This window comes from Enterococcus sp. ZQ21 (assembly GCF_030053755.1).
In the GTDB taxonomy this organism is placed as follows: domain Bacteria; phylum Bacillota; class Bacilli; order Lactobacillales; family Enterococcaceae; genus Enterococcus_B; species Enterococcus_B lactis.
The window spans coordinates 346,029-403,699 of sequence record NZ_CP125658.1; the positions used below are offsets into that span (position 1 = coordinate 346,029).

Below are 57,671 nucleotides of genomic sequence, written 5' to 3' on the forward strand. Positions count from 1 at the left end.
ACTCAGCAACTCGCTGCGTTGGTAGAGGAAGCATTGCTCGCAGAAGTAACATTAAGCCCAAAACCTGGATTAGTGGATGCACTGGATGCGGGTGCACATTCCGATATGGACTATGCTTTATTTCTTAAGTCTGCGAAGACGCTGACTCCTTTTTTTGAAGAAATGGCTCAAATAGCATGGCAACATGCTATCGATCAGGAGTTAAGAGAAAAGATTGCTGAGATTGGACGGAAAGCGGAAAAAGCGATGTTGATTGCTACAGATGGCATCAATACCCATAAAGGAGTGATTTGGGCAATGGGGCTATTGACCAGTGTGACTGCACAAAAAATCAGTATGGAACAGCCTTTTTCTTTAACGGAAATACTCGGTGATGTCAGCAAGCTTGCTGCTTTTCCTGATACAAAATATCGTCATAAAAAAACCACTCATGGGTATACGGTGAAGCAAAAATACGGCGTAAATGGTGCATATGAAGAAGCAGTGTTGGGTTATCCGCATATCAGGCTTGCAATCCAAGCTGCTAAGGAGCTAGATAATGATTCTGATGTACAGAAACAAATGCATATGTTGTTAGTTTTGATGAGTTCCTTAGATGACACCTGCGTATTGCATCGCAGTGATCAGAAAACGTTAGTGGAAATGCAAAAACTTGCTCATGCTGCTAGTCAAAGTGCTTTACCAAATCGTCCATTTATAGCACTGTTGCACTTTTGTCAGGAAAACCAAATCTCTCCTGGAGGAAGCGCAGATCTTTTGTCTGCCAGCTTGTTCATGCTGAAGATAGAGGAAATATGGGCTGCCAACACATATGTCTGTCCGCTGTTACTCAATGAGTAAATTAAGACAAAACTGCTAAAAAAACAGTTTATGCATCTGGTTATTGACTCTTCTTTTCGGCAAGGCTATGATAAAAATAGTTTTTTGTAATAAAAGATAACGAGGAAGACAATGAAAAAAATCAATTATTTAGCAATCATTTTGTTAGTGGGGTTATGTTTGTTTGCTTTGCCGACCCAAGGATTCGCTGTCGCAGGTGGTCATGGCGGCGGAACATCTAGCGGTCGAAGTTCGGGCAGAAGTTCATTTGGCGGTCGTTCATATGGGGGCAGTTATTTTGGCAGTCGTTCTTACGGCAGAGATTCTTATGGGTATTATGGTCCAAGTACAGGTCCTTCTAGTTATGAGCAAACGGGATTTCTTGCATTAGCTGTTTTGTCAGTAGGAGGGGTTTCCGCTTTTTCTATTGTCAAGAATAAAAGACAAAAGAAAAGGCTGAAAGCGGAGATATTGTCCCGCATGTCAGGAACGGCTAAAGAAAAGAAAGCACAGTTTCTGGAAATCCAAAAGATATTCATGAAGATCCAATCCGCTTGGGAAGAAGAAACTCCTGAAAAAGCCAGAAGCTGTTATACAGACAAGCTGTTTGCCGAACATCAGAAAGTTCTGCAAAAAAACAAAGCAGACGGTGTAAGAAATCATACTAAAAAAGTAACTATTCAGGAAGTAGGAAATTATCGACAGATCCACGAGAATAGTTTTGCCATCCGAATTGATTTCAGATGCTGTGATTATTTAGTTGATCGAAAAGATGGACGCTTGATCTCAGGAAGTACGACGCAACGACAGTATTTCTCTCAGATATGGTATTTTGATTTTTCTGAGAAAGAAAAAAGATGGCAGGCCGATTTTATTCAGCCGATTATGCTGGATTGACAGGAAATATTTATGAATGGAGCTGTGACAAAAATTTTGTCGCAGCTCCTTTTTCGAATAAACGGTGTTCCAGAGATAGCCTATCGGCAATAAGGCACGATTTTGTAAAATATGGGAAGCTATTTTTCAAAATCGCTTCTTATCGCTCAAGGCTGAACCTCTCTGTCACAACCTCTCCACTAAATGGTGTTCAAAAGCTTACATTTACGGTAATAAGCTCAACCAAACGAAAAATAGGAAGCACTATTTTTGTTTGGCTGTTCTTCTTACTTGATGCAGGACAGCTTTTTCATGACCTCTTTTTTGTATAGATGGGCAAAATTTTTGTAATAATAGGCGTATGTCTTTTTCATTGAGAAGTTGAAAAAGCATACGGCTTATTTTTTGTTTGCTAGGCTTACTTTCTTTCCACTTCAAGTGGCAGAAATATCTACTTTTTATTATGTAAGCGGAACCATATACTTGGAATCAGAAGGAGATCATTTCTATGAAAACAAGAACAATTGAAATACTTCACAGAATCATGACAGCCCAATATCCAGTAAAAGCGGAACGTCTAGCAGCTGAATTCAATGTCAGTCAGCGGACGATCCTTCAGGAAGTTCTTGAAGCGAATATCTGGTTGAGTAGTAAAAAGCTTCCGGAAATCAGAACAATTCGCAACAAAGGTTTTTCGTTGAAACTGGAGAATGACAAGCAAGTTCGATTAGAAACTGAAATAAAAGAGGTGAAAGACGGCTTTTTGAATCGGCGGGAACGTATTTTTGATTTAGTTTTAGCCATTGCTTACAGCCGAAACCCGATCCATCTAAACAAAAAAGAAGAAGAATTTCAAATCTCTAAAAGTACGTTAGATGAAGATATGAGACGATTACGAGCAACACTGGTCAGTTACGGAATCGAGATCGTCAGTTATGGAAAGCAGGGACTGGTTTATAAAGGTTCAGAACGATCTATCCGTACGATGATCTATGATTTTATCAATCAGAATCTGGGGATGACCGACTTCTTTATGAATCAAGATGCGCAACTAACACCGGCTCAAAAAATCTTTTTCCATTATTTTCCTTTGGTGGAAATCAAAAAAATAGAGGAGATCTATTCCAATAAGTTGTTAAAACAAGAGGATGATATTTATAAAAAGCAAATTCTGCTTTTTACATTGATCTGGATCCAGCGAATCAGGAAACATGAATTCATCTCCGCCATTAATTGGAAAAATACAGAAATAAAAGACAGCAGCTTCTCTGCATTTATCGACTACATGATTACGGAATTTCAATTGAACAATGTCCCACAAGTAGAAAGAAATTATCTTCGTTTCACTATCGAGACGTTCAATGCTAGAGATATCTCCAATTCGATTGAGTGGGTACAAGCTCAACTACTAACGATCCAATTGATCCAATTTGTAGAGAACGAGACACACATACCTTTTCATCTAAAAGAAGAAGCTTTATTCGAAAATCTCTATAAACACATGGCTGCACTGATCATAAGAATCAAGCATGCTATTCAAGTCATGAATCCATTGAAAGAAAACATCCGAACAAATTATTTTCCAATCCACCGCGCAGTCACTCATTTTGTTCCTACGATCGAAGAAGTAATCGGCGGCAAGATACTGGAGGACGAGATAGCTTTTCTTGTCATCCACTTTTCGACGATTGCCAGTGTGATCAAGCGAGACCTGAATTATGTTTATCAATCAGTTGTTGTCTGTAATCACGGCATGGCTACCGGGAATCTGTTAGCAGAAAATCTGAAAGAAAAATTTCCTCAAATCGAGATTACTGCAGTTTTAAGTTCAAAAGAAATCGAATTAGTGGATAAACTGGATGTCGATCTGATTTTCAGCACCTTTCAATTGAATTATCGCAATAAGCCGCTTTTAGTTATCGATCCAATTTTAACTGAGACGAATATTTTAGTTATAGAAGACTTTTTGAAAAGAAATGAAGAACTGCAGCGGTTAAAACCTAACAGTCATGAATCAACGCAGTTATTCACTCAAATAATCGGTGTCATGGAAGAAAGTGGTGGCCGAGTAGATCGCATCATCTATGGCAAGTTGGAAAAATTATTTGAAATAAACAATCTAGAAATCAACAAAAGGGAGATCCAGCCTATGTTAAAAGATATTTTGACGGACAGCAATATCATGATCAAAGAAAAAGCCGCTACTTGGGAGGAATCGATTGAACGAGCTGCTAAACCATTGGTCAAAGAAAACATTGTTGAAGAACGCTATGTCGAAGCGATGATTCGCGCAGTGAATGAATACGGGCCATATATCGTGATCGGCAAACACATGGCGCTAGCCCATGCTCGACCAGAAGATGGGGTCAATAAGTTAGGAGTCAGCGTAGCTACGATTGAGCAACCAATCGATTTCGGTAATCCTGAAATGGATCCAGTAAAGATTATTTTTTGTTTAGCGGCAGTAGATTCCTACTCGCATCTGAACATCATGAAAGAACTGATCGAACTGATCAACAATGAAGAGAAGTTGGATCGATTGATCGAGTGCACAAATGTTGAAGATTTCAAACAACTGCTTTTTCAGTAGTTGAAAAATAATAAATGATACGGGAGAGAACAAAGATGAACAAATTGAACATTTTATTCGTATGCGGCGCAGGTTTAGGAAGCAGTTTTGCAGCACAGATGTCTGCTGAGGATGTTTTGAACAAATTAGGAGTAGAAGCCAAACTGGACCATTGTGATATTTCTTCTGCAGTGTCCATGAAACCAGATGTGATCATCACAGCAGAAAATTTTCGCTCGCAGTTCGAAAAATTCTCAGTCGATCCTAAAACAGCGATGATCTATTTGAAAAATATTGTCTCGAAAAATGAAATTGAAGAAAAAATCACCCCAGTTCTACAAGATAAGGGAGTTATCTAAATAAAAAAGAAAAGAGGATAAAAACATGGGCGTTATCAATTTTATCATCGAAAATATTTTGACTCAGGCATCGATCACCATTGCATTGATTGCTATGTTGGGTCTACTGCTGCAGAAGAAATCAGCAGGACAAGTCATTTCTGGCACGTTAAAGACACTCCTAGGATTCCAAGTGTTGAGTGCCGGTTCGAGTATCATCGTTGGAAGTTTAACTTATTTCGGAAAAATTTTTACTGAAGGATTTCATATGCAAGGAATCATCCCTTCTATTGAGTCTATCAATGGTCAAGCAATGAATGATTTAGGTTTAGGTAGAGATATTGCACTGACGTTCTTAGCGATTTTTGTATTCAATATTATTTTGGCTCGTTTCACAAAATGGAAGTACATTTTTCTAACTGGTCAAGCCATTTTATGGATGGCGACGGTCTTTGGTTATTTCGCCGGTCTGCGAGGGATCGTATTGATCTTAGTCGGTGGTTTTATCGGAGCTTGTTTCGCCATTGCTATGCCAGCAGTAGCGCAACCAATTATACGTAAGATTACAGGATCGAATGATATTGCTTTAGGGCATTTTTGTACGATTGGATACTTATTTGAAGCTGGTGTGTCTAAGCTTTTTGGTGAGAAAGGTGAAAATAAAAAATCGATTGAAGATATCAAATTGCCCACGCATTTCGAGTTTCTGCAAGATACTTATTTGTCTGTCATGGTCGTGATGGTCCCACTATATATCATCACTGTTTTGTTTGCCGGTGAACCATTCGCTTCTGAATTATCAGGAGATCAAAACTATATCATGTTTGCCTTTTTGCAAGCCATCCAATTCGTAGTAGGTGTGTATGTATTGCTAGCTGGTGTACTTCTACTGTTAGGTGAAATCGTGCCGGCATTTCGAGGGATAGCTATGAAATTAGTTCCTGATGCGATTCCTGCCTTAGATTGTCCAGTTTTCTTTCCCTATAGCCCAAATGCTGTTATTTTAGGTTTCATTACGACAACAATCGGTACGATTATTGCCATGTTCACTTTGCCGATGTTCGGCTTAGCGATGATTTTACCAGGTATGCTAACGAATTTCTTTGCCGGAGGAACAGCGGGGATATTTGGTAACGCAGTTGGCGGACGTCGAGGAGCGATCATTGGCGGTATTGCTCATGGCTTTTTTATCACACTATTGCCTGCTTTGCTAGTAACGATCTTTAATTCGATGGGGTTCATCAATGCTACAGCAACCGATGTAGATACAGTAGCCGCCGCACTCTTATATGCCTGGATCTTAAGCCCAATTTTGAAAGCATTTTAATTGAAAGTAGGGAAAATGATGTTCGGATTTTTTAAGAAAAAAGAAAATGAACCAAAAAAAAGATCGATAAAAGAGGAAAAAATCCTCTCGCCAGAAGCGACCGAAAAGATTCAATCAGAGATTACACAATTAAACCAAGAGATTTCAACGACCCAAGAGAAGCCCAAATTAGCGGAACTTTACGAACAAGTTGGACTTAAATTTTCTGAATTGTATGAGAACGATCAAGCCATCCAATATTTAGAAAAGAGCTTGGAAAATAAACAGACGATCGGAGAGGGGTATAAAAAACTGATGAGCCTCTATAACCAGAAGCGTGCAGATGCTGCTCGTGCGGGTGATGATCAAGGAATCGATTACTACATGGGCAAAATGGATGAGATGCGACAAATTGCAAAACAAGTAACGATCAAAGGAAACAAATAAAAAGATAAGGTGGCAATAAAAGATGTATACAACATTGAAAGAAGTAACAAAAACAGCAGAAGAATTGAATTTTACAGTTGGAGCTTTTAATACGCATAACCTAGAAATGCTTCCTGCCATGCTAGGCGCAGCAAAAGAAATGGGTTCGCCGATCATTATTCAAACAAGTGTCGACACCGCAAAATATATCGGTATGCATGTGTTAGTCAATGTAATGACAGCTATTGCAGAAGAAGAAATGGTTGATGCAGTCTTACACTTAGACCACGCCCGAGACTTTGATGATATCAAAGAAGCAATCGATAGCGGATATACTTCTGTCATGTATGACGGGTCCCATCTGCCTTTCAAAGAAAATATCTTGAAGACGAAAGCAGTGGTAGAATATGCCCATGCACACGGTGTTTCCGTAGAAGGAGAACTTGGAACGATCGGCGGTACAGAAGAAGGAATCCATGTCGCTGAAAATGACAAAGTATATACAAGACCGGAAGACGCAGTGAAATTTGTAGAAGTTACAGGTGTGGATGCATTAGCTATTGCTATCGGTACGAATCATGGACAATTCAAATCAAAAACAGAAGTGAACATTCCCTTGCTGAAAGAAATCGATGCAGTAGTCGATGTCCCCCTCGTTATCCATGGCGGAACAGGTGTGAAAGAAGAAGATTATCCCGAATTGATCAATAACGGGATCCGCAAATTCAATGTTGGAACGGAGCTTTTAGTCAACTGGACAAAAGTGACTAAAGGAACCTTTAGTGAAACAGAAATCAACAAGTCTCTTCGCCATAATGTGATTCCAGCAAATGAAGCAGTAAAAGAAATTGTCAAGCATAAGATTGGACTGTTTATGAACTTGGAAAGTCCAATTAACTTAGGAAACAAATGAGATGAAAAAGTATTTCATTCTTCTAGCTGGTAGTCCTGGTACAGGAAAAACATATCTTATGAATAAACTACGGGAACGATTTCCAGATATGTATGCCATCACGCTCGATGAAATCAAGGAATATTATGCAGAATCCATCGGTTTTAACAACTTGGAAGAACGGGCGAAACAAGAAAGGACGAAAGTTTATCCTTTCTATTACAAAGCACTTGATCTGTATATGGAAGCAGGAAAGAAAGTGATTGTGTCAGAGTATCCTTTTAGTGATAAGCAAAAAAATCGACTCCAAGAATTAGCAGAAAGATACGGATATCAGGTAATGACGATTCGCCTAACAGCAGACTTTGAAGTGTTATGGCAACGTCGGTACAAACGTGATCGTGAACCAGATCGTCATTTGAGCTATATCATGGATCATTATCACTATGGCGACATATTGGAAGATCGATCGAAAGGGACGAATCATATTACGAAAGAAGCATTCAAAAAAATCATCACTGACCGAAAATATGACGAATTTCAGTTAGGAACACTATATGAATTTGATGTAACAGACTATACTCAAGTGGATTACACTCCACTATTGGATAAATTAGAAAAAGAAATCAATGACAATAAGTAACGAAGAAATGGTTTGATAGTGACAGATAATAAAAAAGACATTTGGTCCCCAGAGGAGCCAAATGTCTTTTTGTTCTAAAATATTTTTTCATATTCTTTTATTTATTGCCGATTTCCTTGTGTTTATTTGCCGTAATTAGGTCAGTCTTCTATACTTGATTACATAGTCATACATTTACTGAAAAGAAGGGAAGAGAATGAATAACAAGTTGGCTCAATACAAAAGACTGCTCGCACTTTCTCAAGCTGGTCTGTATTATGGAAAAGATGTATTCGATAAAGAACGATTTGAAGAGATTCGGACGATCTCATTGGAATTGATCAGTGAAATAGGAAAAGAAACTTTCGAAGAAATAAAAGCACTTACAGTTATTGAAGAAGGTCATCCCACACCAAAAGTCGATGTTCGTGCCTATATCAGAAAGGACGGCAAGATCCTACTAATCGAAGATAAACGGACGAGAGAATGGTCACTGCCAGGCGGATTTGCCGAAATAGGTTTGTCCCCTGAAGAAAACGTGCGGAAAGAAGTCTATGAAGAAACGGGTTTAACAGTAGAATCTACTCAGCTGCAAGCGGTTTTTGATACGAATAAACAAAAAGATATTCCGCAGCTTTTTCAGTATTATAAGCTTGTTTTTGCTTGTACGATCCACGACGAAGATGCAAAATTTATTGAGAACAATGAAACTTCCGACATGGGATTTTTTAGTATAGAAGAGCTGCCAAAGCTATCAGAAAAACGAACAACAAAGAAGCAGTTGCTTATTTTAGAAAACAAAAATCAGCTCTATTGCGATTGAGTTTTTTCGTAAAAGAAGAAAGCTGTTTACTCTGCGAGTTCTCTAAAAAATAACTCGTTCTTTTATTAAAAAATAGTTGCATTTGCAACAAAAAGAGGTAAACTAGTCTTACAAACAAAATAAAGGTGGGGTGAAATGGCTGAAATTCTTCGAGACATTGGAATGATTGCCCGAGCGTTGGATTCTATCAGCAATATCGAATTCAAAGAAGTTGATTTAACAAGAGGGCAGTATCTTTATTTAGTACGTATTTGCGAAAATCCAGGAATCATCCAAGAAAAACTAGCAGAAATGATCAAAGTAGATCGTACAACGACTGCACGAGCAATCAAGAAATTAGAATCCAATGGGATGATCGAACGTTTGGAAGATAAAGAAAATAAAAAAATCAAGAAACTTTATCCGACTAAAAAAGGAGCAGAAATCTATCCTTTCATCATCCGAGAAAACAACTACTCTAATGCAGTCGCATTAAATGGTCTGTCTGACGAGGAAGCAAAACAATTGGAATATCTTTTAAAGAAAGTATGCAAGAATGTTAGCGAAGATTGGAATTTTGTCAAAAAAGGTAATAAAAGGATCTATTGAAAGGAAGAAGCCGTGAATAAATACGAAATTCGAAAAATGACGCCTTTAGATGTAGACTTACTACAACAAATCAGTATCGAAACATTTACAGATACATTTGGAAAAGATAATTCGCCGGAGCATCTAGCTGCTTACTTGAGACAAGCTTATGCGCCAGAAAAACTTACAGAAGAGCTAAAAGAGAAAGAAACCGATTTTTTACTAGTAAGTATCGACCAAGAGCCTGCGGGTTACCTGAAACTAAATATAGGAACGAGTCAATCTGAGGAAATGGATAATCATTTTTTAGAGATCGAGCGAATCTATGTACGAAAAAAATTTAAACATCAAGGTATCGGTACATTTTTACTAGATACAGCTATTGAAAAAGCAAAAGAAAAGCAAAAAAAAGCTATTTGGCTCGGTGTGTGGGAACATAACGATGCTGCGCTTGCTTTCTATCGCAAAAGAGGATTTACCAAGTACAGTGAACATGTTTTTTATATGGGAGATGATCCCCAAACAGACTATCTATTCATCAAACAATTATTCTAATCAAGAGGTGTGAACATATGAAAAAAGTAATAGTGGATGCCGATTTCTGGGAAGTATTTCCTGAAGCAACCATCGAAATCTTATCCGTGAGTGGTATCGATAATCACGTAACAGAAGAAAATGAAGAAATGTATCATCAATTATTGAATAGCGCGGCAAAAGAAGCAAGAAATTACCTTACGGAAGAAACATTCAGCCAAAACGGAGTCATTGCTCAGTGGCGTCAGGCTTTTACCACATTCAAGACTAAAAAAGGTGCACGTTCTTCTATTGAAGCTTTACTGAAACGTGCAAATCAAGAACGGGAATTTTTCCCAATCAATCCGCTTGTAGATATTTATAATAGTATTTCCTTGTCTTTTGGCGTACCTTGTGGCGGAGAAGATATCGAAAAGATTTCAGGAAATCTGCATCTAGGAAAAGCCCAAGGTGGCGAATCATTCCTGCCTTTAGGTGCAGATTCCGATGCTCCGGCACTTCCGGAAGAAATCATCTACTATGATGAACAAGGAGCAATCTGTCGCTGTCTCAACTGGCGTGAAGCCCAAAGAACGATGCTGACGGAAGAAACGCAAGCAACGGTGCTGGTCATTGAATCTATCAATGCTGAACAAGCGGCACGCGGCGCACAGGCAATCGAAGCGTTGAAGGAAAAAATCGATCAAACCTTTGGCGTGTCCAGTGTCAGACACACACTAACCAAAGATGAATCAGAAGCAGAATTATAAAAAAAATCGAAAAAAGAAGAGCGGCATTCATTGCCGTTCTTTTTTTGTGAAAAAATTAATGGAGTACATCAAGTCTAGAAACTATTGCTTTATTTTTTTGAATAGGATCAAACACAAGGTGTTCGCGCTTTCGTGATATAATGGAATCAGTTTATAGAGGAAAGAAAATCAACTAGAAAGAAGGGTCAAACGATGATACAAAAAACACGTGTGATGCTTTATGTCAATGATGTAGAGATGATTTGCCGATTCTTTGTAGAAAAAATTGGTGCAGAAATGTCAGAAACGATCGAATTGCCAGAAGAATTTAAGAGTATTGTACTGAGTATCTCAAAAGAATTAGAATTAGGTGTATTTCCAAAAGTATTTGTGCAGAAGTTTTCACCAGAAGTATTGGGACCGCCACCTTCTTTAGTCTTTTTTACGAATGAATTTGAAACTATTTATGAGAACATGGACGAACCTGGAGAAATCACAGACAACAATGGCGTCTTGACTTTCAATTTTTCGGACCCTGAAGGCAATTATTTTGTTATAGGAAAAGCTGAGTCGTCTGGTTGAATAAAAAGGAGGAAAAACAGTGGATCTAATGGGAAGGCTAGAAGGTTATTTGAAGTATCGGCGAGCAAAACATAGTGAGAAGCTTCGAGCAAGGAATCTCAAATCAGGGAAAAAGAAGACAAAAGGCTGGGGAAAAATGGTCGATACAGGTTTTGGCGGACTAAATAACCTAAATCCTATCGATACAAAAGAATTCATCAAAGAAGAGCAGAAACGAAATGGTAAAGTCAAATCACACTATTGATTTTGATACTAGAATGAAGAAACTTTTTTAACACAATAAAGAAATTCTTTTGATCCAAAGTGAATGTTCATGGACTTTGAGATAAAGGGATTTGATCAGATGGAACGTTCGGATTTTGCTTGAAATCCGAATTTTTTGTTTACTTATGTTTTGTTTTAGTATATGATAAAACACGTTGTTTTATTAATCAATCGAAATTTTAACGGACTTTATTTATAATGTTCGGATTTAGGGGGATGGAAGATGAAGGAAAAAATACTTTCCTACTTCGAAATAGAAAAATTGAACACCACGGTAAAACGTGAGGTACTGGCAGGATTTACGACATTTATTTCAATGGCCTATATCTTATTTGTAAATCCAACTGTATTAGGCGCTTCTGGAATGGATGAAGGAGCGGTGTTCACTGCGACTGCATTAGCCAGTGCGATCGGCTGTATTTTGATGGGGGTATTAGCCCGTTATCCAATTGGAACGGCACCTGCTCTTGGGATCAATGCTTTCTTTGCTTATTCTGTTTGTTTAGGGATGGGGATCCCATGGGAAACAGCATTGTCCGGCGTATTCGTTGCTTCTTTGATCTTTATTTTGATTACAATCTTCAAACTGCGGGAAATGATCATTGATGCGATCCCAGCAGATTTGAAATATGCGATTTCTGGTGGTATCGGTCTATTTATTGCTTTCCTTGGTCTGAGCGAAGGTGGCATCATCGTTTCGAATGAATCTACATTAGTAGGATTAGGATCACTCAACGTTGGTTCTACTTGGTTGACGATTTTTGGATTAGTCGTCACGGCTATCTTGCTTGTTCGACGTGTACCAGGTGGCATTTTCATCGGGATGGCAGCTACAACGATTTTAGGTCTGGTCACAGGTTTGATTCCAATGCCTTCTGAAATTGTTGCTGCAGCACCAAGTTTGAAACCAACATTTTTAGTTGCGTTAAAACATGTAGGGGACATCAATTCTCTTCAAATGTGGGTCGTAGTACTAACATTCTTGCTTGTGACTTTCTTTGATACAGCAGGAACTTTAGTTGGATTAGCAAATCAAGCAGGCTTTATGAAAGACAACAAGATGCCTCGTGTAGGGAAAGCTTTAGCTTCTGATTCAACAGCTATGCTTGCGGGCTCCTTATTAGGTACTTCTCCTGTTGGTGCATTCGTAGAATCATCAGCTGGGATTGCTGTTGGAGGACGCTCAGGAATCACAGCTATTACTACAGGGATTTTCTTCTTGTTAGGTTTGTTCTTTTCTCCATTACTGTCAGTTGTTACTTCACAAGTAACTGCACCAGCATTGATCATGGTAGGTGTTTTGATGGCTCAATCATTACGTCAAATCGAATGGGGAAAATTAGAAATCGCGATCCCTTCATTCTTAATCTTGATTGGCATGCCTTTAACTTATAGTATTTCAGATGGGATTGCATTAGGTTTTATTTTCTATCCAATTACGATGTTAGCGGCTAAAAGAGGAAAAGAAGTATCTCCAATCATGTATGGTCTGTTCTTTGTATTCGTGGGATTCATGTGGATATTGAATGTGAAATAAAGAGGTTGTGAAATCAGCGTTCTGGCCTGAGTATTAGAGAAAAAAACGAAAAAATAGTTCCTCATATTTTACCGTTTTTGGAGCTAATACCGAGGGACAGCTGAGTGAACACCGTTTATAAAGAGATTGTGAAATCAGCGTTCTTCCCTGCATCAATCAATCCTTTCAAAAAACAGTTGAGGAAATTTCCTCAGCTGTTTTTTTGTGTTATTCTGTTACCGATAACAAGGTGCAATGACTATTTGAAAGCGTTACAATTTTTGGTAGAAGAAACTAAACTAGATGATTAAGCGAAAAATAGAAACATCCATTTATAGGAGGGAAATCATGGAACGAAAATGGTGGCACCATTCAGTTGTTTATCAAATCTATCCAAGAAGTTTTCAAGATTCAAATCAAGATGGGATTGGAGACTTGCAAGGGATTATTTCCAGATTGTATTATCTGGCATATTTGGGCATTGATGTGATTTGGCTTTCGCCGGTGTACGAGTCTCCAAATGATGACAATGGCTATGATATCAGCGATTATCAAGCAATCATGGCAGAATTCGGTACGATGGAAGAAATGGAGGAACTGATTGAAGAAGCAAAGAAAAGAAACATCCGTATCGTTATGGATCTGGTGGTGAATCATACTTCTGATGAACACCCGTGGTTCATTGAGGCGCGCAAAAACAAAGAAAATCCTTATCGTGACTACTATATTTGGCGTGATCCAGTCAATGGAGAGGAGCCTAATGGGTTGCGCTCGATATTCAGTGGACCTGCTTGGCAGTTGGAGGAGCAAACAGGGCAATATTTTCTGCACTTGTATAGCAAGCGTCAACCTGATTTGAATTGGAAAAACAAACAGGTTCGCCAAGCGATTTATCAAATGATGAATTTCTGGATCGACAAAGGTATTGGCGGCTTTCGTATGGACGTGATCGATATGATTGGCAAAGAACCGGATAAAGAAATCACAAGTAATGGACCTAAACTGCATGAGTATCTTCAGGAAATGAATCAAGCAACTTTTGGCGACAAAAATCTGATGACCGTTGGCGAAACATGGGGAGCAACTACCGAGATTGCTAAACTTTATTCCAATCCTAAAAGAAATGAATTATCCATGATCTTCCAATTCGAACACATAGGATTAGATCAGCAAGAAGGCAAAGACAAATGGGATTTAAAACCTTTGAGTATCTCTGAACTGAAAAAAGTATTATCGAAATGGCAAACTTCTTTGGGTGATGAAGGATGGAATAGTTTATTTTGGAATAATCATGATCTTCCGCGAATTGTTTCTCGTTGGGGAAATGACGATGTGTATCGAAAAGAAAGTGCCAAGATGTTTGCTATCTTGCTTCATATGATGAAAGGCACTCCTTATATTTATCAAGGAGAAGAATTAGGCATGACGAATTGCCCAATTGATGATATCTCGGAAGCAAAAGATATTGAGACAATCAATATGTATAACGAAAGGATTTCTTCTGGATTTACAAAAGAGGAAATCTTGGAATCAATCAATGCGAAAGGAAGAGACAATGCTAGGACGCCTATGCAATGGAACGCCCGTGAACATGCTGGGTTTACTACTGGAATTCCATGGCTTCGAGTCAACCCAAATTATAAAGAAATCAATGCAGAAGAAGCGTTAGCAGATCAAGATTCTGTTTTTTATATGTACAAGAAATTGATCGATTTGCGTAGAAAACATGACATCATCGTCTGGGGAGACTATGAATTAGTAGAAGAGACGCCAGAGCATGTCTTTGCCTATTCTCGCATATATGAAGATCAGCGATGGCTCGTTGTTTGCAATATGTCCAGTGAAAAACAGGTGTTCACTGTTCCACGTGAAGCTTTAAGGATTATTGTGTCAAATTATCCTCTGAAACAGTTACCAGACGGCAAAGTTGAGTTACGACCATATGAAGCATTTGTGGTGGAAGTAAATAAAGAAAAGCTTATTTGATTGAAACGTATTACCGAGAGGTTGTGACACATTTTTTGTCACAACTTCTTTTTCTCAAAACTAAACAGAGGAGGCGGTCATTACTCCGTGTTTTTTGACAAAAAATAAAAATCATACTATGATATGTACGCCAATGGAGGGGATGAAATGGAAAAGCCAATTGAAAAAGCGTTGGATGAATGTCTTTTCTTTAGCGTGAAAAAGCTAGATCGCCTATTGAATAAATTAGCGGATGAAGCGTTTAGAAAAACAGGTCTGGCACCAACTTATGGATTTATTTTATTGATATTAAAAGAAAAAGATGGTATACCGCAAAAAGATATTGCACAAATGCTCTATTCTGCGCCTTCAACAATCGCTCGTTTTGTTGAAAAATTAGAATATAAAGGATACGTCAAAACAGTTAGCGAAGGGCGCTTATCATTAGTTTATCTTACAGAACAAGGACGCCAAATTACTAAGGAAGTCGATGGTAGCTGGGAAGAACTCCATCAGTCGTACAAAGCAGTCTTGGGAAATGAAGCAAGTAAAGAATTAGCCGAGATAATGAATGAAGCAACAGATAAGTTACAAAAAAAATAAAAATTTTTTTAAGCAAATTAGTTGCATGTACAACTAACCGAGTGGTTTAATGATAGATGATTCTCGATAGGTTAATCAGAGTGAATTATGGAGGAATGACAATGTCACAATTTGATCAATCAATTATTTTACCTTCAGGAGTTCAATTGAAGAACCGATTGATGCTGTCGCCTATGACGACACAACTCAGCTTCTTCAATGGAGTGATCACCGAAGATGAGATCACTTATTATAAACAACGTTCTAAAGGACTTGGTGCTGTTATTACTGGTGCTGCAAATGTCCAAGATATCGGAAAAGGCTGGCCAGGTGAACTGAGCATCGCTCACGATGAAATGATTCCTCGGTTAAGTGAACTAGCTAAAGCAATCCAAGGAGAAGGTGCAAAAGCGATTGTTCAGATTTTCCACGGTGGACGAATGACTAGTCGAGCTACTCTATCCGGAGAACAGCCTGTATCTGCAAGTGCAGTTGCAGCGGAACGACCTGATGCAGAAACACCGCGAGCATTAAGTGAAAATGAAATCAAAGAAACAATCCAAGCATTTGGCGAAGCCACACGCAGAGCGATTGAATCAGGATTTGATGGTATCGAGTTGCATGGAGCAAATACGTATTTGATCCAACAATTTTTCTCTCCGCATTCGAATAGACGAGAGGATCAATGGGGCGGTAGCTTAGAAAATCGCTATCGTTTTATTGACGAATTATTAACAACGGTTTTCTCAACGGTTGAAAAATATGCAAAAAAACCATTCATCGTAGGGTATCGTTTCTCGCCAGAAGAATATGAAACACCAGGTATCCGTTTTGAAGACACGATCTGGCTTCTTGAACGATTACGTGAGACAAAATTAGATTATCTGCATGTTTCATTAAATGCGTATGATCGAAGAGCCCGTTCTGATAAATACAGCGATCAGTCGATTCTTGAAGCTGTCCATGACACGATCCAAGGAAAGATCCCTTTAATTGGTGTCGGAGGCATCCGTACTCGCAAAGACGTAGAGCAAGTACTGAAATATGCAGAACTTGCAGCAATTGGACAGCAAATGATCGTCGATCCTGACTGGGCAGAGAAATTATTGGAAAACCGTGAGGATGAATTTGTAACGAAACCTTTTGAAGAAGCATATAAAGAGCTTTATTTGCCAAGTCCATTATATAATTTCTTGAAAGCACGTTATCAATAACTCAATTTTTATAGAAAGAGGATGGGAAAATGAAAGTATTGATCGTATTAACAAATGTAGAAAAGTACGAAAAGATCGAGCGTCCTACAGGTTTGTGGTTAAGTGAACTGACTCATTTTTATGATGTATTAGTAAAAAATGGGATCGATGCAGATTTTGTCAGTCCTAAAGGCGGATATGTACCTTTAGAACCGCAAAGTGTTTTGAATATGGATGAAATCGATTGGGTCTATTATAAAGATGAAGATTTCAGAAATCGGGCCTTGGGAAATACCTTACGTCCTGATGATGTGGATGCAAAAGATTATGCAGCAGTTTATTATGCTGGTGGCCACGGAACAATGTGGGATTTTCCAGAAGCAACAGATCTTGGGAAAGTTGCTTCACAAATCTATCGAAATGAAGGACTGGTCTCAGCTGTTTGTCACGGTGTTGTCGGATTGTTGCCAGTTACAGATGAATCTGGAAAGTCTATTTTAGCTGGACGCACAGTGACTGGATTCAGTAATGAAGAAGAGGAAGCCAATGGTACAACGAATGAAGTACCATTCTTAGCAGAAGATGCTTTGAAAGAAAAAGGAGCTGACTATCAGTCAGGTCCAGCTTTTTCAGAAGTCGTTCAAATCGATGGACGTCTTCTTACAGGGCAAAACCCTCAATCTGCTCATCAATTGGGCGAAGTAGTGGTTGAAGCATTAAAGCATTAAAGCATTAAAAATTGTCAGCATAAAAATGTTTTGCCTATTCTAACTATTACATTACACACGCTAAAACACGTCTTTTCGTTCTTTTCTGTTTCCTATTTGGACAGAGGTACGCAAAAGGCGAGTTTTTTGCCTTTCTAAGAGTACATTTTTTGAAACATCTCTTCAGAAATGATACTCTTCAATTAGGTCAACTAATTTATTACTGAGAAGCAGACCTAGTCACACGGTAGGATGGACAGAGTGTGTTCTGCTACGCTGCTATGGATCATAGGAATGAGTAAACATGGTTTAAGAACATTGTGATTTCAGCCCATGTTGGCAGTCGCACACTTAATAAGAAAGAGGAATACAGATGAACATTGTAATTGTCGGCGGGTCGTTTGCAGGGATTCATGCGGCTATTTATCTTCGCCAATTGATACCAACAAGTGAAATATATTTGATTGAAAAGCAATCGAAGTTAGGGTGGATTCCTAGCGGGTTCAATCTGATAGTAAAAGGAAAGGTCACCAGTAAAAAACAACTTTTTTGGATCACCAAAGAAGAGCTGATCGACCGCTATCGTATCCATGTTTACACAGAAAAGACGGTAATAGGATTGGAAGAAAAGAAAGTCGTTTTAGCAGGCGGAGACAAACTGGATTTTGATCGTTTGATTTTGGCGACTGGTTCAAATCAAAATTTTCGAAATGTTCCTGCAGAAGCAAGGTTCATTCACCCAGTTAAAAAGATACAAAACATAGCTGCTCTTCAGCAAAAGATCATGGATGCAAAAAAAATTGCCATCATTGGAGCAGGTCAAGCAGGGATCGAAATAGCTGAAGGCTTAGCATCAGGAAAAACACAAATCCATCTTTATGAAAGCCGAAAGTCGATTCTTTTTCGTTACCTAGACCCTGAAATGACGGAGCCGTTAGTAAAGGAAATGAAAAATCAAGGGATATCGCTTTTCTTAGAAGAGCAAGTCGTATCTTTGTCCGAAAATGAAACCGCTGTAGTAGAGACGGAAAGGAGAAGGGAAAACTATGATCTTGTTTTGCTGGCTAACCATTCTCGCCCCAACAATCAGATGTGGGAAGAACAATTAACATTGAATGATGATGGAACGATCTGGGTAGATGACTATTTGCAAACGTCTCAAAAAGACGTCTATGCAATTGGCGATGCAATCCAAGTCACTTTTCGCCCAACAAATGAAAAAATGTACGTTTCTCTAGTAAATAACGCTGTCCGTACAGCGCGAAATGTCAGCAAGACAATTAGTGGTTCTGCGACAAAGGATCAGGGAACCTATCGACCAGTTGGTAATCAGTGGTTTGGCTATTTCTTAGGAAGCGTAGGTATGACAGAAGAAGAAAGCATTTTTTATCCCCAAAAAATTGAAACAGGGTACGCGGAATACAAGCTTGCAGCAATAAACCAGAGCAAAGTCAAAGTCAAATTCCTATTTGATTCTGAAAAAAAGATTCTTGGAGCACAGCTCCAAAGCAGAAAAGAAATGTTCCATCTTCTTGATCAACTGACAATCGCAGTAGAAGAAGGCTGGACGTTCGAACAGTTAGAAGAACATGAGCTGTTTTTCCAGCCAGAATATCGTGTACCTAATATGGTGTGGTCAAAGGTGGCGAATACTGCCTATGAAGATTGAAGCATTATTAGAAAGAAAAGAGCAGTTACAGATCCTGATTTTGCGAAACCTTGTTCTGCAAGGGGGAACAGCCTCTATCAATGGATTGAGAGAGCATGTCCAACTGTCAAAAACCTCTTTTGATCAATATTTGGAAGATATTGAATTGATTGGACGGATGATGGGAAAAAAAGTAGAAGTACAGCGAAACGAGTATCAGGCGCTGCTTGTGTTGGACGAAGATGTCAGTTTGGAAAAAATTCTTTTGTTTTTATTACAGGAAAGCTTGAAGTTTAAAATGCTTGTCTATTTATTAGAACACCAGCAAGTATCCATCGTTCGATTAGCGACAGCGTTTAATATCAGTGAGTCTTCTGTTTTTCGAAAGATCAAAGAATTGAACCAGCTCTTAGAGGAATTTGGATTACAAATCAAAAACGGACAATTATACGGAGAAGAGCTACAGATCCGATATTTTTATTATGAATTATTCCAATATATCCCGGAAGATCAACGACCGCTTTTTTTGCAAAATACACCAGAAAAAAGACCATTCATTCTAGGATTGGGCCGCGTATTAGAAACGACGTTTACGGCATCAGCAGAAGCACAGATTGCTTGCTGGCTCGGGATCACGAAAAAAAGACTATTGAATGAAAAAAGTACGTACGAAACTTTGAAAGAAAAGAAATTACTCTATCAGTCGGACCGGCTTTATCAAGCAATCGATCCAATCATCGTGATGCATCTTAGTCGAACAGCAGCAGAACTGAATGTATACGAAACAATGATGTTTTACAGCTTTTTTGTTTCTTTTTCGATAGTCGACGAAGAAATATTTTATCAATATGATTTGACACGGAGCAAAAAGTTACCCACCGCTGTTTTGGATACTTATATTCGGGAAACGATGCTATGGCATTATCGTCCTCGTCGTTTGAAAATCAAAGAGGAAAAAGCAGTAGGCTACCAAATTTCACAAATCAACAATGAATGGTTTTTCTTTGTTGGAAAGATCGAAGTCTACGAGCGTGATCGGCTTTTGGAGCAGCAGCAAAAAATGCTTGGGCATTCCTTAACACAGTTATTGGAGAAACTACAGGAAACAGCGATGCAGCAATTGCCAAGGAAAAGCGCCGAAGACAGTGCACTTAGTTATCTGATGATCCAGTATGCCAATGTTCTTTTGATGATCGATTTTTATATTGCGAAACCAGTAGTGATAGGGATCGATTTAGAAAGTTTGCCTATTTACCGTATTGCTTTCCAACAGTATCTGATCAGAGAACTGAGAGGAGTCAGCGGTATTGAGATTGAAAGTTATGAAGAAGGAAAAAACTATGATTTGGTCATAACGTTTTGTCAGAGAAACAAGCAACAGAGTGAATATTATCTATCAGAATTTGCGTCGCCTTATGACATTATCCGATTGAAAAGAAGAATAGAAATGTTGAAAAAAGAAAAGAATTGATCAAAAACTAGCATCATAATAAAAAACTGTCAAAAAAAAGAAAAAAAGAATAAAATTTTGACAGTTTCTTTTTTTAAATGAGTAGTATGATAAAAGCAGTTAAAGAAAGCGTTTGCAGATAATGGAGGGAATCACAATGACAGAACCAACGTATATCATGGCGATTGACCAAGGTACAACTAGCTCACGAGCAATTATCTTTGACAAGAAAGGAAGACATATCGGCAGTTCTCAAAAAGAGTTCACGCAATATTTCCCGCAAGAAAGCTGGGTTGAACATGATGCAAATGAAATCTGGAATTCTGTACAGTCAGTTATTGCCGGAGCTTTCATCGAATCAGGGATCAAACCAAACCAGATTGCTGGGATTGGCATAACGAACCAGCGTGAAACAACAGTAATCTGGGAAAAAGATACAGGACGTCCAATCTATCATGCAGTTGTTTGGCAATCCAGACAATCAGCTGGAATTGCAGATAACTTAAAAAATGAAGGATATCAAGAATTTTTCCACGAAAAAACAGGACTAGTGATCGATGCCTATTTCTCAGCAACGAAGATTCGCTGGATTCTTGATCATGTAGAAGGTGCGCAAGAACGCGCTGAAAAAGGCGAGTTAATGTTTGGAACGATTGATTCGTGGTTAGTATGGAAACTGACCGATGGACAAGCACATGTTACTGATTACTCGAATGCCAGTCGGACGATGTTGTTCAATATCCATCAGCTAGATTGGGATCAGGAAATTTTGGATTTATTGAATATTCCTCGAGTGATGTTACCAAAAGTTACTTCTAACTCAGAAGTTTATGGTTATACGCAAGGTTATCATTTTTATGGAAGCGAAGCACCAATTTCAGGGATGGCAGGAGACCAGCAAGCTGCATTATTCGGACAAATGGCATTCGAACCAGGTATGGTCAAGAATACTTATGGTACAGGTTCATTTATTGTCATGAATACCGGTGAAAAACCGCAATTATCCAAAAATAATTTATTGACGACAATTGGTTACGGTATAAATGGAAAGGTTTACTATGCTTTAGAAGGAAGTATTTTTGTGGCTGGTTCTTCGATTCAATGGCTGAGAGATGGTCTTCAAATGTTGCAAAAGGCTAGTGATTCGGAAGCCGCGGCAAAACGCTCCACAAACGAAGATGAGGTCTATGTTGTTCCTGCATTTGTTGGACTGGGTGCTCCTTATTGGGATCAGGCAGCACGAGGGGCTATGTTTGGTTTGACACGTGGAACGACAAAAGAAGATATCATTAAAGCTACTCTGCAGTCGATTGCCTATCAAGTGAGAGATATCATCGATACGATGCAAGATGACACTGGAATCAAGATTCCTGTATTGAAAGTGGATGGCGGTGCAGCAAATAATGAATATCTGATGCAATTCCAAACAGATATCTTGAATGTACCGATCCAACGAGCAGAAAACTTGGAAACAACAGCACTAGGGGCAGCATTTTTAGCAGGATTAGCTGTCGGCTATTGGAAAGATACAGACGAGATCCGTGAATTTTATGAAGCTGGCAAGCTATTTGAAGTTCAAATGGAGGAAGAGCGCCGAGAAAAACTTTACAATGGCTGGAAAAAAGCAGTAAAAGCTACCCAAGCATTTGAATAAGGAGGAAATCCATATGTTTTCAAACAAGACAAGACAAGATAGCATTCAAAAAATGCAGCAAGAAGAATTGGATCTGTTGATCATCGGTGGCGGAATCACTGGTGCTGGTGTGGCAGTCCAGGCTGCAGCATCAGGAATCAAAACAGGATTGATCGAAATGCAAGATTTTGCAGAAGGGACGTCCTCTCGCTCGACCAAACTTGTGCATGGCGGTATTCGTTATCTGAAAACATTTGATGTGGAAGTAGTAGCTGACACAGTTGGTGAACGTGCAGTCGTACAAGGTATTGCCCCACACATCCCAAAACCAGATCCAATGCTTTTACCAATCTATGAAGATGAAGGAGCAACAACCTTCAATATGTTCTCTGTCAAAGTAGCAATGGACCTTTACGACAAACTGGCAAATGTGACAGGAACTAAATATGAGAACTATACCCTGACACCAGAAGAAGTATTGGAAAGAGAACCATTTTTGAAAAAAGAAGGGCTAAAAGGTGCAGGTGTTTATCTGGATTTCCGCAACAATGATGCCCGTTTAGTGATCGATAATATCAAAAAGGCTGCAGAAGATGGGGCTTATCTAGTAAGTAAAATGAAAGCGGTTGGCTTTTTATATGAGGGCGATCAAATCGTTGGTGTCAAAGCTCGTGATCTGCTGACAGATGAAGTGATAGAGATCAAAGCAAAATTAGTGATCAATACGAGTGGTCCTTGGGTAGATAAAGTACGGAACTTGAATTTTACGCGTCCAGTCTCTCCTAAAATGCGTCCAACCAAAGGGATCCATTTAGTCGTAGATGCGAAAAAACTGCCTGTACCGCAACCCACATACTTCGATACAGGAAAACAAGATGGGCGGATGGTTTTTGCTATCCCAAGAGAAAACAAGACTTACTTTGGTACGACAGATACGGATTACCAAGGAGACTTTACGGATCCAAAAGTCACACAAGAAGACGTGGATTATCTATTGGATGTAATCAACCATCGCTATCCAGAAGCAAATATCACATTGGCAGATATCGAAGCAAGCTGGGCAGGGCTTCGTCCACTATTGATTGGTAATTCTGGTTCTGATTATAATGGCGGAGATAATGGATCGATTTCAGACAAGAGCTTCAATAAAGTGGTTGATACAGTAAGTGAATATAAGGAAAATAAAGTTTCTCGTGCTGAAGTAGAAGATGTGTTGAACCATTTGGAAAACAGCCGTGATGAAAAAGCACCTTCTACGATTTCCAGAGGTAGTTCTTTAGAAAGAGAACCAGATGGCTTGTTGACTTTATCAGGTGGGAAAATCACTGATTACCGTAAGATGGCAGAAGGAGCTTTACGATTGATTCGTCAGCTGTTAAAAGAAGAATACGGAATAGAGACGAAAGAAATCGACTCTAAAAAATATCAGATTTCAGGTGGAAACTTCGATCCAACGAAATTAGAAGAAACAGTGACGGAATTAGCAAAAGAAGGAGTAGCAGCCGGTTTAGAGGAAGAAGATGCTACTTATATCGCTGATTTTTACGGGACTAATGCTCGACGTATCTTTGAATTAGCAAAAGAAATGACACCTTATCCTGGTTTGAGTCTCGCTGAGTCAGCTCGGTTACGTTATGGCTTAGAAGAAGAAATGGTTTTAGCTCCAGGTGATTATCTCATTCGTCGGACGAATCATCTGTTGTTTGAACGAGATCAGCTGGATGAGATCAAGCAACCTGTGATCGATGCAATTGCTGGGTATTTTGGGTGGACAGAAGAGGAGAAGGCGCAACAGACTAAACGTTTAGAAGCATTGATCGCAGAATCAGATCTGCGGGAACTAAAGGGGGAGAAATAAATGAACAGTGATATGACTCAAATCATGGGGGAGTTTATTGGGACTTTGATCCTAGTTTTGCTTGGAGATGGTGTGTGTGCGGCTGTGAATCTAAACAAAAGTAAAGCACAAGCTTCTGGCTGGATTGTCATCGCATTTGGTTGGGGACTCGCTGTAACAATGGCTGTCTATATTTCTGGATTCATGGGCCCAGCTCATTTGAATCCTGCAGTCTCTCTAGCTATGGCGATGACAGGGGCAATTAGTTGGAATCTTGTCGTTCCTTTCATCATTGCGCAAGTTTTAGGCGCTTTTGCAGGAGCCATTCTTGTTTGGCTTTCTTATTTGCCGCATTGGAATGCAACGAAAGATGAAAGTGCGATTTTAGGTACGTTTGCAACAGGTCCTGCTATACGGAACTATCCAGCAAATGTAATCACAGAATTAATTGGTACTTTTGTATTAGTTCTTGGGTTGCTAGCTTTTGGACAAAACGAATTTGCACCTGGAACGAACGTATTCGCTGTAGGTGGATTGATCTTAGCCATCGGTCTTTCATTAGGAGGACCAACAGGATACGCAATCAACCCTGCTCGGGACTTTGGTCCTCGATTAGCACATGCGGTATTGCCAATAGCTAATAAAGGAACTTCAGATTGGGCATATTCATGGGTACCAATCGCAGGTCCAATGATCGGAGCAATTATTGCGGTAGGTGTCTATTCATTAATGGTGTAAATCTATAAAACATACTAAGGTTTGACAATCAAAAGGCGTCTTGCTATAGTTAAGTGGAAAATAAATAAGACCTAGAAGAATGGGGAATGTTTTGTGAGTGTAGCTGGTATCTAATCAGTAAGTCGAATAGCCAATAAACAAGGTTTATTTGGTGTGCTTATGAAACGGTACCTGTCAGGAAAACAATATCTTTGTATTCTAATGAGGATAGGACATGACTTTTTTAAGCTGTGTTCTATCCTTTTATTTATCTCTAGGCCCTTATTTATTTTGGGACAGGTATCTCTTCAAGAAAAGGAGAGAGTATGAACAACGAAATGATTAGTCAATTACAATTTGATCAGATCAAAAAGGAAGTCCAAGCAAGAGCAATCGGAAACTATAGCAAAAAACGAATCAGTAAGATGACGGCCTCGTCAAACCTACAAACCGTCTTGGATCGTCAAGAAGAAACAAGAGAAGCACGCTTGATCTTAGAAAGTAGTCAGCATGTTCCATTTATGGGATTGCCGAGGATTGATGCACTGACAGAACAAGTCAAAAAAGGATTGGTTCTGTCACCGGCTGATTTGATCGAATATGCGGATTTTCTAAGAAGCAGTCGGATGATCACAAAGTTTTTTGATAAGAATCAATACCAGGCACCTTTGTTATTTGCTTATAGCAAGCATCTTCCTGATTTGATAAATGTAGAAGAGTTGATTGACCAAAAAATAAAAAATAATAAAGTCAGTGACGATGCTTCACGTAATTTGCGTAAAGTACGCAAACAATTACAAATAATAGAAAAAGAAATCCAGTCAAAATTGCTGAAATTCTTGCGTCATCCGAAAAACAAAGAAATGATCCAAGAAGCAATAATCGTTCAAAAAGGTGAATGCTATACGATTCCTATCAAAGCCAGCTATAAAAATAAAGTAGATGGGACGATCATCGATGAATCGAACAAAGGAACGACGGTTTTTATTGAACCGACTGTGGTTTCTAAACTGAATGAACACTATCAGTTGTTAAAAGCTGAAGAAATCAGTGAAGAATATCAAGTTCTGGCTGCATTGACTGGTGCTATTGCAGAAAATGAAGAAGCAATCGATTTATTGATCGAAACGATGACGGTATTAGATATCATTTTTGCTCGGGCAAAATTCAGTCGAGAAATCAATGGGATCACGCCTAAAATCAATAAATCAGAACATATCGTCATCAAACAAGGCAGACATCCATTTTTACCTGATCATGCGGTACCATTGGATGTTGAAATCGGTAAAGACTATCGAGGCTTGATTATCACCGGAGCAAATGCCGGCGGCAAAACAGTCGTGTTGAAGACGGTCGGTTTATTGACTTTGATGGCGATGTTCGGCATGCAAGTTCCGGCAAAAGAAGGGACAGAGCTTGCTGTCTTTGATGAGGTTTTCGTCGATGTCGGTGACCACCAAAATTTAGAAAATGCGTTGAGTACATTTTCTGGTCATATGCAAAACATTGCAGCTATTTTGAAAAAGATAAAAAGGAATACATTGGTACTTCTGGATGAGATTGGCAGTGGAACAGAGCCAAATGAAGGGGCTGCATTAGCGATCGCAATCATGGAATCTATGTATGAGCAGGGGGCATTGATCATTGCCACGACCCATTATGGAGAAATTAAGAAATTTGCTAGGGATCATGAAGATTTTGTGCCGGCTGCTATGGCTTTCGATCGGGAAGCACTTCGTCCTAAATATCAATTGCGTGTTGGAGAAACAGGAGAAAGCCAAGCTTTATGGATTGCTCATAAAATGGCTATGTCTATGAAATTGATCCAGCAAGCAGAGCGTTACCTGGAGGAAAAAGCCTATCGGACACAGAAAAAAGAATTTCCTCCTAAGACAGCAGGTATAAATAGGAAGGACAATAAAAAAGAACGCCAGCTCTTTGCAAAAGGCGATCGAATATTTGTGAATGAATACCAAAAAGAAGCATTAGTTTATGAGGATATAGGTGAAGATACGATTGCCGTATATTTAGAAAAAGAAATGATCCGTGTGCCTCGTCAGCGTGTTCGTCTGGTGCGTTCAGCAGAAAATCTGTACCCGACAGGTTACGATTTAGACAGTCTGTTTATCGATTTTAAAACACGGAAACAGCAGCGTGACCTAGAGCGAGGATCAAAAAAAGCCCATAAAGCGTTAGTAAAAGAAATGCGTAAACGACAGGAAGAAAGAAGAGCAAAAGATGAAAACAACAAGTGATTATTTCAGAACAACGCATATGATCAGTGATTGCAAAAAAATAACAGCAGTAAAATCATTGGTTTTATTCTCTATGTAAGCTAAAATAAAAAAAAGAGTGCTGAGGAGGTGGGACGGTCAAATGAAAATAAGCACAAACTGGCGTAAAGAAATCCAAACAATTCCGAATCTTTTATCGATATTCCGTATTCTCTTGCTGCCGATTTATCTTTATTTTGTGCTGAGACAGTCGTTTTATGTAGCAGGAGCGGTCATTGTTGTCTCAGGTTTGTCTGATTATCTAGATGGGGTCATTGCTCGGAGATATAATCAGGTAACAGACTTAGGGAAGGTGCTTGATCCGTTTGCAGATAAATTGACACAACTTTTTCTGATTTTGTCTATGGCATGGTATCGACCGTGGCTTTGGCTGTTGTTTGGTCTATTCTTGATAAAAGAAGGCTTTATGTTTGTAGCTGGATTAATCGGGCTATCTAAAAATATCAAATTAAGTGGTGCGAAGTGGTATGGCAAAGTAGCGACTGCTGTCATCTATGTTGGCATGATCCTTTTGCTGCTTTTCCCAGAATTACCAACGCTGTGGGTGAGAGTCATTTTTGCCGTCATCGCTTACGGTCTTTTACAATCTTTTGTCTTGTATGCTGTCGAGTACCGAAAGATGTTTCAAAGAAAATAAAGAAGGGGTGTGACCTATGTCGCACTCCTTTTTTTGATAAATAGACTCCCAATAGCTACTTCTCGATAATAAGCCAACCAAACCAAAAACATGAGAAGTTGTTTTTAAAATTATTTCTTGTAACTCGGAGTTAAATGGGTAGGCTCACAACCGCTGGGTAAACGGTGTTCAAAAGCCAGTTTCTCGGTATTAAGCCAAATTTATGCAAAAATGTAGAAAGCCGTTTTCACAAAATTTTTCTTCATACTCGAAACTAAGCGACTTTTTCACAATCTCTTCCTTAAACGGTGTTCAATCAGCTGACCTTCGGTATTAGCTCAAAAAACGGCAAAATATGAGGAGCTATTTTCCCGTTTTTTTCTCTAATACTCAGATCAAACCGCTGATTTCACAACCTCTGATTCACGGTGTTCCAGAAGTAACTTCTTCGAAAAATAAGCCGAAATGTTACAAAAATTTGAGAAGCAATTTTCGTCAATTCCTTCTTATTTCTTGAAGCTGATCACTTCTGTCACAACCTCTACTGACTAAGGCTTGATATAAGCATAACCTTGGGATTGCAGTTCAACTAAATCAAGTACACCTGCTGGTACAACGATTACTTGTTCAGGTAAAGAACTTTCTGAAATATGATTAGCACGCATAGCATTCGCACAAGCGTGAAAAACGACTTCTTTCAAATCTAAGAATTCTGCATTGGCAGAGTCTAGATAACCGGTAATTGCGATACCGTTGACGGAAACGACGATCGTCGTTTCAGGAGAAGCTTTTATCAGGTTTTTTACGTTTTTCCCTGTTTCTGACCATTTTTCTAATTCATCAATATGGAAAACGACTTTCATTGAAATCATTCCTTTACTTTTTAATAATCATCTTGATCGCTTGCTCTAATTTAGCCGCTTGTTCTTCTGGATTACTATCGGGATTTTCAAAGCAATTTTTCAGATTATCTGCAACGATCATTCCCATTACGCGATCAATGCTAGAACGAACAGCGCTTAATTGAGTGATGACATCCATACATTCTTTTTCATCTTCGATCATTTTTTGGATACCACGAATTTGCCCCTCTGTACGTTTCAAACGGTTCAGGATATTTTTATTCTCAATCTCCATAGCACATTCTCCTCTATTTTTTATAACTCGATAATACCCCTAATCGGTATTTTATGCAAATATAAAAAGCAGTTAAAAAAATGAAGAGTCATTCTGGTTGACAGAATAAGAAAGCTCCTGTTTAATATACCCCGTAAGGTATTTATAAAATATAAACGAGGTGCAGAAAATGAGTTTGTTATTTCAGCCAATAAAATCGATAACAGTCCCAGAATTAAAGGAAAAGCTTTTAGAAAAGTCAGTATTACTTGATGTTAGAACACCTGCAGAATACCGGGGTGGGCATATAAAAGGAGCTAAAAATATTCCATTACAAAGCATAAACAGATATGATGGAGACAAAGAAAAGACCGTTTATGTGATTTGTCAATCAGGGATGAGGAGTAAACAAGCAGCAAAAGAATTAAAGAAATCTGGTTATGATGTGGTGAATGTACGTGGCGGTATGAATCAATGGTTTGATCGAACAGTAGGAGGGAAATAAGATGAAAATCGTTATTGTCGGAGGTGTAGCAGGTGGAATGTCTGCTGCTACACGGCTTCGCCGATTAATGGAAGATGCAGAAATCGTTGTTTTTGAAAAAGGACCGTATGTTTCTTTTGCAAATTGCGGCTTGCCTTATTATCTTTCTGGTGAAATCAGTGACCGGGAAAATCTTCTTGTCCAAACGCCAGAATCATTATCCGCTCGTTTTTGTTTAGATGTGCGTCCAAATCATGAAGTGACAGCTATCTTTCCTGAAAACAAAACGGTAGAAGTCGTACATGAGGGTCAAAAACACTTGGAACAGTACGATGTATTGGTTTTATCTCCTGGTGCAAAACCAGTTGTTCCGTCGATTCCAGGGATAACAGAAGCCGACAATGTTTTTTCTATTAGAAATGTACCAGATATCGATAAAGTGATGCATGCATTAGAAAAACAGCCAAAGCGTGCCGTGATCGTTGGTGCAGGATTCATCGGATTGGAAATGGCAGAAAACCTAAAAAAAAGAGGTTTAGAAGTCATGGTGATCGAACAAGCACCGCATATTCTTCCGACACTGGATGAAGAAATGGCAGCTTTTATAGAAAAAGAATTGTCTCATCAAGGAGTAGAAGTGATTACTTCTCATGCTGTCGCTGGATTTGAAGACCATGGGAAACGATTGCGACTGGATGACGGGCGTACCATTCCTGCTGATTTAGTTATTTTATCCATTGGTGTTCGTCCTGATAACCAGCTAGCAGTGACTGCTGGAATCGAATTAGGTATACGCGGGGGTATCCTAGTAGACGAACGTTATCAAACGAATATTCCTGATATTTATGCGGTGGGGGATGCTATCGTTGTAAAACAGCCAATCACTGGAAAAGATGCACTTATTTCTCTTGCTTCACCAGCCAATCGTCAAGGTAGACAAGTTGCGGACACAATTTCCGGAATTTCTAGAAGAAATCAAGGCAGTATTGGCACAGCAATTATACGAACATTTGGAATGACCGCCGCATCCACCGGATTAAGTGAAAGAACAGCCAAAGAAAACGAGCTGTCTTTTGAAGTCGTTCATGTGTCAGGAAAAGATCATGCAAGCTATTATCCAGAAGCAACAGATATTTTACTGAAGCTGATTTTCCATCCAGAGACTGGCGAGATTTATGGTGCACAAGGTGTTGGGGCAAAAGGTGTGGATAAACGGATCGATATTTTAGCAACAGCAATCAAAGGGCATTTGACGATCTTCGATTTGCCGGAGTTAGAATTGACGTATGCACCGCCATTTGGCTCAGCCAAAGATCCAGTAAACATGCTAGGATATGCAGCAATGAACATTGCAGAAGGGCTTAGTGAAACCGTACAATGGCATGAATTGCCGACAGAATTAGCCAAAGGAAAAATTTTATTAGATGTGCGAACAGCAGAAGAATTGGAAAAGGGCAAATTCAAGGAAGCCAAACATATCCCTTTGAATGAACTTCGGGACCGATTAAATGAATTAGACAGCCAACAAGAATATATCGTCAGCTGTCATAGCGGATTACGTAGCTATCTAGCGGAAAGAATCTTGAAGCAGTCTGGCTACCACGTAAAAAACCTTGATGGTGCATTTTCTTTATATCAAACTGTCCGACCTGAAGAACTGATATATCCTAACAAATGATACTCGTTAAAAAGCTTGCATTCGACTCTTAAAAGAGGTAAACTAATCGGTTCCACCACTTTAAAAAAAGAGGAGAATGTGTATGGTCAACACACAAAAGCAGTTAGAAGAAGCATATCTGAAGAACGTGTATCAAAAGCTAATCGATAAAAGAAACGAACTGCGTGAATCGATGGATACGGCAAAAGTAGAAGGAAACCAGTCGCTGAAAGAAATGGCTGGCGAGCTTCGATTGAATTTTGACAGTTACTTAGATAACCTGGATACTTTTTCGATGATTGAAATGAAAAATAGAGAAATCGATCAGATGAATATCAAACAGAAAAACGCAGAAAATCAGCTAGCAAAGATCGAACGTTTATTGAAAAGTCCCTACTTTGGAAAAGTCGTTGTAGACTTTCTGGATAATGAGCCAAAAGAATCCTTTTATATCGGTACAGCAAATTTCACAGATGATGCAGATGAAAATCTTGTTTATGATTGGCGTTCACCAATTGCCGAACTTTTTTACAATAACATGATTGGCCCATCTTCTTATACGGTTCGTCAAAATAAAATCGATACGGTTATCAAAGAAAGACGTCAATTTATTTTGGAAAGAGATCGTTTGGTCAAGTTTTTTGATACGTCTGTAGCTATCCAAGACGATGTGTTATTAGAAGTGTTAGGTCAAGATGAGACCAATGAAATGAAGGCTATCACTGCTACGATCCAATCGGAACAAAACACAATCATTCGGGATGTGAAAAGTCAAAATATCTTGGTAAATGGCGTAGCAGGAAGTGGTAAAACCTCTGCTATCATGCAGCGTATTGCGTATCTGCTCTATTTATATCGAGATACGATGACATCTGATGACTTGCTGATTCTATCGCCTAATCATCGGTTCATCGACTATATTTCGAATGTCCTACCATCATTAGGCGAAAGAAATCCCCTGAATCTAACCATCTTGCAGCTAGTTTCACAGCTTTCAGCAGAGGAAATAGAAGGTGAAGAAGCTTATTTCAAACGTATCACCAAAGAAAATGTATCAGAGCAAGCAGAACACTTGCGTAGTAAAGAGTATATTGATGATCTGAAACGATCAGATCCTTTGTTTCTAGATCATCCTGATTTTATCCGTGGACTTACTAAAAATGGAAAAACAGTTCTTTCTAAAAAAACGATCGAAAAAATATATGAGAAAGTCCCTGCTCATCCTAAATTGATCGACAGGCTTCAAGCAACGAAAAAGGCACTGATGAGCGAATGGAAGAATCATCTTTTGAAACAAGCAAAAAGTCCTGCTGTGCAGAATCAGGTACTCTCGTTGACAGAAGATAGGCAGTTGAAATTATTCGGTGAATTGATTTCTGATGATTCGGAACAAAGTATCGCAGTTTATGCAAGGAAACTTTTACAAAAAAACTATCGAAAAATAACCAGACAAATCGAAGAAATGGCATGGGTGGATGAGCACCGATTGTTTGAAAGAATTTATGAAAAACGATATGGCTCAGCTTATGTTTGGTCACACACACATACTGTTGATGAAGCAGTCATTTTATTAGCTATTCATCATTTGCTTGTTGAAAAGGTAAATGTACCAGCGTTTCGCTATCTATTGATTGATGAAGTACAAGATTATACCCTGGCACAATTAGGTCTATTGATCGAATTATTTCCAAAAACTCACTTTACTTTAGTAGGTGACGAGAATCAAGCAATCTTTAATTCTTCCACTACTTTTGCTGATATTATGCGTTGTTTCGACGACTACCATCTGCCGATCCATCGGTATGATCTTAGAAATAGTTACCGTTCTAGCGGAGCAATCACAGAGCTTTTCAAAACCTATGCTGTGGATCAAGAGAAGATCGACATCGTATCGATCCGACCGCAAGGAAAAGAACCCGAATACCGCTCTTTTCGATCCTCTGAAGAATTGTTGGAAATACTAGCTGAGATTTTGGCTTCTCTAAAAGGAGAAAAAGCGGCAATTATCACCCAAACAGAAGAGGAAACCCAAACGCTACAAGAATCGATTAAAAAAAGTTCATATGGATTAGAAAACTGCCAGATCATCCCTTTGAGTCTAGCAAAAGGACTAGAATTTGATCATGTAATCTTGTATCCATTTGAAAACGATAGAGATGAGAAGAGAAGACGCAGACAAATGTACACGGCGATATCTAGAGGAATGAAAAGCATTGTCGTATTGGAAAGAGAAACATAATTAAGAGATAAAAAAATAAAAAGAATAACTGATAAAAAGAACAAAATATTTTTCATTTGCCGATGAGAAATGTTTTGTTCTTTTTCTTAGGAAAAATTTAGGAACACTTTATGTGAAAAGAAATGAAAAGTATGGTAAACTCCTACGTCGTAACAAAAATGTGAGGTGAGGATATGAAAAAAGTAACAAGAGAAGAAGTTGCATCGATTTTGGTGAAAGATAAGTATTTTTCAAAAGGTAATTATTGGTTAAAAATTTGGCAAACGCTAGTGGCTCTTTTCGGTTGGATGATCGTTGTTCTTCCTTTTATATGGGTATTTTTCCCATTAACAAGACCAGAAAGAGCCAAAGATTTTTACTTGTACGCTTTTTTATTGGAAAAGAAAATGCTGTATTTCTTCATCGGCTTTTTTGCATTGATCTTTTTCAGCTTCCTGATTATCTCATTTGTGTTGACTAGATGGAACAATCGAAATTTGTATAGAAAAGTAAATAAGTCTTTTGAATATGAAGATGAAGAATTGAAAAAAAGACAAGAATTACTTGAAGAAATGTATACGGAACGTTTTGGAACAAAAGAAGAGAGAGAAACGGTCCGTTTTTATTCTGTCTCCGAAGAGAAAAATCTAGATACGACACTCATTGCAGATTTGTATAAAGAAAATGGGGTGGAACTGAAATGACCTCAATCACTCATACAGGTAATCAATTCCTAGACACTTGTTTGTCTATCATGTATTTTTTTCTCGTTTCTTACCCGATTTTAGGCGGATTTGCATGGTTTATTGGAGTTTGGTGTTATGTTTTTTTATACAAACATAAACAAAAAGAATGGGTAGATGTTCCATCGGGTGTCGAACCGTTCATTACGATCATGGTACCAGCCCATAATGAAGAGATCGTGATCGAAGATACGATCGAGTATTTGATGACGAAATTGAATTATCACAACTATGAAGTATTAGTGACCGATGATGGTTCAACGGACCAAACACCAGAAATATTAGCCAGACTGATGAAAAAATACGCTAATCTTCGTGTGGTTCGGATCGAAAAAAATAAAGGGAAAGCCCATGCGTTTAATATCGGACTTGCCTTTGCAAAAGGGAAATTGATTTTAAGCAATGATGCAGATACGGTACCGGAGCCAGATGCACTGAACAGATATGTGAATTATTTCATTCGCCCTGGTGCAAGACATATTGCTGCGGTCACTGCAAATATGGATGTCCAAAATCGTACCAAGTTGATTGCAAAATCGCAAACGGTTGAATTCTCGAGTATCGTTGGTATCATCAAACGAACACAGTCAGCTGTTTTCGGTGGCCTTTATGCGTACAGTGGGGCAAATACGATGTATCGAAAAGAAGCCTTGATCGATGTGGGCGGATTCAGGCAAGATCGAGCAACAGAAGACATCAGTATTGCGTGGGATCATCAGTTGAATGATTGGGTATCTGTTTTTGCTCCTGGGATCATCTTTTTCATGGAAGTACCTGTGACGTTGAAGATGCTATATCGACAAAGAAAACGTTGGGCAAAAGGTGGAACAGAAGTCTGGCTGACGAATTTCAAAAAAGTGATGCTCCATCCTTTTGAACATATCGGAAGAACGATCATCTTCATTGATCAAACATTGAGTATTGTCTGGTCAATATTCTTTTGTATTTCCGTGATTCTTTTTATTGGATTGATTGGGCATTATGTGTACCAAGGAAACTATGAACAGATCTATGTCACTTTTACATTCAGTTTTGTGTTCATCTGCTTTGAAATGGTCGCAGGATTTTTCCAGTTGCTAGCTTCGCTGATTGTAGATGATCGACGAAGAAAATTGAAATATCTTCTTTTCGCGCCACTATATATGCTTTTGTTCTGGATAGTGAACGCGATAACGATCGTGACGACTTTCATTCCAGCAGTCAAAACGATTTTAGGTTATGGAAGCGGGACATGGAAAAGTCCGGAACGTACAAAAAAATAAAAGATGCACCGTTTTTTAGACAAACAGCCTGTTGTGTTTATGGTTCTTCCAATCATTTTTGCTTATAATAAGAAATTAGTTAAAAAGTAGTAAGGATGGGAAAAGTGATGAAAAAAAGAATGAAGCCGTTGATCTGGCCGATTGCTGTTTCCGGTATTTTCTTCTTCGGACACACAGCTTTTGCAGAAACTTCTGAACCTGCTCAAACAGAGCCTTCAACAACTATAAGCTCTTCTGATGCTGAAAACGGAACCTCGGAAACAGAAATGACTTCCAATGTACCGACAGATAACTCAGGAGAAACGATTTCGTCTTCAGAAGATACATCAACGAATAGTTCTACCTCTTCTGACCAAATCGATCATTTGCAAGACTTGGAAAATAAAAGAAAAGAACTCGAAGAAGCATTAGAAGCTGCAAAAAACAAATTGAAAGAAGACCAAGCAGCAATCGATCAAGATTTAGCTGATCTTAAAAATAAAGCGGGAAATGACCGTGCACAACTTGAGAAAAAGCTTGCTGAAGCGAAAGCAAAAGCGGAAGCTGTCCAAACAGATCTTGACGGGAAGATCCAACAAGCAAAAGAGTTCAATCAACAATTAGATCAGGTTGCTCAAACAGCTTCTGGAAAGCTAAGTCAAACTCAAGCGGATATCACAGCGGCCAGTCAAGCGATCCATGGAAAGATCAGCGAAGCGCAAACAGTTGCTGCTGATTTTGAAGCAAAAAAAGCAGACTTAGCAGCTAGTTTCCAACGAATAAAAGATATTTTGCATTCGGCAGGAGAAAAATCAGTGGCCTCTGGAACCACGACAGAAACAGTTCAGCAAACGACAGAGCCATCCGAATCAACAAGTCAGACTTTACCAAAAACAAATGAAAAAACAGCTTCTGTCAATTATTCCTTCGTAGGCACAGGTGTGCTAGTTGCAACAGCTTACGGAATCATTCGCAAAAAGAAATAAAAAAGAGAGAATGGGAAGGTAGTGAACCTCGAAGTTAGACTGAAAAATCTAACTCTTGGGTCCCACTACATGTCCCATCTCTTTTTATTTATTAAGACAGCTATTCCTACTTATCTTGTGGAGACAGCTGTTCCACTACATGTGACCATCAGCATGCCATTGTCGCTGCCTAATACTTCGTAGTCCATTTTTACGCCAATGATCGCATCAGCTCCTAATGCTTTTGCACGTTCGGCCATTTCCGCAAGGGCTTCTTCTCTTGCGCCCATTAGTTCATTTTCATAACTTTTTGAACGGCCGCCAAAAACGTTTCGCAAACCAGCCCCAAAATCTTTCAATACATTGATCCCAGTAATAACTTCACCAAAAACGATTCCTTTATAAGCTACTACGGTTTTTCCTTCCACACTATTCGTGGTTGTTGTAATCATTTGATCACTCCTCTCTTTAATGAAAGTATAACAAAGTTCAAGATGTGCAACACATATTTTCCCAAAATTAGGAATTTATTATATACTTGAATTGTTCATTAATGAAAGCGAAACCAATCGTTAGCAACTATGTAAAAGAAAGGAAGATTCTTGTGAAAAAGAGTATTTTGCTTATTTCTCATAGTCAAAAAGTAACAGATGGTATTAAAGAAATGATTGAGCAGATGCAAAAATCCGAAGAGGTTCAGATCTTTTCTCTCGGCGGAATAAATGGCGAGATCGGATCAGACCCGATGAAAATCGTAGAAGCTGTCAATGAGTCAAGCGATGCAGCTAGTTATTTTGTTTTTGCGGATATCGGCAGCGCGGTATTGAATTCGGAATTGGCAAAAGACATGTTGGAAGAAGAACAGCAGCAACGTTATCATCTGGTGGATGCGCCTTTAGTGGAAGGAGCTTTTGCAGCAGCCATCACTGCCGGTATAACGGATGATACTCAGCAAATCTTAACAGAAGCACAAAATGCCGGAAAGAAAGGATGGGAATAAATTGAAAAAAATCATGAATGATCCAAGCAATATTGTCGAAGAAATGCTGGAAGGATTAGTAAAAAGCTATCCAGAACTTGTTCATCGTGTAGAATTTTCCCGTGTTGTAGCCAAGAATCAGAAAGCAGAACAAGTTGGTTTGGTTTCTGGTGGAGGAAGCGGACATGAACCATCCCATGCCGGGTTTGTAGGGGAAGGAATGTTAAGTGCAGCGGTGCTTGGTGATGTGTTTACTTCTCCAACTCCAGATCAGATTCAAACGGCTATCAAGGAAGCGGATAGTGGAAAAGGAGTTTTACTAATCGTTAAGAATTATACAGGGGATGCATTGAACTTCGATATGGCAAAGGAACTAGCTGCTATGGACGATATTGAAGTAGAAAGTGTGATCGTAGATGATGATATCGCCGTTGAAAATAGTACGTATACTGCTGGAAAACGCGGAGTCGCAGGTACTGTCCTTGTACACAAAATCGTGGGCGATGCAGCAAGAAACGGTGCTTCCCTAGCAGAGTTGAAAGAATTGGGAGAAAAGGTCGTACAGGCAACTAAGACGATCGGTGTAGCGCTTCGGGCAGCAACTGTACCAGAAGTAGGAAAACCAGGATTCGAACTAGGAGAAGATGAGATCGAGTACGGTGTTGGTATCCACGGTGAGCCAGGCTATCGTCGAGAAAAGATGCAGCCTTCTAAAGTACTGGCAAAGGAACTTGTTACTAAGATTTTAGATGATTACTCGAATTTGCCAAAAGAAGCAGGTGTATTCGTCAACGGAATGGGCGGGACGCCTTTGATGGAACAGTTCGTATTCATGAATGATGTTTTAGCTCTGTTGGAAGAAAGAGGCATCAATGTAGTTTTCCGAAAAGTCGGTAATTTTATGACCTCACTAGATATGCAAGGCCTTTCTCTGACGCTGATCGACTTGACGGAGACACAATGGAAAGATTCTTTAGAAAGCAATGTACAGACGATTTCATGGTAAGACAATCTCAAGATAAAAGGGTGATAATATGAAACTAACCGTTCAAGAAATCCAAGAATGGCTCTCACAATTTGCAGAGGCAATCAATCAGAACAAACAATATCTCAGTGATCTAGATACCCCGATTGGCGATGGAGACCACGGAAATAATATGGGAAGAGGGGTTTCAGCTTATGAAGAAGCTTTTCAAACCGATCATCCTGAAACAATTAGTGATACATTCAAAGTATTCTCTATGGCGATGATATCGAAAGTTGGTGGTGCTTCTGGTCCGTTATACGGATCTGCATTCATGAACATGATGAAAGCGACAAAAGAGGTCGATTCTATTGATTCTCAAGAAAAATTAGGAGAAGTGATCGAGCAGGGAACAGCGGGTATTCAAAGCCGAGGAAAGGCAGAAGCTGACGATAAAACGATGTTAGATGTTTGGCTACCAGTTACAGAGGCATTGAAAGCAGGAAATCTAACAAAAGAAATCATTGACCAGGCAAAAGAACACACCAAAGACTTGGTAGCTAAAAAAGGACGAGCTTCCTATCTAGGAGAGCGTGCAATCGGACATATCGACCCGGGAGCTGCTTCCAGTGCCATTTTATTTACGACACTACTCAATGTGATCAAAACTTCATGACCGTTCCTGTAAATGGAAACAGAGGCTGAATTCGAAAAGCAAGCAGTTGCTTTTTCGATTCAGCTTTTTTACAGTTGTTTCTTTTAAATAAGATAGTTAAAATAAAAAAGAAAAGAGGGAACAAAATGGATCTAATGAAAGAAGACTATCAGTTATTTGACAGAGACAATTATGCATTCAAACAACTCAAAGAAATACACACACCAGATGAAGTCGAACAAATCAAATAAGAATACAAAGCACATTGGCAAAAATGGAAAGAGATCCAACTCCAGACTGCTGCACTTTTGCCTGATACGTATGGCATGAGCAAACCTAAAATCGAGAGTTGGACGAATGGCTGGAATTTACGCAGTCATTTTTGGAGCGCGTACCGAAGCGAATCTCGTCAAGACGAGAATGCCTGTCTAGCAGTTTTGTTGAATCAAAAACAATACCAAATCTATTTGATGTATCAGCACTATAAAAGTGACACGAGAGAAGGAAGCGTTGAAGGATACAATCAATTGCTATCTTTACTGCAGGAATGGAGTACTCAGGTAGCGATTGAAGAATATTATATCTGGCCTCAGCCTGAAAATGAGCTGGAAGATCATTTGCCTTTATCCGTTTATTTATCAGATAAGAGCAAGCAAGAAGAGCTGCGAGAAACAATGGGCAATCGAACCTTCCAACTTGGCAAACTGTTTTTTTCTCCAAATGAATACACAAACATCGAAGAGAAAACTGCTGAGGCGCTCAAAGAACTAGCGCCATTATATCATGCGATAAAAAATAAGTTATGAAAAAGCTGATTGCGTTGCGTACTAAATAGATGGCACATCATCGAATCCACTGCTCTCATGATGCAACATAAACAGACACCTGCGAAAAAATCATTTTTTTCGCAGGTGTCTGTTTGGTTTTTCCATCAGCCAAATCAGAATAAAAATTTAAACAAATCTAAAAACATAACGGTTAACGATCTCTAAAAAACGACGATTGCTTGTGTCCCGCTCATTCTTTTGTATATATGTTTCGATTTACATAACAGAAAAAATGAAAAAATATTCATTTTGTTATCAAACAAGGAAAAGTAAGAAAAAGGCTTCTTTTTTCACTGATAAGCCTATGGTAAAATCCATTTAAAGCGTTTTCTTTACGAAGAGAAGTAAGAAGGAGCAAGCATGAAAAAAATCATTTTCAGAGGAGTCATAGTCATCATCGCACTGAGTATAGGAGGGAAAATATTGATGGATAGAAGAGAAAAAGACAATGAAGAACTGCGTACCATCCAAACCGATCTGGCAAATTATTTGTATAATCATTATGAGATTTATACAAAAGATAAGGACAAAATCGATGAAGCAGATAAGAAATACAATGGTGGTAATGGAACAATAACAGATGACGAATACTTAGAGAGTTTAAAAAATGCTAGGCAATATTTCAACATCGAAAAAATAGAATTTACAGGTTTCTCTGTAGGCCCGATGAAAGGGGTGGTAGTTGGATTTATCATCAATGATGTTTACCCAGATGAAACGACGCTAGATACGAGATCAGCCGAAACAAATAAGTGGCTGTATTCCTTCAACAGTGGGAATACTAGGAATTCATATGTACTAACTAAAAAAAATTCTTCGACAGATGAAAAAATGCCCGAAGAAAACATTATCTATTATGACAAGGGAGTCAAGTGATGGACCAAAACAAAGAATTCTCTAAAACAGTATATGGCGTTGAAACAGGGAAAGTAAAAGTCAACGAAAAAATCGTTGAGGATAAATATCTTGTTATTGATGTCATTGATACCGACAAACATACGATCGAAAAAGAAAAAACACCAAAGAAAAACGGTATGCAGGCCATGGTCGTGGCTGAAATCAAGGATAAATACAAAGGCTATGATAAAGATGATTTGAAAAAGCAAGCCGACTACCCCAAATCCGTCATCAAAAAAGACCTGACTATCGCCTACGCGGGCACTAAAAACTGGCAGGACTGGAAAACGAACATCCGAGAAGTCGGCTTTGAGGACAAACACGACAACGGCGCCTTCCAGTCGGCTTTAGCGTATGCCGATGCAATCGAAAAGACCTATTCTGTCAAAGACGGCTACACCATTTCCACGACCGGTCATTCTTTAGGTGGAGCGCAGGCAATCTATGTCGCTGTTTTAAAAGGTTATCACGGATTTACATATGCAGCGGCAGGCCCAGGCTTGAGTGAGAAGCAGCTCATGAATTATGAAGGGCAGATCATCAATCTGTATGACACTTCAGACATCGTGACTAGTGGCTGGCTGACTGGCGGGAAAGGCCAACTGCCATTTCACAGTTTCGGAATCGACAACGCCGGCTGGAAAAACTATGGACACGATCTAAATCAGTTCAATCTCGACAAAAACGGGAATTACATCGATAAATATGGCGATATCGTCATCTATTCCGACCAACATGGAGGGGTCGCCCTCGAACAGACCTTACTCGCCCAGCAAATCATCAAAAACAAAGCTATGATCCGTCAAATGGAGACATATGGCGAAAAAAATCAATGGGAGAAAGATCGGATCAGTCAACTGAAAGAAGAAAACAAGTGGCTCCAGCTACAAATCAGTGCTTTCTCCAAGCTAGTGACTTGGCGGAAAAGATTCACAGCGAGCAGCGGCGGTTTATCGACTAATGAACAGATCTATTTAGACGACCAGCAGGCGCTGATGATCGTGAAACACGCGGCTTCCGTCTTCAATCAAGCGATGGAACAAGTGCTAGTCATTTACCAGCGTGGAATTCGTGATTTGGAACAGCTGTGGGCAGATGGTCTTGCGATGGTCCGCAGACAGACACCGCTTTTGTCTCAGAACGAAATGCTCGATGCTCTGCGAGAAGTCGGTTGTACAAAGCAGACGATCGTTGATGAACCTACGCAGGAATTCAGGGAAAAAATCTTCAAAATCAAGCAGCTTTCAGCAGAATTCTCTACCTTGGCAAAAGAGATCGAAGCGAAAATCAATGAGCTGGTCCAACGTGATCGGGACTTGGCACGACAATTATTTTAAAACAAGGAGTAGTGAGATGGAAAAAGAAAACCAGATTCATGAAACATACCGAAAAGAACGACTGCAGCTAGAAGATCAGGAAGATCAGCTCAGACAGATGCAAAAGAACATGCAGCAGCTGGCAGAAACGACTTATTCCAATATACGTTTTTCGGTGCGTTCCTTTGAATGCTCGAAGGATTCTTTGTATTTTGCACAAAAAGAACTCAGACGTTTAGAAGAGAGGTTCTCTCATGAATTGATGCAGAAACGAAAAAAAATCTATGATCAGCAAGATGAAGTCGAACGCCGTTATCGTGCTGATCTGCAACGATTAAACAAAAAGTAACAGGAAAGGAGACAATAAGTGATCATTCTAGAGGAAAAAATTTGGGAAGATTACCAGAAAGAGATACAAAAAATCTCAGCAAGAGCTTTAGGGATTGCGATGACTCAAGACAAAGTCACGAAATGCAAAAAGGCGAAACAAGCCGCAGAGGTGGAAGCAAGCACGGCAAAAAAAGCGGTATCCTCTGCAACGACTGGATTGGAAAAAGCAGTAAAGGGTCGTTTCGGCAAAAAAGTAACAGCGGCATTTAGTAAAAAAAGCCGAATGTTAGTAAGTTTTTAGAAAATCAGCTACAGTAATAAAGAGGTTGTGAAAAAGCTATTCTGCATCAAGCAGTAAGAACAAGCAGAAAAAATAGCTTTTCATATTTTTCATCTGATTGGGCTTAGTGTCGTAGATGCAAGCTTTTGAACACCGTTTAAGGAAGAGGTTGTGAACTTGCCGTTTCACTCTGAGTCACAAGGAACAATTTCAAAAAACAGCTTCTCATGTTTGATGATATTGTGACTTGTACCCGAGGAGTTGGCAGGAGAACACCGCTTATGTCAAATAGGAGTTGTGACAAAGCGTTTGTCACAGCTCCTATTTGACATAAGCGGCAATTTTACTTATAGATAGTATCAAAAAATGATTTTAGGACATAAAACACTCATCACCATTATTACCGAGAGTCTGATCCTGGTGGCCGAGGTGGCAAGCGGTATGCTTTTCCATGAAATGAGTATTCTGATCGTGGTCATAAACGGCATGTGTCTGCTTACTTATCGCACAAAAAGAAAAATCTTGATACAAATCAATTAACCAAGTTAAAAGAACAAGTAGAATAACAAACAAGGAAGAAATCCAAAGGAGGAATCTGCTATGAGACATGAAGGATTGTGTGTTTCACTCGTTCCATTATTCAATCATCTCGAGATAGAAGATCAGCAAAAAATCCACTCGCTAGTGACACACAGAAAAGTGGAAAAAGGAGAACAGATTCTTGCGCCGAATGGAGAGTCTCAATTAGTGATCGTGGCTTCCGGCAGTATGAAAGTGTATCAATTATCTGCTAGCGGAAAGGAACAGCTTTTACGAGTAGTAGAGCCGGGCGGATATGAGGGAGAGAGCCAGTTGCTAGGCGTTCCAAATGAGTCTTTATTTGGCGAAGCACTAGAAAAAACGGAAATTTGTGTATTGAGACAAAAAGATTTCTCGGAACTTTTACTGCATTATCCCGCCCTTAGTCTGAAACTTTTAGCAATCAACGCTGAGAAATTAACAAAAGTACAGCAGCAGACAACTTTTTTGATGATGGAAAAAGTAGAAGAACGAGTCGCTGTCTATCTGCTTGATTTAGCTAAAGCGACAGGGAAGAATCACTTTTTCCTGCCAATGAAAATGAAAGAACTTGCTGCATTTATCGGTACGACCCCCGAAACTTTATCTAGAAAATTTAAATTATTAGAGGAGAATGGTTATGTAAAAAGAGAGAATCGGGAAGTCTGGATCATTGATAAAGAGCAGTTAGAAGACTTGTAAATACAAAAATGACCTCCAAATGTTGGATTTTTGATCCCAATTTGGAGGCTAGTATGAAATTGAACATGCTCTTTTTTGTTATCCTTCCACTAAATCTCTTCTCCTATAACCGATAGCACCAAGGACGATCAGTGCAAGGCTGATACAGGATAACGTAAGGAATACGGAAAGATCGAAAGAATCGTTTGGCATCCGTGGTACCCAGCTAGGGACCGCTGTTTTGGAGAACCATTCTGGCAAATCCAAAATCCCGCCAAAGTAATTGAGCGCAAAGGAGTAAGCTAAGTAGATATAAGCAAATTTACCCATTCGAGGAAGCCATCCGAATAGAAAGCCACTCATCCCGATAAACACTAAAACAGCAGGCAGAAAGTTGAATCCGGCTTTAAGAAACAGCAATAGATCCATATCTTTCGCATCCTTCATCGATGCCAAAGCAGAAAGTCCTAGCGCACCAGAACTAATCAGAATCGACAATATAGAAAACAGGATCGCTAGTAACAGATTTGTCCAATAAAGTTGGTTCCTAGAAATTTTTGTTGCGAACAGCTGATTCATACGTCCGTGGGTTTCTTCTGTAAATAAACGATTGATGCTAGCAATTGGTAAAATAGCAGCTAGACAAATCAAAACGACCATGATCGTGCTTGTAAAGTTTTTTTCAATTGAGACGCCAGATTGGATAAACATCTGTTTCATTAAGTCGTTACTTTCTAAAAACTGTTGCATATTCCCGTAGATAGAGCCGTATGCCGCCCCCATCAAACCAAAAGTGATGAGCCAACTGATTGTCATTCCTTTATTTAGATAGAATAATAAACCACGCAAGGATAGAAGAGAACGTTTAGCATACGGTTTTCCTTCACGTTCGGGGATATAGCCGGTGTTCAAGTCTCGATGTTCCTCTAAAACAAATGAACTGATTATCAAGATGAGACTGAACAAAAACAAATAAAGCAAAGGAATCCAGTTATTAGTTGTAAATGGATAGGTCAAATAAGACCAGCCTAAAGGATTCCACATCGAAAGGGAGGAAACAGCTACATCTGTTATTGCTCTTAGAAGATAGAGTCCACCTAAAAACGCTAGAGACAGACCATTCGAACTGGCTGAACTTGGCATCAGTTGTGCAGCAAACAGTGCAACGGCACTCCCCAAAATCCCCGTACTACCTACAGATAGCCCAAAAAGCCAAGCACCTTCTGCAGTGATCGAATCTGCTTGAAAAAAAATCATCGTACAGCTGATCGATATTGCTAAAAGCAAATTGATCAGAATACTTTCAGCGATGACAGCTAAAGAGTTTGCTTGACGTCCGACTCGAAAGGAACGAATAAGTTCAATCAGACCAAGCTCTTCTTTTTTTCTCGTTTGGCTCACTACATGCAAAACCGAGATCACAGCAGCAAACAAACTGCAAAAAAGCAACATTTCATTTGCATACATCGCTCCTAAAGTATACTCAGCAGCATTCGAAGCGGGAGTTGGTCCGACCATTGCTATCATTGCCGGATTTTGCATTGTTTCGTATAATCCAGCTAACCCTTGTCCTGAAGTCAATTCTTCAAACGCAGGGACAAAACCACCAGAAAAAGCAGTGACACCGACTAGCCATATCAAAATTTTTTTCCAGTCACGGCTAAGGTTTTGAGAAAAAAGGGTGGACCAGCGTGAAAATTTATCAGTCATTTCGATTCCTCCTCATCCTTCATAGTGCCTCATGAATAAATCTTCAAGAGTCGGTGGAATAGATTCAAATTTTTTCACACCTAATTTGGAAGCTTCAGCTAAAATCACATCGAAAGCTTCGTTGTCAGCAGCAAATTGAGCAAGGTGGCCTTTTTGCACAAAATCATGGACACCGTTCAATTGTGCTAAGTGGCTGTTATCTGCTTCTGTTTCTATAGTAATGGTCGAGCGGGTCAAATGACGCAATTCATCGAGTGTTCCTTCTTCTACGACTGTTCCCTCGCGGATGATCACGACTTTATCTGCCAATCGTTCGACTTCACTGAGAATATGAGAAGAAAGCAGGATGGATTTACCCTGTTCTTTCAGTTTTTCAACTTCTTCTTGAAAAATGGTTTCCATCAAGGGATCTAAACCAGATGTAGGCTCATCAAGTAAATAGAGATCCGAATCAACAGATAAAGCAGCAATCAAGCCCACTTTTTGACGATTTCCTTTTGAATAGTTTTTTGCTTTTTTCTTAGGATCAAGAGAGAAACGTTGAATCAGTTCGTCCTTTTTTTGAGCGTTCCCTTTTCCATGAAGCTTCATGAAGAGATCGATGATCGCTCCTCCAGTCAAATTTCCCCATAAAGAGATGTCACCTGGAACATAAGAAAGACGTTCATGGATAGATAAACTATCTTCCCATACATCTTGACCAAAAATCGTTGCCGTTCCGCCGTCTTTTTTTATAATCCCTAAAAGTGTCCGAATCGTCGTGGATTTTCCAGAACCATTTGGTCCGATAAATCCAACGACTTCACCTGAATGTACGGTGAAAGAGACGTCTTTTAAAGCTTCGAAACGACCAAAGCTCTTTTTCAAATGTGTGACTTTGACGATTTCTGCCATAAAAACCCCACTCCTTTTTTTGAAAATATATACTAAATAAGATTAAACGGTTTAATGAAATGGTTTTATGCCTTTTTATAAAACTTTTTTTATTATTTTAGTACATAATATTCTTTTTATAAATTTCTGTCAATGAATTCATAAACAAGGAATTGCTGGCTTGATACTTTCTCAATAGATAGTTATAATAAACCTCAGAATAAATTTGAACTATATATATTATAAAAGTTTAAAATTACGGGAGGCTCTACAAATGAACGGTTTTGAAAAGAGAGCACAAGAGAAAAAGAAAGAGATTTTACAAGCAGCTTTTGACTTGATGAACACAGACATAGGAACCGCTGGAGTGACGATGGATAAGGTAGCTGAGAGCGCTCAGGTAAGTAAAGCGACGATTTTTAAATATTTTGGCAGCAAGGAAGGGCTGATTTATGAAGTATTTTTCACATTTATGAATGATTTAGGGCAAGAAGCGAAAGCGTTGATTGCGGAAAATCTTCCATTTGAAGAAACGTTGATTGCCATGAGTGAAAATAAAATCCGCTATCTCAATCGAGTGAACAAACAATTTTATATCGATTTGATGACATACTATACAAAAAAAGAAAAAAAAGAATTTTCTGACGCGATGGATGCGTATACGCAAGAAAGTTTCAGTATCATGCTTGATCTTTTCCATCGAGGGCGTAAAGAGGGAAAAGTGGATTTGAAATATTCGGATGAGTTCTTGATCCTCTATTTTCAAGCAATGGTAGAAGGAATTTCTAAGCCGGAGATATACGCAAAACTGCTTCCATATACAGCAGAATGGACAGAAGTCCTGATTAAGGGAATCGCGCCGAAGAAGAAATAAAGCATAAAAAAAGCCAAAACTGACGATAAAATGTCAGTTCGGCTTTTTTGGTTTATAAATGACGTAAAATCAAGCGGATTCTCGTGCTTCTTTGTCATAGACATCATGAACGTTGATGAATGAATCAAGAATAGGGTTTTGTCCGTCTAAATCTGATTGGAACCGAATGCCATCGATATTGATTCGAGCATTTCGATAGAAATCCGCACCTAATTGTCCCCAAGCGGGAGTAGAAGCATCTACATTGCAGAAAATATCGAAACCTTGACTCTTTAAGTAAGCAAATTTTTGATTTTCTGCTGAATAAGGCTGCCAGTCGCTAATATCTGCACCAAATGGATAAATCAGGATATTTGTTTTTCCTAGGATAGGTGCAACTTCTTGCTGCCATAATTCATTGTCTTTTTTGACATCCTCTAATGAAGCTTGAGTCATATTCAAGTGTCCCCAGGTATGGGAAGCAAAGCTCCAGCCATCTTTCTTCAACTGATCAGCTACTTTTTTAGCTTCTTCGATCTCTTTTTTTGTTTTCTCGTTATCTCCGTATTGAGACTTGGATGTTCGATAACCTAAAACACCGTTGTAACCTGTCAGGGCCAAGGTGCCTTTTGCGCCTCGATAAGAAAAATCAGGATGTTTCTTGACAAAAGCATCAATTAGAGGAACCATGTCAAAGTCCCCAATTTCTTCCTTATCATTCTCTTTATAAACATTTTTGATTTCATTGTTATTTGATACGACCAATCGGCTAGGAAAACCGGAATTATCCATATATTCATAATAGCTGACATCATCTTGCGAAAGAACTAATGGTTTTTTTCCTTCAGGTAGCGCGAGTCCGTTAAAGGAAAGATTTCCTTGTTCATCTTTTTGGATCAAATCATTCAAATTGACTAAAACAAAATCATTTTGATAGAGTTGTTCGATCGAACGGTTGAACTCTTCAACAGTTACCATATAGTCTTTATATCCTTGCGACTGTTGAGAGTGGAAGGCTTTTTGCGGGTCCACGATCAAGCTGTGAAAAAAGACGTGAGAGATCTGAGTAGGGTCAGACCAGTCAATCAGTTGTTCTTTCTCCTTTTTCAGTGTTTGAAGAAGCTGCTGTGTTTCCGCAGATCCGTTTTTACTGTTTTTCTCCAATAAAGCAATCGCTTGGTCATAATCATAGCTTTGTGCCAGATTTTTTGCTTGAGTAACTAGCTGTTGCTTATCATCCATTGGCTCTTTTGTCTTTTCTGTTATTTTTTTTTCAGGAATGATCGGTTCTTTTTTTGTGTATGCTCGGATGACAAAAAACAGACTTAAAATTAAAATAACGACAGTTAAAGCAGAAGTGGCTCCTAAAATAATTTTTTGCTTTTTTTCCATATACCTCGTCCCTTACTTTTTCATTTTTTTACTCGTCCCATTGCTCATTGTAACGAAGAAAGAATAAGAGGAAAAGTAAAGTGACTTCTCGATAAATTGCAGAAAAAATACAGAAAAAATAGTTTCTATTAACAATATTAAAAATAAAATGTTCGGGATTAGAGCGGATTCAAAAAAGAAAAAATGAGGAATTTAAAAAAAATATCCTTTTTCTGTTGACAAAGAAAAAGTTGCGCTCTATGATAGACACATATTAATAATAACCAAGACGAAGATCGAAACGAAGTAGTTGTTAAAGCCAATGTTTCAGAAAGCTGGTGGTTGCTGCAAACCAGTACATGCTTTAAAGCGAATTACATTTCAGGAGTCTCTGGCAGTGATTGCCACGCGACAGCGTTAAATGTTCGAGAGGTATGTTGGATATCTAGACATACAAATTGGGTGGTACCGCGAGATTTCGTCCCTTGGCTATATGCCAAGGGACTTTTTTTATTTTCCATCCCGAAGAAATACTTAATGACGCATGCTAGCAGGTTCCTGCTTTCATAAAAAACTACACGGAGGTCAGTAAAATGAATATTATTGATGAATTAACTTGGCGCGACGCCATTAATCAGCAAACAAACGAAGAAAGACTTCGCGAGCTCGTTGAAGAAAAGAGCATTTCACTTTATTGCGGCGTTGATCCAACTGGTGATTCGATGCATATCGGACATTTGATCCCATTTATGATGATGAAAAGATTCCAATTGGCAGGCCATCATCCATATATTCTGATTGGCGGCGGAACAGGAACGATCGGCGACCCAAGCGGCCGTAAAACAGAACGTGTGTTGCAAACGATGGAACAAGTGCAACATAACGTGGATGCACTTTCCAATCAAATGAGAAAATTGTTTGGTAAAGACGCAAATATCACATTTGTGAACAACTACGACTGGTTGTCAAAAATCTCTTTACTTGAATTTTTGAGAGACTACGGTAAAAACTTCAACATCAACACGATGTTAGCAAAAGATATCGTTGCCAGCCGTTTGGAAGTAGGGATCTCATTCACAGAATTCACTTACCAAATCCTGCAATCCATCGACTTTTTACATCTGCATAAAACATACGATGTACAACTACAAATCGGTGGAGCAGACCAATGGGGAAATATCACAGCTGGTTTAGACCTGATCCGAAAATTAGAAGGATCAGAAGCAGAAGCGTTCGGTTTGACGATTCCATTGATGTTGAAAGCGGACGGAACGAAATTCGGAAAAACCGCAGGTGGTGCCGTTTGGCTTGATCCTAAGAAAACTTCACCATTTGAATTCTACCAATTCTGGTTGAATCAAGATGATCGTGATGTAGTGAAATACTTGAAATTCTTTACGTTCTTATCTCAAGAAGAAATTGAAGAATTAGCGAAAAAAGTAGAGACAGAACCTGAGAAACGTGAAGCACAACGCCGTTTGGCAGAAGAAGTCACAAGATTTGTGCATAGTGAAGAAGACTTGAAAGAAGCGCAAAAAATAACACAAGCATTGTTCTCTGGAAATATTAAAGAACTAAATGCGGAAGAAATCGCGCAAGGATTCGGTAAAATGCCGAACGTTGAAATTTCAAGCACACCTGAAAATATCGTGGAGCTACTTGTTTCCACAAAAATTGAACCATCTAAACGTCAGGCACGGGAAGATGTTTCAAACGGAGCTATAAGTATTAACGGTGACCGCGTTACCGATTTAAATTTTGTCATAAATCCATCCGATGAATTCGATGGTAAGTTTGTGGTTATTCGAAAAGGTAAGAAAAATTACTTTTTGGCCAAAGTAATTGATTAGAATTTAGTAAGTTTTTGCCTTGAAAAAGGGGAATACTATTACAACATTCCAATTTTGAAACCCATCCTAAAATAGAACGCTGGTTGTCGTTAATACAATCTTTGCGAGGGAGTTTACTTTTGTAAATTCCCTCGTTTTTTTTAATTATTTCAAAAGTATGAACAATTCGAATAATTGATACATAATAAAATACGATTAAAAAACGGTCGAAAGCTTAGTTTACAGAATAGGAGAACAGGTGTAATGTAGGGCTCGACAAAATTTAAATATTTTTTTTAGGAGGGTTTCACTATGAGTGAATCATTGTCGAAAGATCTAAACCTAAATGCCCTATTCATTGGGGACAAAGCTGAGAACGGCCAAATCTATAAAGCTTTGTTGAATGAATTGGTGGACGAACATTTAGGCTGGCGTCAAAACTACATGCCTCAAGACATGCCTATCATTACGCCAGAAGAAAAAAGCAGTGCTAGTTTTGAACACACTGTGAATAAAACAAAAGATGTTCTATCAGAAATTTCAGCGCGGATGCGTACCCATTCCGTTCCTTGGCATAATGCCGGACGCTACTGGGGTCATATGAACTCTGAAACATTGATGCCATCTTTACTAGCGTACAATTTTGCTATGCTATGGAATGGTAATAACGTTGCTTACGAATCTTCTCCTGCAACAAGCCAAATGGAAGAAGAAGTAGGCATGGAATTTGCAAAATTAATGAGCTATAAAGATGGCTGGGGACACATCGTTGCTGATGGTTCTTTAGCAAACTTAGAAGGACTTTGGTATGCCCGTAACATCAAATCATTGCCACTTGCTATGAAAGAAGTGACACCTGAACTAGTTGCTGGAAAAAGCGATTGGGAATTGATGAACTTGTCAACAGAAGAAATCATGAACTTGTTAGACAGTGTTCCAGAAAAAATCGACGAAATCAAAGCTCACTCAGCACGTAGCGGAAAACATTTAGAAAAATTAGGAAAATGGTTGGTTCCACAAACAAAACACTATTCATGGCTAAAAGCTGCCGACATCATCGGTATCGGTTTAGACCAAGTAATTCCAGTGCCAGTTGACCATAACTATCGCATGGACATCAACGAACTTGAAAAAATCGTTCGTGGTCTAGCAGCTGAAAAAACACCAATCTTAGGTGTAGTCGGTGTTGTAGGATCAACAGAAGAAGGAGCAATCGACGGTATCGATAAAATCGTTGCATTGCGTCGCGTATTAGAAAAAGACGGTATTTACTTCTACTTGCACGTAGATGCTGCTTATGGCGGATACGGCCGTGCGATTTTCTTAGACGAAGACAACAACTTCATTCCATTCGAAGATTTAAAAGACGTTCATTACAAATACAATGTCTTTACAGAAAACAAAGATTATATCTTAGAAGAAGTACACAGTGCATATAAAGCAATCGAAGAAGCAGAATCTGTAACGATCGACCCACATAAAATGGGCTATGTTCCATATTCTGCCGGTGGTATCGTCATCAAAGATATCCGCATGAGAGACGTTATCTCTTACTTCGCAACATATGTATTTGAAAAAGGTGCAGATATCCCAGCATTACTTGGAGCGTATATCTTGGAAGGTTCAAAAGCAGGGGCAACAGCAGCAAGCGTTTGGGCAGCACATCATGTCTTACCTTTGAATGTCACAGGATACGGTAAATTGATGGGTACATCAATCGAAGGGGCGCATCGTTTCTACAACTTCTTGAATGACTTGTCATTCAAAGTAGGTGACAAAGAAATCGAAGTTCATCCATTAACTTATCCAGATTTCAACATGGTAGACTACGTATTCAAAGAAAAAGGCAACGACGATTTAGTTGCGATGAATAAATTGAACCATGACGTATACGATTATTCTTCATACGTGAAAGGAAGCATTTACGGTAATGAATTCTTAACTTCACATACTGACTTTGCTATCCCAGACTATGGCAACAGCCCATTGCAATTCGTGAACCAACTAGGATTCTCAGATGAAGAATGGAACCGTGCCGGAAAAGTAACTGTATTGCGTGCCAGCGTAATGACACCATACATGAACAAAGAAGAACACTTTGAAGAATATGCTGAAAAAATCAAAGCAGCTCTTCAAGAAAAATTGGAAAAAATCTACGCAGACCAATTATTGGCAAGCGAAGCAAAATAAGCAAAGTAATCATGTTAGAAAATAGCTTGAATGCTAACTGTTTCTGACGCATGTTTGGATCTGAAGAGCAAGGGGTGACCTAAGCTCTTCGATCCCTTTGTTTTGAGGTTGTCTTTGAAGAACTCCTTCAAGCAATAGACTCAAAGAATCCCCTCAAATATTCGCTGAATTGTTTCGTTTATTGCTGAAACTACTTTAAAGACACCGTTATTTTATCCAAAAAATCAAGGAGAGTGTCAACGGTGAGTAAATCTGAAGTAAGTAAAATGGGTCTTGGGACCTTTATCGGTCTGACAATGGCACTGTGTGCAACGGTTCGGAGTATTCCTACGTTAGCCGCAGTCGGTTGGACATTGATTTTTTATTCAATTTTTGCAGTTTTGTTTTTTGCCGGTCCGATATCAATGGTTTCCGGTGAGCTTTCAACGATGCTTCCTCAAGAAGGCGGTCCTCAGTTATGGGTAAAAACAGCACTGGGCAGCAAATGGGGATTTGTCGTTGCATGGCTATTATGGGTGCAAATGTTCCCAGGTATGGTAATGGTCGCTTCTACTTTAGGACCATTGTTAGGAAACACATTTGGTAATGTAGAACTTGGCAATAATCATTGGTTCGTTTTAGGTTGTATTTTAGTTATCTACTGGATCATCACGATCTTGAACTTGAAATTCGATATGGCAAAAGTCGGCGGGAACATCGGTGTATGGCTAGGGGTATATATCCCAGTAGTCATCATGTTCGTTTTAGGTGTTTTGGCAGCCTTCAAAGTCGGACTAGTCTCAAACGGCTATCTAGGTGACTTTTCATGGTCAAAAGCTTTCCCTGACTTGGAACATATTGATTCATTGAAATACTTAGCTGGTATCACATTTATTTTTGTTGGGATCGAAATGAGTTCTGTTTACATGCCTCGTTTGAAAGACGCAACAAAAAATTATACAAAAGGCGTATTTATCGCTTTGATCGGATTAGTTTTATTGAATGTCATCAATGCGATGCTTGTTGCCAATGTCGTACCAGATGGAAAAATGGAATTAGCAAATATCACGCAGCCAATCTTGATTGATTGCCAAATCCTAGGCTTACCAGAAGTGATCGGAAATATCTTCAGCTTCATGGTATTTATTGGTGTGCTTTTACAATTATCAGCTTGGGTTACTGGACCATCAAAAACAATCATCCAAGTAGCTCGTGAAGGATTCCTTCCACCAAAATTCGGATTCCATAAAGAAAACAAATACGGCGTATCTAGAAATGTCGTTCTAACACAATCAATCGTTATTTCATTATTTGCTTTGCTTTATGGTGTAATGGATGACGTAAGTGCTGTATTCTTGACACTTACAAATGCTACAACTGTTATTTATTGTATCGTGTACATTTTGATTGCTGTTTCATTGCTTAAAATGCGTAAGAAACATCCAGAATTCGAACGTCCTTACCGAATTGGTAAAAACGGAAACGGCTTAGCTTGGGTAGTCAGCTGCATGCTGATCTTCTCTATCATCGTTGTCGTATTTGCTACATTAGGTACAGCGACATTGAGTGATGCATTATTAGTAGCAGCTATCACAGTGGTCATGTTCGTTATTCCATTGATCATCAATCACTTCAAGAAAGATTCTTGGGGGATTGAGGTAGAAAAAAGTTTAGAAGAAAAATAAAAAAATAAGTCTTTCAGCCGACGATCTGTCGCTGATTTAGTAGGAGGTCCTGCCAAGTGAATAGTTTTTTCATGGCAGGGCCTTTTCATTTGAAATAGGAGATCGACGATGAATAAAAATATTTCTTTAAAAGAAAGTATCGCTGTATTGATCGTGTTGTTGGCACTCCTAGGAGTACTGATCATCGGATTCCAACTCTCGCCACATATCCCGATCCTTGCAGCTTTCATGTGTTTGTTGTTTTATGGCAGATTTAAAAAGTTTTCATGGGATGAGATCCATGACGGGATCATCAAAGGAATCACCCCGGGGATCATTCCGATCCTGATTTTTCTTTTGATTGGCGTCTTGGTTGCCTCTTGGATTCTATCTGGAACCATCCCTACGATCATGGTTTATGGATTCAAGCTTGTCTCTGTACGTTTCTTTTTACCGACAGCATTTCTTGTTTGTGCAATTGTCGGAGTGACAGTCGGCAGTTCATTTACGACGATTTCGACGATTGGGATTGCTTTTTTGGGAATCGGTCATTTGCTTGGATTCAACGATGCAATGACTACAGGTGCGGTCGTTTCTGGTGCATTTTTAGGGAATAACTGCTCGCCTCTATCGGATACGACGAACTTGGCGGCTGGTATCGGCGGAGTCAACCTATTCGAACATATCGCTGGCATGCGTTATACGGATTTTCCGGCATTCGTCCTTTCGTTGCTTTTTTATACGATATTAGGACATAACAGTCATTCAGCCGACCTAGCCAGTATCAATGAAATGATCCAAAATATGAAAGCAAGCTTTTGGATCTCTCCTTGGACATTGATTCCGTTAGTTATTTTATTTGGCGGGGCAATCAAAAAAATCCCAGCTATCCCTACATTATTAGCAGGATCGACAGCCGCCCTCGTTCTTTCCTTTATCCATGAGAAAAGTTTGACGATTGGAAAAGCAGCAGACATCTTGATGAATGGTTATGTCGCGCATACACCTGATCCCAAGCTAGATGAACTGCTTTCTCGAGGCGGGATCATGAGTATGTTGGGCTCAGCCAGTTTGATTTTACTGGCATTGGCATTAGGTGGTTTATTGATCAAATATTTGATTGTTGAGACCATCGTGCAAGAATTAAAAGAAAAGATGGACCGACCTTCTCGTTTAGTCGGGTTTACTGCCTTAAGTTGTATCGGAGTCAATCTGATCGTTGGAGAGCAGTACTTGTCCATCATTCTTCCAGGAGAAACATTCAAACGCTCCTTTGATGAGGTTGGCTTATCAAAAAACTATTTGACACGGACGCTAGCAGATTCAGGAGCAACCGTCAATTCTCTTGTACCGTGGGGAGTTAGCGGCACATTCATTATGGGGACGATGAAAGTTAGCGCGTTGCATTACTTGCCATTCGCTTTTTTCTCGATCCTTGCTCCTGTCTTTACAATAATAGGCGGTTTTTTATTGAATCGCCGACATGTGAAAAATTGAAGAAAAGATCAAAAGGTTGTGACTATTTTTGTCACAGCCTTTTTTGCGAAACTAGCAATTTATACGATTGAAAAACTATCTTTTCTTTAAAAAGAAATAATAGGAATAGAAGCCTTGATAGTTGCGATAAAATAAAAATGGATAGATAAAATTCGAGAGAAACATGTATTGACGTAGCAGATGAAAGGGTCAGATTTGTTGGTGTATCAGGAGTGCCGTTAGAAGAACAAAAGGAGAGAAAAGATGGAATTATTAGAAAAAGAAAGTATTGATTTTTATTTGGAGCGTGCTTGGACTGTGTTACGGTATGCTTTTTTCAAGGAAGAAGAGTATGACGGGCTAAATAGTCATCAGGAGGCAGTTTTAGAATTTCTCAATTACTCAAGCAGATTGTGTGCTGGTTGGTCATGGCGAATCAAAGAAGGGCTTATAGTTTCTAAAAAAATATATGCACAAAAACTTTACGAATTCAGAGAAGAAAAAATCAACTATACGGATATCCGATTTTTTGACAAGATGAAAAAGTATCCTATTTATGTGAATAAAGAAATGATGAAGGCGAAAAGAATCACGCCTGAATCATTCTGGGCGGACGATGGTATCTATCGGACTTCTTTTCTTGAAGCAACTCAAGGAGCAGAGGGAACGGAAGAAGAATTTAACCAGTTGAATGATCGTCTTTTCCCAGATAAAGATCATCTGTATATTTACCTTTGGAACAATGAATTTACGAATTATTATAATGAAGGTCGTTATTGGGATGGCGCTTATGTGTGGTCAGTGTATGACGAAAAGAGAAAGGATTCACTGTTTTCGATGCTAGGTTAGTGATGATTTGATTTTTTCAGACTAAAAATAAATAAAAATTTTGAAGAGGAAGGAGCCGCCCTTGGCGGCTCCTCTTTTACAGTTCTTCGTAAGTCAGGATAAGCGGTTAGGATATAATACTTTCGTTTTTTCCATACGATGTTGGGCATTCTTTGAATAATCACTTTGGCGTAATAGATCGAGTCGTATTGAATATGAGTATCCTGATTTAATCTATAAAACCCCCACCCTAATGTTTTCCCAAGAACGATTGATTTATACGATCGATAGATTACACGATTACCATCTTGTAAAGAACAATCACCTAGAGGTAATTTGATCGTACCCTCTAAGTATTTTTTATTGGCAGTATAGATCGCGCAGTTGATAAATATCAAAGCTTGTTCCGTAGTATGGAAGGCAGCGGAATAGGTTATGTCCTCCAATCGTGCTCGTAGTGCATCCTCAGACTGTCCCACATGCCGTTCCATCGTATGCCCTTTCCCGCCGTCTGCATACCATTCGTCATAGTACAAATCAAGAGGGAAATACCATTCGAATTCATCGTCATCATCGTCATCCCCTTTGAAGTTTTTGATTGCTTCAAGGACGCGAGCTAGACTCAATGCATTCCATGCAGCGCCCATTGCGCCTTCGACTAATGTTTTACCTGTACCATCTTCTACGATGTCTCCAGTCTCTTCATCTAATACACCTCTTCGCCCATCGATCGTGATCGAGTCATCTATTGGGATGGCTGCTTCACTGTAAGCAAAATCGATCGCTCCCCACTGGTATTCTGGAACGGCTACTCGAGTGTCAGCGTACACGAACTTTCCTGTTGCATCAAGGACAACCGTTTGTCCGTATAAGGTAGCGATTATACCAGAAGGATCGAAGCTCAATCCGTTTTCAGTCGGTGCCAAGACTTCCGCTAAGTTCTTTTGTATATCGGCAGTGCGTGTATGATAGGCTTGCGCCATTTGCTGAGCCGTCTGGACAGCGACTTCTCTTGAGGGTGTTTCGATCACCCCAAATTCAAAAGTGGTGTTTTGCTGGATGTATTCCAGAAAGTCTTCTTGAGTCGCGATCTGGCTCATCAAGACAGACATCGGGACACTTAATTCGACTTCATGGACGAAGGAACCGTTGCTACCCCGATGGCCATAATTGTGACCGGAGATCGTCAGTAATGTTGTATCACTGCCGACTCGAGTTTCCATGACACGAACCATTTCCAGTAAGAAGAATTGATCTTCGATGAACATTCGATCAGCTACCGAGGCATCACGTCCGATCACGCCAGTTCGAGCCGTTTCAGTAGAAAGAGAACCATAAGAGATCAGTTTACGAAAAGCCGGATGGTCATTGATCGAAAAGCGATAAGCACCATGATCCGTTGTTCCTGTCAAATATTCCCGCATCAATGCATGACTGGTCACGTCTTGCGCGTATCTTTTTTGCAGACCTTGCGAGAAATTAT

The 57,671-nt window shown here is 39.2% G+C and carries 54 protein-coding genes, 2 pseudogenes and 1 other annotated feature (2 of these 57 cut by a window edge); of the genes and pseudogenes, 49 read left to right on the plus strand and 7 right to left on the minus strand.

Annotation, left to right across the window (positions count from 1 at the left end; genetic code table 11):
* The 27 genes from mdcB to QK255_RS01810 all read left to right on the plus strand — a co-directional run.
* Positions 1-840, plus strand: the 3' portion of a protein-coding gene (gene mdcB / locus QK255_RS01680) for a triphosphoribosyl-dephospho-CoA synthase MdcB (protein ID WP_002292528.1). 30 nt of this gene lie to the left of the window's left edge; only the last 840 of its 870 coding nucleotides appear in the window; its start codon lies beyond the left edge, outside the window; it ends in the stop codon at positions 838-840.
* Positions 841-951: 111 nt separating this feature from the next.
* Entirely contained in the window at positions 952-1,716 is a 765-nt protein-coding gene (locus QK255_RS01685) for a TIM44-like domain-containing protein (protein ID WP_002292530.1), read from the plus strand.
* Entirely contained in the window at positions 1,677-2,027 is a 351-nt protein-coding gene (locus tag QK255_RS01690; RefSeq protein ID WP_147586789.1) for a hypothetical protein, read from the plus strand. The genes QK255_RS01685 and QK255_RS01690 overlap by 40 nt, the downstream gene beginning before the upstream one ends.
* 176 nt (positions 2,028-2,203) lie before the next feature.
* Positions 2,204-4,285, plus strand: a complete 2,082-nt coding sequence (locus tag QK255_RS01695; protein ID WP_002292533.1) for a BglG family transcription antiterminator — start codon at positions 2,204-2,206, stop codon at positions 4,283-4,285.
* Positions 4,286-4,320: 35 nt separating this feature from the next.
* Positions 4,321-4,623, plus strand: a complete 303-nt coding sequence (locus QK255_RS01700) for a PTS sugar transporter subunit IIB (protein WP_002292534.1) — start codon at positions 4,321-4,323, stop codon at positions 4,621-4,623.
* A 25-nt stretch (positions 4,624-4,648) separates the two neighbouring features.
* Positions 4,649-5,929: a PTS sugar transporter subunit IIC gene (locus QK255_RS01705; RefSeq protein ID WP_002292535.1), complete on the plus strand. Its 1,281-nt coding sequence runs from the start codon at positions 4,649-4,651 to the stop codon at positions 5,927-5,929.
* Between the two features lie 18 nt (positions 5,930-5,947).
* Complete coding sequence (locus tag QK255_RS01710; protein ID WP_002329646.1) at positions 5,948-6,355, plus strand: hypothetical protein; 408 nt, start codon at positions 5,948-5,950, stop codon at positions 6,353-6,355.
* A gap of 22 nt (positions 6,356-6,377) precedes the next feature.
* Entirely contained in the window at positions 6,378-7,247 is an 870-nt protein-coding gene (locus tag QK255_RS01715) for a class II fructose-bisphosphate aldolase (RefSeq protein WP_002292537.1), read from the plus strand.
* Position 7,248: 1 nt separating this feature from the next.
* Positions 7,249-7,869 carry a P-loop nucleotide/nucleoside kinase family protein gene (locus QK255_RS01720; RefSeq protein ID WP_002292538.1) on the plus strand — a complete coding sequence of 207 codons (621 nt, stop codon included), beginning with the start codon at positions 7,249-7,251 and terminating at the stop codon, positions 7,867-7,869.
* A gap of 196 nt (positions 7,870-8,065) precedes the next feature.
* Positions 8,066-8,671, plus strand: coding sequence for an NUDIX hydrolase (locus tag QK255_RS01725; RefSeq protein WP_002292539.1), 606 nt, complete (start codon positions 8,066-8,068; stop codon positions 8,669-8,671).
* A gap of 135 nt (positions 8,672-8,806) precedes the next feature.
* Positions 8,807-9,259, plus strand: coding sequence for a MarR family winged helix-turn-helix transcriptional regulator (locus tag QK255_RS01730; protein ID WP_002292540.1), 453 nt, complete (start codon positions 8,807-8,809; stop codon positions 9,257-9,259).
* 36 nt (positions 9,260-9,295) lie between these two features.
* A complete protein-coding gene (locus QK255_RS01735; RefSeq protein WP_029743712.1) occupies positions 9,296-9,793 on the plus strand; it encodes a GNAT family N-acetyltransferase in 498 nt (165 codons plus the stop codon).
* Between the two features lie 17 nt (positions 9,794-9,810).
* Positions 9,811-10,521: a B3/B4 domain-containing protein gene (locus QK255_RS01740; RefSeq protein ID WP_002292544.1), complete on the plus strand. Its 711-nt coding sequence runs from the start codon at positions 9,811-9,813 to the stop codon at positions 10,519-10,521.
* A gap of 192 nt (positions 10,522-10,713) precedes the next feature.
* Complete coding sequence (locus QK255_RS01745; protein WP_002292545.1) at positions 10,714-11,082, plus strand: VOC family protein; 369 nt, start codon at positions 10,714-10,716, stop codon at positions 11,080-11,082.
* A 19-nt stretch (positions 11,083-11,101) separates the two neighbouring features.
* The gene (locus QK255_RS01750; protein ID WP_002292546.1) at positions 11,102-11,326 is read left to right on the plus strand and encodes a hypothetical protein; all 225 of its coding nucleotides are present in this window, start codon (positions 11,102-11,104) and stop codon (positions 11,324-11,326) included.
* 243 nt (positions 11,327-11,569) lie between these two features.
* Positions 11,570-12,883: an NCS2 family permease gene (locus QK255_RS01755; protein WP_002292548.1), complete on the plus strand. Its 1,314-nt coding sequence runs from the start codon at positions 11,570-11,572 to the stop codon at positions 12,881-12,883.
* Between the two features lie 327 nt (positions 12,884-13,210).
* Positions 13,211-14,848 carry a glycoside hydrolase family 13 protein gene (locus QK255_RS01760; RefSeq protein WP_002292550.1) on the plus strand — a complete coding sequence of 546 codons (1,638 nt, stop codon included), beginning with the start codon at positions 13,211-13,213 and terminating at the stop codon, positions 14,846-14,848.
* 147 nt (positions 14,849-14,995) lie between these two features.
* A complete protein-coding gene (locus tag QK255_RS01765; protein ID WP_002292551.1) occupies positions 14,996-15,430 on the plus strand; it encodes a MarR family winged helix-turn-helix transcriptional regulator in 435 nt (144 codons plus the stop codon).
* Between the two features lie 101 nt (positions 15,431-15,531).
* The gene (locus QK255_RS01770) at positions 15,532-16,623 is read left to right on the plus strand and encodes an NADH-dependent flavin oxidoreductase (RefSeq protein ID WP_002292552.1); all 1,092 of its coding nucleotides are present in this window, start codon (positions 15,532-15,534) and stop codon (positions 16,621-16,623) included.
* A 29-nt stretch (positions 16,624-16,652) separates the two neighbouring features.
* Positions 16,653-17,330 carry a type 1 glutamine amidotransferase domain-containing protein gene (locus tag QK255_RS01775; RefSeq protein ID WP_002292553.1) on the plus strand — a complete coding sequence of 226 codons (678 nt, stop codon included), beginning with the start codon at positions 16,653-16,655 and terminating at the stop codon, positions 17,328-17,330.
* A gap of 352 nt (positions 17,331-17,682) precedes the next feature.
* The gene (locus tag QK255_RS01780) at positions 17,683-18,978 is read left to right on the plus strand and encodes an NAD(P)/FAD-dependent oxidoreductase (protein WP_002292555.1); all 1,296 of its coding nucleotides are present in this window, start codon (positions 17,683-17,685) and stop codon (positions 18,976-18,978) included.
* A complete protein-coding gene (locus tag QK255_RS01785) occupies positions 18,968-20,428 on the plus strand; it encodes an AcpB/EbpR/MafR family transcriptional regulator (RefSeq protein ID WP_002292556.1) in 1,461 nt (486 codons plus the stop codon). The genes QK255_RS01780 and QK255_RS01785 overlap by 11 nt, the downstream gene beginning before the upstream one ends.
* Before the next feature lie 136 nt (positions 20,429-20,564).
* Positions 20,565-22,061 (plus strand): glycerol kinase GlpK, encoded by a 1,497-nt coding sequence (gene glpK, locus QK255_RS01790; RefSeq protein ID WP_002292557.1) that lies wholly within the window; start codon positions 20,565-20,567, stop codon positions 22,059-22,061.
* Positions 22,062-22,074: 13 nt separating this feature from the next.
* A complete protein-coding gene (gene glpO / locus QK255_RS01795; protein WP_002292558.1) occupies positions 22,075-23,898 on the plus strand; it encodes a type 1 glycerol-3-phosphate oxidase in 1,824 nt (607 codons plus the stop codon).
* Positions 23,899-24,615 carry an MIP/aquaporin family protein gene (locus QK255_RS01800; RefSeq protein ID WP_002292560.1) on the plus strand — a complete coding sequence of 239 codons (717 nt, stop codon included), beginning with the start codon at positions 23,899-23,901 and terminating at the stop codon, positions 24,613-24,615.
* Between the two features lie 305 nt (positions 24,616-24,920).
* A complete protein-coding gene (locus QK255_RS01805) occupies positions 24,921-26,849 on the plus strand; it encodes an endonuclease MutS2 (protein ID WP_002342276.1) in 1,929 nt (642 codons plus the stop codon).
* A gap of 121 nt (positions 26,850-26,970) precedes the next feature.
* Complete coding sequence (locus tag QK255_RS01810) at positions 26,971-27,525, plus strand: CDP-alcohol phosphatidyltransferase family protein (protein WP_002292564.1); 555 nt, start codon at positions 26,971-26,973, stop codon at positions 27,523-27,525.
* Between the two features lie 527 nt (positions 27,526-28,052).
* Here QK255_RS01810 and QK255_RS01815 read toward each other — a convergent pair.
* Positions 28,053-28,367 carry a DsrE family protein gene (locus QK255_RS01815; RefSeq protein WP_002329633.1) on the minus strand — a complete coding sequence of 105 codons (315 nt, stop codon included), beginning with the start codon at positions 28,365-28,367 and terminating at the stop codon, positions 28,053-28,055.
* A gap of 13 nt (positions 28,368-28,380) precedes the next feature.
* Positions 28,381-28,641, minus strand: coding sequence for a metal-sensitive transcriptional regulator (locus QK255_RS01820; protein WP_002292566.1), 261 nt, complete (start codon positions 28,639-28,641; stop codon positions 28,381-28,383).
* A 169-nt stretch (positions 28,642-28,810) separates the two neighbouring features.
* Between QK255_RS01820 and QK255_RS01825 the strand changes: the two genes are divergently transcribed.
* The 6 genes from QK255_RS01825 to QK255_RS01850 all read left to right on the plus strand — a co-directional run bounded on the left by QK255_RS01825 (position 28,811) and on the right by QK255_RS01850 (position 35,949).
* On the plus strand, positions 28,811-29,125 hold the full coding sequence (locus QK255_RS01825; RefSeq protein ID WP_002336078.1) for a rhodanese-like domain-containing protein: 315 nt from the start codon (positions 28,811-28,813) through the stop codon (positions 29,123-29,125).
* A 1-nt stretch (position 29,126) separates the two neighbouring features.
* Positions 29,127-30,782, plus strand: a complete 1,656-nt coding sequence (locus tag QK255_RS01830; RefSeq protein ID WP_142644442.1) for an FAD-dependent oxidoreductase — start codon at positions 29,127-29,129, stop codon at positions 30,780-30,782.
* 82 nt (positions 30,783-30,864) lie between these two features.
* A complete protein-coding gene (locus QK255_RS01835) occupies positions 30,865-33,000 on the plus strand; it encodes a HelD family protein (protein ID WP_002292570.1) in 2,136 nt (711 codons plus the stop codon).
* 173 nt (positions 33,001-33,173) lie between these two features.
* Positions 33,174-33,683 carry a hypothetical protein gene (locus QK255_RS01840; protein WP_002292571.1) on the plus strand — a complete coding sequence of 170 codons (510 nt, stop codon included), beginning with the start codon at positions 33,174-33,176 and terminating at the stop codon, positions 33,681-33,683.
* Complete coding sequence (locus QK255_RS01845) at positions 33,680-34,984, plus strand: glycosyltransferase family 2 protein (protein WP_002329629.1); 1,305 nt, start codon at positions 33,680-33,682, stop codon at positions 34,982-34,984. Before QK255_RS01840 ends, QK255_RS01845 begins: the two co-directional genes overlap by 4 nt.
* 107 nt (positions 34,985-35,091) lie before the next feature.
* Positions 35,092-35,949 carry an LPXTG cell wall anchor domain-containing protein gene (locus tag QK255_RS01850; protein ID WP_002342274.1) on the plus strand — a complete coding sequence of 286 codons (858 nt, stop codon included), beginning with the start codon at positions 35,092-35,094 and terminating at the stop codon, positions 35,947-35,949.
* 110 nt (positions 35,950-36,059) lie between these two features.
* Here QK255_RS01850 and QK255_RS01855 read toward each other — a convergent pair whose 3' ends face one another.
* Positions 36,060-36,380, minus strand: coding sequence for a putative heavy metal-binding protein (locus QK255_RS01855; protein ID WP_002292575.1), 321 nt, complete (start codon positions 36,378-36,380; stop codon positions 36,060-36,062).
* A 152-nt stretch (positions 36,381-36,532) separates the two neighbouring features.
* On the opposite strand from QK255_RS01855, the gene dhaM reads away from it, so the two are divergent.
* From dhaM to QK255_RS01905, 10 genes and pseudogenes are all read left to right on the plus strand, one after another.
* Positions 36,533-36,928 carry a dihydroxyacetone kinase phosphoryl donor subunit DhaM gene (gene dhaM, locus QK255_RS01860; RefSeq protein WP_002304157.1) on the plus strand — a complete coding sequence of 132 codons (396 nt, stop codon included), beginning with the start codon at positions 36,533-36,535 and terminating at the stop codon, positions 36,926-36,928.
* Complete coding sequence (gene dhaK / locus QK255_RS01865; RefSeq protein WP_002342273.1) at positions 36,903-37,913, plus strand: dihydroxyacetone kinase subunit DhaK; 1,011 nt, start codon at positions 36,903-36,905, stop codon at positions 37,911-37,913. Before dhaM ends, dhaK begins: the two co-directional genes overlap by 26 nt.
* Positions 37,914-37,941: 28 nt before the next feature.
* A complete protein-coding gene (gene dhaL, locus QK255_RS01870) occupies positions 37,942-38,547 on the plus strand; it encodes a dihydroxyacetone kinase subunit DhaL (protein WP_002292580.1) in 606 nt (201 codons plus the stop codon).
* A 125-nt stretch (positions 38,548-38,672) separates the two neighbouring features.
* Positions 38,673-39,332: pseudogene (locus QK255_RS01875) on the plus strand (HI_0552 family protein).
* Positions 39,333-39,713: 381 nt separating this feature from the next.
* Positions 39,714-40,229 carry a hypothetical protein gene (locus QK255_RS01880; RefSeq protein WP_002292584.1) on the plus strand — a complete coding sequence of 172 codons (516 nt, stop codon included), beginning with the start codon at positions 39,714-39,716 and terminating at the stop codon, positions 40,227-40,229.
* On the plus strand, positions 40,229-41,587 hold the full coding sequence (locus tag QK255_RS01885; protein WP_002292586.1) for a Tle-like phospholipase domain-containing protein: 1,359 nt from the start codon (positions 40,229-40,231) through the stop codon (positions 41,585-41,587). Before QK255_RS01880 ends, QK255_RS01885 begins: the two co-directional genes overlap by 1 nt.
* A 16-nt stretch (positions 41,588-41,603) precedes the next feature.
* Positions 41,604-41,915 (plus strand): hypothetical protein, encoded by a 312-nt coding sequence (locus QK255_RS01890; RefSeq protein ID WP_002292588.1) that lies wholly within the window; start codon positions 41,604-41,606, stop codon positions 41,913-41,915.
* 18 nt (positions 41,916-41,933) lie between these two features.
* Positions 41,934-42,197 (plus strand): hypothetical protein, encoded by a 264-nt coding sequence (locus tag QK255_RS01895; RefSeq protein ID WP_002292589.1) that lies wholly within the window; start codon positions 41,934-41,936, stop codon positions 42,195-42,197.
* Between the two features lie 420 nt (positions 42,198-42,617).
* A complete protein-coding gene (locus tag QK255_RS01900) occupies positions 42,618-42,716 on the plus strand; it encodes a cadmium ABC transporter ATPase (RefSeq protein ID WP_185056233.1) in 99 nt (32 codons plus the stop codon).
* A 60-nt stretch (positions 42,717-42,776) separates the two neighbouring features.
* A complete protein-coding gene (locus tag QK255_RS01905; RefSeq protein WP_002292592.1) occupies positions 42,777-43,436 on the plus strand; it encodes a Crp/Fnr family transcriptional regulator in 660 nt (219 codons plus the stop codon).
* Between the two features lie 78 nt (positions 43,437-43,514).
* On the opposite strand, the gene QK255_RS01910 is transcribed toward QK255_RS01905, so the two are convergent.
* Both QK255_RS01910 and QK255_RS01915 read right to left on the minus strand, forming a co-directional pair.
* On the minus strand, positions 43,515-45,125 hold the full coding sequence (locus QK255_RS01910; protein WP_002292594.1) for an ABC transporter permease: 1,611 nt from the start codon (positions 45,123-45,125) through the stop codon (positions 43,515-43,517).
* A gap of 12 nt (positions 45,126-45,137) precedes the next feature.
* Positions 45,138-46,019 carry an ABC transporter ATP-binding protein gene (locus QK255_RS01915; protein WP_002292595.1) on the minus strand — a complete coding sequence of 294 codons (882 nt, stop codon included), beginning with the start codon at positions 46,017-46,019 and terminating at the stop codon, positions 45,138-45,140.
* A 253-nt stretch (positions 46,020-46,272) separates the two neighbouring features.
* Between QK255_RS01915 and QK255_RS01920 the strand changes: the two genes are divergently transcribed.
* Complete coding sequence (locus QK255_RS01920; RefSeq protein ID WP_002292597.1) at positions 46,273-46,872, plus strand: TetR/AcrR family transcriptional regulator; 600 nt, start codon at positions 46,273-46,275, stop codon at positions 46,870-46,872.
* A 69-nt stretch (positions 46,873-46,941) separates the two neighbouring features.
* On the opposite strand, the gene QK255_RS01925 is transcribed toward QK255_RS01920, so the two are convergent.
* Complete coding sequence (locus tag QK255_RS01925; protein ID WP_002292598.1) at positions 46,942-48,243, minus strand: polysaccharide deacetylase family protein; 1,302 nt, start codon at positions 48,241-48,243, stop codon at positions 46,942-46,944.
* Positions 48,244-48,505: 262 nt separating this feature from the next.
* Positions 48,506-48,711 (plus strand) — a binding site (T-box leader).
* A 104-nt stretch (positions 48,712-48,815) separates the two neighbouring features.
* Between QK255_RS01925 and tyrS the strand changes: the two genes are divergently transcribed.
* The 5 genes and pseudogenes from tyrS to QK255_RS01950 all read left to right on the plus strand — a co-directional run bounded on the left by tyrS (position 48,816) and on the right by QK255_RS01950 (position 56,220).
* Positions 48,816-50,072 carry a tyrosine--tRNA ligase gene (gene tyrS / locus QK255_RS01930; protein ID WP_002292599.1) on the plus strand — a complete coding sequence of 419 codons (1,257 nt, stop codon included), beginning with the start codon at positions 48,816-48,818 and terminating at the stop codon, positions 50,070-50,072.
* A gap of 291 nt (positions 50,073-50,363) precedes the next feature.
* Entirely contained in the window at positions 50,364-52,241 is a 1,878-nt protein-coding gene (gene tdc, locus QK255_RS01935) for a tyrosine decarboxylase (protein WP_169062524.1), read from the plus strand.
* 242 nt (positions 52,242-52,483) lie between these two features.
* The gene (gene tyrP / locus QK255_RS01940; protein WP_002286392.1) at positions 52,484-53,905 is read left to right on the plus strand and encodes a tyrosine-tyramine antiporter; all 1,422 of its coding nucleotides are present in this window, start codon (positions 52,484-52,486) and stop codon (positions 53,903-53,905) included.
* Between the two features lie 108 nt (positions 53,906-54,013).
* Entirely contained in the window at positions 54,014-55,381 is a 1,368-nt protein-coding gene (nhaC, locus tag QK255_RS01945; protein WP_002292602.1) for a Na+/H+ antiporter NhaC, read from the plus strand.
* A gap of 243 nt (positions 55,382-55,624) precedes the next feature.
* Positions 55,625-56,220: pseudogene (locus QK255_RS01950) on the plus strand (hypothetical protein).
* Here QK255_RS01950 and QK255_RS01955 read toward each other — a convergent pair.
* Positions 56,206-57,671, minus strand: partial view of an RNase A-like domain-containing protein gene (locus QK255_RS01955; RefSeq protein ID WP_002292604.1) — the 3' portion only. Its footprint extends 493 nt past the window's final position; the window shows 1,466 of its 1,959 coding nt (coding positions 494-1,959); its start codon lies beyond the right edge, outside the window; it ends in the stop codon at positions 56,206-56,208. The pseudogene QK255_RS01950 and the gene QK255_RS01955 overlap by 15 nt on opposite strands.

What these genes read in the sequence shown, in the direction of transcription:
- glpK (WP_002292557.1), top strand. Translation starts at nt 20,565, where the DNA reads ATGACAGAACCAACGTATATCATGGCGATTGACCAAGGTACAACTAGC.
- tyrS (WP_002292599.1), top strand. Translation starts at nt 48,816, where the DNA reads ATGAATATTATTGATGAATTAACTTGGCGCGACGCCATTAATCAGCAA.
- QK255_RS01705 (WP_002292535.1), top strand. Translation starts at nt 4,649, where the DNA reads ATGGGCGTTATCAATTTTATCATCGAAAATATTTTGACTCAGGCATCG.
- QK255_RS01880 (WP_002292584.1), top strand. Translation starts at nt 39,714, where the DNA reads ATGAAAAAAATCATTTTCAGAGGAGTCATAGTCATCATCGCACTGAGT.
- glpO (WP_002292558.1), top strand. Translation starts at nt 22,075, where the DNA reads ATGTTTTCAAACAAGACAAGACAAGATAGCATTCAAAAAATGCAGCAA.
- QK255_RS01685 (WP_002292530.1), top strand. Translation starts at nt 952, where the DNA reads ATGAAAAAAATCAATTATTTAGCAATCATTTTGTTAGTGGGGTTATGT.
- dhaK (WP_002342273.1), top strand. Translation starts at nt 36,903, where the DNA reads ATGCCGGAAAGAAAGGATGGGAATAAATTGAAAAAAATCATGAATGAT.
- tdc (WP_169062524.1), top strand. Translation starts at nt 50,364, where the DNA reads ATGAGTGAATCATTGTCGAAAGATCTAAACCTAAATGCCCTATTCATT.
- QK255_RS01840 (WP_002292571.1), top strand. Translation starts at nt 33,174, where the DNA reads ATGAAAAAAGTAACAAGAGAAGAAGTTGCATCGATTTTGGTGAAAGAT.
- QK255_RS01830 (WP_142644442.1), top strand. Translation starts at nt 29,127, where the DNA reads ATGAAAATCGTTATTGTCGGAGGTGTAGCAGGTGGAATGTCTGCTGCT.
- QK255_RS01820 (WP_002292566.1), bottom strand. Translation starts at nt 28,641, where the DNA reads ATGGAGATTGAGAATAAAAATATCCTGAACCGTTTGAAACGTACAGAG.
- QK255_RS01800 (WP_002292560.1), top strand. Translation starts at nt 23,899, where the DNA reads ATGAACAGTGATATGACTCAAATCATGGGGGAGTTTATTGGGACTTTG.
- QK255_RS01735 (WP_029743712.1), top strand. Translation starts at nt 9,296, where the DNA reads ATGACGCCTTTAGATGTAGACTTACTACAACAAATCAGTATCGAAACA.
- QK255_RS01905 (WP_002292592.1), top strand. Translation starts at nt 42,777, where the DNA reads ATGAGACATGAAGGATTGTGTGTTTCACTCGTTCCATTATTCAATCAT.
- QK255_RS01725 (WP_002292539.1), top strand. Translation starts at nt 8,066, where the DNA reads ATGAATAACAAGTTGGCTCAATACAAAAGACTGCTCGCACTTTCTCAA.
- nhaC (WP_002292602.1), top strand. Translation starts at nt 54,014, where the DNA reads ATGAATAAAAATATTTCTTTAAAAGAAAGTATCGCTGTATTGATCGTG.
- QK255_RS01855 (WP_002292575.1), bottom strand. Translation starts at nt 36,380, where the DNA reads ATGATTACAACAACCACGAATAGTGTGGAAGGAAAAACCGTAGTAGCT.
- QK255_RS01815 (WP_002329633.1), bottom strand. Translation starts at nt 28,367, where the DNA reads ATGAAAGTCGTTTTCCATATTGATGAATTAGAAAAATGGTCAGAAACA.
- QK255_RS01825 (WP_002336078.1), top strand. Translation starts at nt 28,811, where the DNA reads ATGAGTTTGTTATTTCAGCCAATAAAATCGATAACAGTCCCAGAATTA.
- QK255_RS01745 (WP_002292545.1), top strand. Translation starts at nt 10,714, where the DNA reads ATGATACAAAAAACACGTGTGATGCTTTATGTCAATGATGTAGAGATG.
- QK255_RS01915 (WP_002292595.1), bottom strand. Translation starts at nt 46,019, where the DNA reads ATGGCAGAAATCGTCAAAGTCACACATTTGAAAAAGAGCTTTGGTCGT.
- QK255_RS01885 (WP_002292586.1), top strand. Translation starts at nt 40,229, where the DNA reads ATGGACCAAAACAAAGAATTCTCTAAAACAGTATATGGCGTTGAAACA.
- QK255_RS01925 (WP_002292598.1), bottom strand. Translation starts at nt 48,243, where the DNA reads ATGGAAAAAAAGCAAAAAATTATTTTAGGAGCCACTTCTGCTTTAACT.
- QK255_RS01900 (WP_185056233.1), top strand. Translation starts at nt 42,618, where the DNA reads ATGCTTTTCCATGAAATGAGTATTCTGATCGTGGTCATAAACGGCATG.
- QK255_RS01845 (WP_002329629.1), top strand. Translation starts at nt 33,680, where the DNA reads ATGACCTCAATCACTCATACAGGTAATCAATTCCTAGACACTTGTTTG.
- QK255_RS01910 (WP_002292594.1), bottom strand. Translation starts at nt 45,125, where the DNA reads ATGACTGATAAATTTTCACGCTGGTCCACCCTTTTTTCTCAAAACCTT.
- QK255_RS01720 (WP_002292538.1), top strand. Translation starts at nt 7,249, where the DNA reads ATGAAAAAGTATTTCATTCTTCTAGCTGGTAGTCCTGGTACAGGAAAA.
- QK255_RS01920 (WP_002292597.1), top strand. Translation starts at nt 46,273, where the DNA reads ATGAACGGTTTTGAAAAGAGAGCACAAGAGAAAAAGAAAGAGATTTTA.
- QK255_RS01775 (WP_002292553.1), top strand. Translation starts at nt 16,653, where the DNA reads ATGAAAGTATTGATCGTATTAACAAATGTAGAAAAGTACGAAAAGATC.
- QK255_RS01780 (WP_002292555.1), top strand. Translation starts at nt 17,683, where the DNA reads ATGAACATTGTAATTGTCGGCGGGTCGTTTGCAGGGATTCATGCGGCT.
- dhaL (WP_002292580.1), top strand. Translation starts at nt 37,942, where the DNA reads ATGAAACTAACCGTTCAAGAAATCCAAGAATGGCTCTCACAATTTGCA.
- QK255_RS01755 (WP_002292548.1), top strand. Translation starts at nt 11,570, where the DNA reads ATGAAGGAAAAAATACTTTCCTACTTCGAAATAGAAAAATTGAACACC.
- QK255_RS01715 (WP_002292537.1), top strand. Translation starts at nt 6,378, where the DNA reads ATGTATACAACATTGAAAGAAGTAACAAAAACAGCAGAAGAATTGAAT.
- QK255_RS01740 (WP_002292544.1), top strand. Translation starts at nt 9,811, where the DNA reads ATGAAAAAAGTAATAGTGGATGCCGATTTCTGGGAAGTATTTCCTGAA.
- QK255_RS01695 (WP_002292533.1), top strand. Translation starts at nt 2,204, where the DNA reads ATGAAAACAAGAACAATTGAAATACTTCACAGAATCATGACAGCCCAA.
- QK255_RS01690 (WP_147586789.1), top strand. Translation starts at nt 1,677, where the DNA reads ATGGCAGGCCGATTTTATTCAGCCGATTATGCTGGATTGACAGGAAAT.
- QK255_RS01700 (WP_002292534.1), top strand. Translation starts at nt 4,321, where the DNA reads ATGAACAAATTGAACATTTTATTCGTATGCGGCGCAGGTTTAGGAAGC.
- QK255_RS01760 (WP_002292550.1), top strand. Translation starts at nt 13,211, where the DNA reads ATGGAACGAAAATGGTGGCACCATTCAGTTGTTTATCAAATCTATCCA.
- QK255_RS01805 (WP_002342276.1), top strand. Translation starts at nt 24,921, where the DNA reads ATGAACAACGAAATGATTAGTCAATTACAATTTGATCAGATCAAAAAG.
- QK255_RS01765 (WP_002292551.1), top strand. Translation starts at nt 14,996, where the DNA reads ATGGAAAAGCCAATTGAAAAAGCGTTGGATGAATGTCTTTTCTTTAGC.
- QK255_RS01850 (WP_002342274.1), top strand. Translation starts at nt 35,092, where the DNA reads ATGAAAAAAAGAATGAAGCCGTTGATCTGGCCGATTGCTGTTTCCGGT.
- QK255_RS01785 (WP_002292556.1), top strand. Translation starts at nt 18,968, where the DNA reads ATGAAGATTGAAGCATTATTAGAAAGAAAAGAGCAGTTACAGATCCTG.
- QK255_RS01730 (WP_002292540.1), top strand. Translation starts at nt 8,807, where the DNA reads ATGGCTGAAATTCTTCGAGACATTGGAATGATTGCCCGAGCGTTGGAT.
- QK255_RS01770 (WP_002292552.1), top strand. Translation starts at nt 15,532, where the DNA reads ATGTCACAATTTGATCAATCAATTATTTTACCTTCAGGAGTTCAATTG.
- QK255_RS01710 (WP_002329646.1), top strand. Translation starts at nt 5,948, where the DNA reads ATGTTCGGATTTTTTAAGAAAAAAGAAAATGAACCAAAAAAAAGATCG.
- QK255_RS01835 (WP_002292570.1), top strand. Translation starts at nt 30,865, where the DNA reads ATGGTCAACACACAAAAGCAGTTAGAAGAAGCATATCTGAAGAACGTG.
- QK255_RS01890 (WP_002292588.1), top strand. Translation starts at nt 41,604, where the DNA reads ATGGAAAAAGAAAACCAGATTCATGAAACATACCGAAAAGAACGACTG.
- QK255_RS01810 (WP_002292564.1), top strand. Translation starts at nt 26,971, where the DNA reads ATGAAAATAAGCACAAACTGGCGTAAAGAAATCCAAACAATTCCGAAT.